The 53,912-nt window shown below is 66.8% G+C and carries 68 protein-coding genes, 2 tRNA genes and 1 pseudogene (1 of these 71 running past the window's edge); 4 read left to right on the forward strand and 67 right to left on the reverse strand.

The window, feature by feature from the left end:
- Positions 1–453, reverse strand: a 453-nt coding sequence (locus WC326_14735; protein ID MFA7332324.1) for a hypothetical protein, incomplete at its 3' end; no start/stop codon positions are given.
- A 382-nt stretch (positions 454–835) separates the two neighbouring features.
- Here WC326_14735 and WC326_14740 point away from each other — a divergent pair.
- Together WC326_14740 and WC326_14745 are read left to right on the forward strand one after the other, a co-directional pair.
- The gene (locus WC326_14740; GenBank protein MFA7332325.1) at positions 836–1,066 is read left to right on the forward strand and encodes an addiction module protein; all 231 of its coding nucleotides are present in this window, start codon (positions 836–838) and stop codon (positions 1,064–1,066) included.
- The gene (locus WC326_14745) at positions 1,063–1,353 is read left to right on the forward strand and encodes a type II toxin-antitoxin system RelE/ParE family toxin (GenBank protein MFA7332326.1); all 291 of its coding nucleotides are present in this window, start codon (positions 1,063–1,065) and stop codon (positions 1,351–1,353) included. The genes WC326_14740 and WC326_14745 overlap by 4 nt, the downstream gene beginning before the upstream one ends.
- A 318-nt stretch (positions 1,354–1,671) precedes the next feature.
- Here WC326_14745 and WC326_14750 read toward each other — a convergent pair whose 3' ends face one another.
- Positions 1,672–2,943: a T9SS type A sorting domain-containing protein gene (locus WC326_14750; protein ID MFA7332327.1), complete on the reverse strand. Its 1,272-nt coding sequence runs from the start codon at positions 2,941–2,943 to the stop codon at positions 1,672–1,674.
- 874 nt (positions 2,944–3,817) lie between these two features.
- Here WC326_14750 and WC326_14755 point away from each other — a divergent pair.
- A pseudogene (locus WC326_14755) lies at positions 3,818–3,919 on the forward strand (helix-turn-helix domain-containing protein).
- Positions 3,920–4,508: 589 nt separating this feature from the next.
- On the opposite strand, the gene WC326_14760 reads toward WC326_14755, so the two are convergent.
- From WC326_14760 to WC326_14910, 31 genes are all read right to left on the reverse strand, one after another.
- A tRNA-Pro gene (locus tag WC326_14760) sits at positions 4,509–4,582 on the reverse strand.
- A complete protein-coding gene (locus WC326_14765) occupies positions 4,573–4,893 on the reverse strand; it encodes a MerR family transcriptional regulator (GenBank protein MFA7332328.1) in 321 nt (106 codons plus the stop codon). The genes WC326_14760 and WC326_14765 overlap by 10 nt, the downstream gene beginning before the upstream one ends.
- Positions 4,894–4,987: 94 nt before the next feature.
- On the reverse strand, positions 4,988–5,764 hold the full coding sequence (locus WC326_14770; protein MFA7332329.1) for a polysaccharide deacetylase family protein: 777 nt from the start codon (positions 5,762–5,764) through the stop codon (positions 4,988–4,990).
- A 293-nt stretch (positions 5,765–6,057) separates the two neighbouring features.
- Entirely contained in the window at positions 6,058–6,501 is a 444-nt protein-coding gene (gene dut / locus WC326_14775; protein MFA7332330.1) for a dUTP diphosphatase, read from the reverse strand.
- On the reverse strand, positions 6,498–7,745 hold the full coding sequence (locus WC326_14780; protein ID MFA7332331.1) for a pitrilysin family protein: 1,248 nt from the start codon (positions 7,743–7,745) through the stop codon (positions 6,498–6,500). Before WC326_14780 ends, dut begins: the two co-directional genes overlap by 4 nt.
- Positions 7,746–7,826: 81 nt before the next feature.
- Entirely contained in the window at positions 7,827–10,082 is a 2,256-nt protein-coding gene (locus WC326_14785) for a polyribonucleotide nucleotidyltransferase (protein ID MFA7332332.1), read from the reverse strand.
- Between the two features lie 228 nt (positions 10,083–10,310).
- A complete protein-coding gene (gene rpsO / locus WC326_14790; protein ID MFA7332333.1) occupies positions 10,311–10,577 on the reverse strand; it encodes a 30S ribosomal protein S15 in 267 nt (88 codons plus the stop codon).
- Positions 10,578–10,596: 19 nt separating this feature from the next.
- Complete coding sequence (gene ribF, locus WC326_14795; GenBank protein ID MFA7332334.1) at positions 10,597–11,544, reverse strand: riboflavin biosynthesis protein RibF; 948 nt, start codon at positions 11,542–11,544, stop codon at positions 10,597–10,599.
- Entirely contained in the window at positions 11,534–12,292 is a 759-nt protein-coding gene (gene truB, locus WC326_14800) for a tRNA pseudouridine(55) synthase TruB (protein ID MFA7332335.1), read from the reverse strand. Before truB ends, ribF begins: the two co-directional genes overlap by 11 nt.
- Positions 12,292–12,723 (reverse strand): 30S ribosome-binding factor RbfA, encoded by a 432-nt coding sequence (gene rbfA / locus WC326_14805; protein MFA7332336.1) that lies wholly within the window; start codon positions 12,721–12,723, stop codon positions 12,292–12,294. Before rbfA ends, truB begins: the two co-directional genes overlap by 1 nt.
- Before the next feature lie 3 nt (positions 12,724–12,726).
- Positions 12,727–15,777 (reverse strand): translation initiation factor IF-2, encoded by a 3,051-nt coding sequence (gene infB / locus WC326_14810; protein ID MFA7332337.1) that lies wholly within the window; start codon positions 15,775–15,777, stop codon positions 12,727–12,729.
- Entirely contained in the window at positions 15,758–16,114 is a 357-nt protein-coding gene (locus WC326_14815) for a hypothetical protein (protein MFA7332338.1), read from the reverse strand. The genes infB and WC326_14815 overlap by 20 nt, the downstream gene beginning before the upstream one ends.
- Before the next feature lie 4 nt (positions 16,115–16,118).
- The gene (gene nusA / locus WC326_14820; GenBank protein MFA7332339.1) at positions 16,119–17,645 is read right to left on the reverse strand and encodes a transcription termination factor NusA; all 1,527 of its coding nucleotides are present in this window, start codon (positions 17,643–17,645) and stop codon (positions 16,119–16,121) included.
- Positions 17,646–17,662: 17 nt separating this feature from the next.
- A complete protein-coding gene (locus WC326_14825) occupies positions 17,663–18,112 on the reverse strand; it encodes a ribosome maturation factor RimP (protein MFA7332340.1) in 450 nt (149 codons plus the stop codon).
- A 235-nt stretch (positions 18,113–18,347) separates the two neighbouring features.
- On the reverse strand, positions 18,348–19,028 hold the full coding sequence (locus tag WC326_14830; GenBank protein MFA7332341.1) for a tetratricopeptide repeat protein: 681 nt from the start codon (positions 19,026–19,028) through the stop codon (positions 18,348–18,350).
- A gap of 51 nt (positions 19,029–19,079) precedes the next feature.
- Positions 19,080–19,153: transfer RNA gene (locus WC326_14835), tRNA-Arg, on the reverse strand.
- 413 nt (positions 19,154–19,566) lie between these two features.
- Positions 19,567–19,854, reverse strand: coding sequence for a type II toxin-antitoxin system RelE/ParE family toxin (locus WC326_14840; GenBank protein ID MFA7332342.1), 288 nt, complete (start codon positions 19,852–19,854; stop codon positions 19,567–19,569).
- A complete protein-coding gene (locus tag WC326_14845; GenBank protein MFA7332343.1) occupies positions 19,851–20,129 on the reverse strand; it encodes a type II toxin-antitoxin system Phd/YefM family antitoxin in 279 nt (92 codons plus the stop codon). Before WC326_14845 ends, WC326_14840 begins: the two co-directional genes overlap by 4 nt.
- Before the next feature lie 1,239 nt (positions 20,130–21,368).
- Complete coding sequence (locus WC326_14850) at positions 21,369–22,223, reverse strand: DUF3078 domain-containing protein (protein ID MFA7332344.1); 855 nt, start codon at positions 22,221–22,223, stop codon at positions 21,369–21,371.
- 301 nt (positions 22,224–22,524) lie between these two features.
- A complete protein-coding gene (gene ftsZ, locus WC326_14855) occupies positions 22,525–23,925 on the reverse strand; it encodes a cell division protein FtsZ (protein ID MFA7332345.1) in 1,401 nt (466 codons plus the stop codon).
- 88 nt (positions 23,926–24,013) lie between these two features.
- Entirely contained in the window at positions 24,014–25,255 is a 1,242-nt protein-coding gene (gene ftsA, locus WC326_14860; GenBank protein ID MFA7332346.1) for a cell division protein FtsA, read from the reverse strand.
- Positions 25,252–26,526 (reverse strand): cell division protein FtsA, encoded by a 1,275-nt coding sequence (gene ftsA, locus WC326_14865; protein MFA7332347.1) that lies wholly within the window; start codon positions 26,524–26,526, stop codon positions 25,252–25,254. Before ftsA (WC326_14865) ends, ftsA (WC326_14860) begins: the two co-directional genes overlap by 4 nt.
- Complete coding sequence (locus WC326_14870; protein ID MFA7332348.1) at positions 26,519–27,238, reverse strand: FtsQ-type POTRA domain-containing protein; 720 nt, start codon at positions 27,236–27,238, stop codon at positions 26,519–26,521. The genes ftsA (WC326_14865) and WC326_14870 overlap by 8 nt, the downstream gene beginning before the upstream one ends.
- Complete coding sequence (murB, locus tag WC326_14875; GenBank protein ID MFA7332349.1) at positions 27,228–28,130, reverse strand: UDP-N-acetylmuramate dehydrogenase; 903 nt, start codon at positions 28,128–28,130, stop codon at positions 27,228–27,230. Before murB ends, WC326_14870 begins: the two co-directional genes overlap by 11 nt.
- Entirely contained in the window at positions 28,127–29,290 is a 1,164-nt protein-coding gene (locus tag WC326_14880) for an FtsW/RodA/SpoVE family cell cycle protein (GenBank protein ID MFA7332350.1), read from the reverse strand. The genes murB and WC326_14880 overlap by 4 nt, the downstream gene beginning before the upstream one ends.
- On the reverse strand, positions 29,287–30,648 hold the full coding sequence (gene murF, locus WC326_14885; GenBank protein MFA7332351.1) for a UDP-N-acetylmuramoyl-tripeptide--D-alanyl-D-alanine ligase: 1,362 nt from the start codon (positions 30,646–30,648) through the stop codon (positions 29,287–29,289). Before murF ends, WC326_14880 begins: the two co-directional genes overlap by 4 nt.
- Complete coding sequence (locus tag WC326_14890) at positions 30,645–32,648, reverse strand: penicillin-binding transpeptidase domain-containing protein (GenBank protein ID MFA7332352.1); 2,004 nt, start codon at positions 32,646–32,648, stop codon at positions 30,645–30,647. Before WC326_14890 ends, murF begins: the two co-directional genes overlap by 4 nt.
- Entirely contained in the window at positions 32,645–33,013 is a 369-nt protein-coding gene (locus WC326_14895; protein MFA7332353.1) for a hypothetical protein, read from the reverse strand. The genes WC326_14890 and WC326_14895 overlap by 4 nt, the downstream gene beginning before the upstream one ends.
- 1 nt (position 33,014) lies before the next feature.
- Positions 33,015–33,947, reverse strand: a complete 933-nt coding sequence (gene rsmH / locus WC326_14900) for a 16S rRNA (cytosine(1402)-N(4))-methyltransferase RsmH (GenBank protein MFA7332354.1) — start codon at positions 33,945–33,947, stop codon at positions 33,015–33,017.
- Positions 33,947–34,249, reverse strand: a complete 303-nt coding sequence (locus WC326_14905) for a hypothetical protein (GenBank protein ID MFA7332355.1) — start codon at positions 34,247–34,249, stop codon at positions 33,947–33,949. Before WC326_14905 ends, rsmH begins: the two co-directional genes overlap by 1 nt.
- A 7-nt stretch (positions 34,250–34,256) precedes the next feature.
- Complete coding sequence (locus WC326_14910; protein ID MFA7332356.1) at positions 34,257–34,673, reverse strand: cell division/cell wall cluster transcriptional repressor MraZ; 417 nt, start codon at positions 34,671–34,673, stop codon at positions 34,257–34,259.
- A 400-nt stretch (positions 34,674–35,073) separates the two neighbouring features.
- Here WC326_14910 and WC326_14915 point away from each other — a divergent pair, with 400 nt between their 5' ends.
- Entirely contained in the window at positions 35,074–35,616 is a 543-nt protein-coding gene (locus tag WC326_14915) for a metalloregulator ArsR/SmtB family transcription factor (GenBank protein ID MFA7332357.1), read from the forward strand.
- On the opposite strand, the gene WC326_14920 is transcribed toward WC326_14915, so the two are convergent.
- From WC326_14920 to rplD, 34 genes are all read right to left on the reverse strand, one after another.
- The gene (locus tag WC326_14920; protein ID MFA7332358.1) at positions 35,595–35,909 is read right to left on the reverse strand and encodes a hypothetical protein; all 315 of its coding nucleotides are present in this window, start codon (positions 35,907–35,909) and stop codon (positions 35,595–35,597) included. The genes WC326_14915 and WC326_14920 overlap by 22 nt on opposite strands.
- A gap of 46 nt (positions 35,910–35,955) precedes the next feature.
- The gene (locus tag WC326_14925) at positions 35,956–37,482 is read right to left on the reverse strand and encodes an FAD-dependent thymidylate synthase (GenBank protein ID MFA7332359.1); all 1,527 of its coding nucleotides are present in this window, start codon (positions 37,480–37,482) and stop codon (positions 35,956–35,958) included.
- 197 nt (positions 37,483–37,679) lie between these two features.
- Positions 37,680–38,153: a 23S rRNA (pseudouridine(1915)-N(3))-methyltransferase RlmH gene (locus WC326_14930; protein MFA7332360.1), complete on the reverse strand. Its 474-nt coding sequence runs from the start codon at positions 38,151–38,153 to the stop codon at positions 37,680–37,682.
- Positions 38,150–39,568, reverse strand: a complete 1,419-nt coding sequence (locus WC326_14935) for a replication-associated recombination protein A (protein MFA7332361.1) — start codon at positions 39,566–39,568, stop codon at positions 38,150–38,152. The genes WC326_14930 and WC326_14935 overlap by 4 nt, the downstream gene beginning before the upstream one ends.
- Positions 39,569–39,709: 141 nt before the next feature.
- Entirely contained in the window at positions 39,710–39,991 is a 282-nt protein-coding gene (locus WC326_14940) for a hypothetical protein (GenBank protein ID MFA7332362.1), read from the reverse strand.
- Positions 39,992–40,033: 42 nt separating this feature from the next.
- Positions 40,034–40,639 carry a class I SAM-dependent methyltransferase gene (locus WC326_14945; GenBank protein MFA7332363.1) on the reverse strand — a complete coding sequence of 202 codons (606 nt, stop codon included), beginning with the start codon at positions 40,637–40,639 and terminating at the stop codon, positions 40,034–40,036.
- Between the two features lie 270 nt (positions 40,640–40,909).
- Positions 40,910–41,287, reverse strand: a complete 378-nt coding sequence (gene rplQ / locus WC326_14950; protein ID MFA7332364.1) for a 50S ribosomal protein L17 — start codon at positions 41,285–41,287, stop codon at positions 40,910–40,912.
- Positions 41,288–41,299: 12 nt separating this feature from the next.
- Positions 41,300–42,292 carry a DNA-directed RNA polymerase subunit alpha gene (locus tag WC326_14955; protein MFA7332365.1) on the reverse strand — a complete coding sequence of 331 codons (993 nt, stop codon included), beginning with the start codon at positions 42,290–42,292 and terminating at the stop codon, positions 41,300–41,302.
- 151 nt (positions 42,293–42,443) lie between these two features.
- Positions 42,444–42,836 carry a 30S ribosomal protein S11 gene (rpsK, locus tag WC326_14960; GenBank protein ID MFA7332366.1) on the reverse strand — a complete coding sequence of 131 codons (393 nt, stop codon included), beginning with the start codon at positions 42,834–42,836 and terminating at the stop codon, positions 42,444–42,446.
- A 22-nt stretch (positions 42,837–42,858) separates the two neighbouring features.
- Complete coding sequence (gene rpsM / locus WC326_14965; GenBank protein MFA7332367.1) at positions 42,859–43,230, reverse strand: 30S ribosomal protein S13; 372 nt, start codon at positions 43,228–43,230, stop codon at positions 42,859–42,861.
- Positions 43,231–43,290: 60 nt separating this feature from the next.
- The gene (rpmJ, locus tag WC326_14970; protein MFA7332368.1) at positions 43,291–43,407 is read right to left on the reverse strand and encodes a 50S ribosomal protein L36; all 117 of its coding nucleotides are present in this window, start codon (positions 43,405–43,407) and stop codon (positions 43,291–43,293) included.
- A 102-nt stretch (positions 43,408–43,509) separates the two neighbouring features.
- Positions 43,510–43,728 carry a translation initiation factor IF-1 gene (gene infA, locus WC326_14975; protein ID MFA7332369.1) on the reverse strand — a complete coding sequence of 73 codons (219 nt, stop codon included), beginning with the start codon at positions 43,726–43,728 and terminating at the stop codon, positions 43,510–43,512.
- 7 nt (positions 43,729–43,735) lie between these two features.
- Positions 43,736–44,500 carry a type I methionyl aminopeptidase gene (map, locus tag WC326_14980; GenBank protein ID MFA7332370.1) on the reverse strand — a complete coding sequence of 255 codons (765 nt, stop codon included), beginning with the start codon at positions 44,498–44,500 and terminating at the stop codon, positions 43,736–43,738.
- A gap of 2 nt (positions 44,501–44,502) precedes the next feature.
- Positions 44,503–45,138, reverse strand: coding sequence for an adenylate kinase (locus WC326_14985; protein ID MFA7332371.1), 636 nt, complete (start codon positions 45,136–45,138; stop codon positions 44,503–44,505).
- Between the two features lie 10 nt (positions 45,139–45,148).
- Entirely contained in the window at positions 45,149–46,501 is a 1,353-nt protein-coding gene (gene secY, locus WC326_14990; GenBank protein MFA7332372.1) for a preprotein translocase subunit SecY, read from the reverse strand.
- Between the two features lie 26 nt (positions 46,502–46,527).
- Positions 46,528–46,971, reverse strand: a complete 444-nt coding sequence (gene rplO / locus WC326_14995; GenBank protein ID MFA7332373.1) for a 50S ribosomal protein L15 — start codon at positions 46,969–46,971, stop codon at positions 46,528–46,530.
- Between the two features lie 10 nt (positions 46,972–46,981).
- Positions 46,982–47,164: a 50S ribosomal protein L30 gene (gene rpmD, locus WC326_15000; GenBank protein ID MFA7332374.1), complete on the reverse strand. Its 183-nt coding sequence runs from the start codon at positions 47,162–47,164 to the stop codon at positions 46,982–46,984.
- Entirely contained in the window at positions 47,161–47,691 is a 531-nt protein-coding gene (rpsE, locus tag WC326_15005) for a 30S ribosomal protein S5 (GenBank protein ID MFA7332375.1), read from the reverse strand. Before rpsE ends, rpmD begins: the two co-directional genes overlap by 4 nt.
- 19 nt (positions 47,692–47,710) lie before the next feature.
- Complete coding sequence (gene rplR, locus WC326_15010) at positions 47,711–48,079, reverse strand: 50S ribosomal protein L18 (protein MFA7332376.1); 369 nt, start codon at positions 48,077–48,079, stop codon at positions 47,711–47,713.
- Between the two features lie 11 nt (positions 48,080–48,090).
- Entirely contained in the window at positions 48,091–48,630 is a 540-nt protein-coding gene (gene rplF / locus WC326_15015) for a 50S ribosomal protein L6 (protein MFA7332377.1), read from the reverse strand.
- A gap of 10 nt (positions 48,631–48,640) precedes the next feature.
- Positions 48,641–49,039: a 30S ribosomal protein S8 gene (gene rpsH / locus WC326_15020; protein MFA7332378.1), complete on the reverse strand. Its 399-nt coding sequence runs from the start codon at positions 49,037–49,039 to the stop codon at positions 48,641–48,643.
- Positions 49,040–49,049: 10 nt separating this feature from the next.
- Positions 49,050–49,235 (reverse strand): type Z 30S ribosomal protein S14, encoded by a 186-nt coding sequence (locus WC326_15025; GenBank protein MFA7332379.1) that lies wholly within the window; start codon positions 49,233–49,235, stop codon positions 49,050–49,052.
- Position 49,236: 1 nt separating this feature from the next.
- Positions 49,237–49,794 carry a 50S ribosomal protein L5 gene (rplE, locus tag WC326_15030; GenBank protein ID MFA7332380.1) on the reverse strand — a complete coding sequence of 186 codons (558 nt, stop codon included), beginning with the start codon at positions 49,792–49,794 and terminating at the stop codon, positions 49,237–49,239.
- A 4-nt stretch (positions 49,795–49,798) separates the two neighbouring features.
- On the reverse strand, positions 49,799–50,104 hold the full coding sequence (gene rplX, locus WC326_15035) for a 50S ribosomal protein L24 (protein ID MFA7332381.1): 306 nt from the start codon (positions 50,102–50,104) through the stop codon (positions 49,799–49,801).
- On the reverse strand, positions 50,104–50,472 hold the full coding sequence (gene rplN / locus WC326_15040; GenBank protein ID MFA7332382.1) for a 50S ribosomal protein L14: 369 nt from the start codon (positions 50,470–50,472) through the stop codon (positions 50,104–50,106). Before rplN ends, rplX begins: the two co-directional genes overlap by 1 nt.
- An 18-nt stretch (positions 50,473–50,490) precedes the next feature.
- Positions 50,491–50,748, reverse strand: coding sequence for a 30S ribosomal protein S17 (gene rpsQ / locus WC326_15045; GenBank protein ID MFA7332383.1), 258 nt, complete (start codon positions 50,746–50,748; stop codon positions 50,491–50,493).
- A gap of 9 nt (positions 50,749–50,757) precedes the next feature.
- On the reverse strand, positions 50,758–50,964 hold the full coding sequence (rpmC, locus tag WC326_15050; GenBank protein ID MFA7332384.1) for a 50S ribosomal protein L29: 207 nt from the start codon (positions 50,962–50,964) through the stop codon (positions 50,758–50,760).
- 9 nt (positions 50,965–50,973) lie between these two features.
- Entirely contained in the window at positions 50,974–51,384 is a 411-nt protein-coding gene (gene rplP / locus WC326_15055) for a 50S ribosomal protein L16 (GenBank protein ID MFA7332385.1), read from the reverse strand.
- A gap of 15 nt (positions 51,385–51,399) precedes the next feature.
- Complete coding sequence (rpsC, locus tag WC326_15060) at positions 51,400–52,089, reverse strand: 30S ribosomal protein S3 (protein MFA7332386.1); 690 nt, start codon at positions 52,087–52,089, stop codon at positions 51,400–51,402.
- The gene (gene rplV / locus WC326_15065) at positions 52,090–52,458 is read right to left on the reverse strand and encodes a 50S ribosomal protein L22 (protein MFA7332387.1); all 369 of its coding nucleotides are present in this window, start codon (positions 52,456–52,458) and stop codon (positions 52,090–52,092) included.
- Positions 52,459–52,468: 10 nt separating this feature from the next.
- Complete coding sequence (gene rpsS / locus WC326_15070) at positions 52,469–52,753, reverse strand: 30S ribosomal protein S19 (GenBank protein MFA7332388.1); 285 nt, start codon at positions 52,751–52,753, stop codon at positions 52,469–52,471.
- Between the two features lie 14 nt (positions 52,754–52,767).
- The gene (rplB, locus tag WC326_15075; GenBank protein MFA7332389.1) at positions 52,768–53,595 is read right to left on the reverse strand and encodes a 50S ribosomal protein L2; all 828 of its coding nucleotides are present in this window, start codon (positions 53,593–53,595) and stop codon (positions 52,768–52,770) included.
- Between the two features lie 16 nt (positions 53,596–53,611).
- Entirely contained in the window at positions 53,612–53,899 is a 288-nt protein-coding gene (gene rplW, locus WC326_15080) for a 50S ribosomal protein L23 (GenBank protein ID MFA7332390.1), read from the reverse strand.
- Positions 53,892–53,912: the 3' end of a 50S ribosomal protein L4 gene (gene rplD, locus WC326_15085; protein ID MFA7332391.1), read on the reverse strand. 612 nt of this gene lie beyond the right edge of the window; only the last 21 of its 633 coding nucleotides appear in the window; its start codon lies off the right edge, out of view; its stop codon occupies positions 53,892–53,894. Before rplD ends, rplW begins: the two co-directional genes overlap by 8 nt.

A 53,912-nucleotide genomic window follows, 5' to 3' on the forward strand; every position in this document is an offset into this window, starting at 1 on the left:
CATAAGGCCCGACCCACCGTAGATATTGGTGTTCTCTTCAAAGGTAACGTGACGCACCACAAGAATGGCTGGACCGGTGGAGTACATACCACCGCCATATTCAGGGTTATCCCCCGGCACTCCACCTCGAATGGTGAACCCATCCACCACGTAGCGGTGCTGGTCCGTGGGATGGATGGCCACTGTCGTACCCAGACTGTCGCCATCCAAGATGGTCTGGTCCATGAGTAGCGTATCACCAGATAGGAGGATATGGGAGGCCAGGGTCAGGTCCCGGTTGGGAAACACCAGTCGTTCGTGGTAGTGACCGGGAGCCACCAGCACGGTATCGCCGGGCTGGGTGGCGTCCAGCGCGGCCTGGATCTGGCTGTAGCTGTCCGGCACGTGCAGGACGGCGGCCCTCAGAGGGAACGGGAACAGCAGCAGGAATAGCAGGCCCAGGCGCCGTGGCATGAGAGGTCTCCTTGGGGGAGCGGACGGGTTGCGCTCCAAGGTGGGATTCGCTGGGCGGCGGGTACAGAGGATTCTGATGAGGTTGAGGGGTCGGGATCTGGGCTCAGCCCTTTCCAGCCGCCTCGCGGCGCCTGGCCGGGCCAGTTCTCGGCTGCCAGGTTGCGAATGTGCCGACCGGGGACTGCCCACATGATCCCAGCTTCCGCTGGGATGACAGTGCTCTGCAGACATTGGCGGTGTCAGACACCGTGCCAGGTTCGCAGGGTCATCACCCTTGGACACCATCCCTGGAATGGCGAAGCGCGGCGTCCGCAGGGCTTGAATTGCCGGAGCGGACTGCGAAGTTTCCGCCCGTCACCCGGACCAAGCCAAGGAACGCGCCATGAACCGCACCGCCGCCCTACTGCAGGAAGCCTTGCTACTCAACGAAGAGGATCGGCTGGGGCTGGTGGAAAGCCTGCTGGAAAGCCTTCAGCTTCCCTTGGCCGGTGACATCCGCGCTGCGTGGACTGCCGAAGCCGAGCGACGTCTGGGGGAGGTGGCCCGCGGCGAAGTGCACACCCTACCGGCCGGCGTGGTCTTCGAGCGGATGCAGCGGAAGTACGGGGCGTGACCTTTGAATTCCATCCCCTTGCGGAAGAAGATTTGGACGAAGCCATCGCCCACCATGAGGCCATCCAGCCGGGTCTGGGCCTCGCGCTGCTGGCGGAAGTCCAGGCCGCCTGCCTGCGTTTCCAAGCCTTTCCCCACGCTTGGCCTTCGCTGTCCTCCAACTGCCGCCAAGTGGTGCTGACCCGCTTCCCCTACAGCCTGATCCTCCACGTGGAGGCGGAACGGGCCGTGGCGCTGGCTCTGGCCCATCACAGGCGTCATCCCCGCTTCTGGCAGGATCGCAGGTAAAGCCGCCTCACCCCGCGTCTGTCCACATACCACCCCTGCTGACCTTCAAACTCGTGGAAAGCCCCCATCCCATCCCGTCTTCGCGTTGCGAAGACGGGCCTTCCCCATGCCCACGCTTGCGTGGGCCGGGGGCGTGAGGGAAGGGAATTGGCTGGTCCTGCCAAGGTTTCGGTAACACAAACAGCCAAGGTTTGGGTTACACTTTCTCGCTCGGACTGCCGGGCTCCGCGCTGTCTTCATGGTGATCCATCATGCAAGCAGCCGGTGCCCCGAAGGACACCGGCTGCATGATTGCATAAAACGCTTCTTGGCGAGCGTTTACTTGACCAACACGAGCTTGCTCGTCGCCACACCTTCTTCGCTCACTAAGCGCGCCAGATACACACCGCTGGGCAGCGCGCCCGCATCGAAGCGCACTTCGTGCCGCCCCGCCTCCTGAAGGCCACTGACTAGCTGCGCGACTTCCTGACCTGCCAGGTCGAAGACGCGTAAGGTCGCGGGGCCGGTGGCGGACAGGGTGTAGGCCAGCGTGGTGCTGGGGTTGAAGGGGTTCGGGTAGGCCGGCTCCAGCGCGAAACGACCGGGACGATCTTCCGCACCAACGGTGCTGGCAATCTCGATGGTCACGGAGTCGTTGTCAACGCGACCCATATCATCCGTTGCCAGAACGGTGATCGTCACCAGACCGGTCGGAAGATCACTGGCTGCGATCTGCAGCGTCTGGCCCGTTCCCAGAGGCGTGCCGTTGCCGTAGGACCAGGCAAAGGTGTACGGCGCATTGCCGCCGGTGACCGCAGCCTCGAGAGTGAGGAGATCGCCTTGCTGGAAGACCGCGCCATCCAGGGGCGAAACGATCTCCGTGTGGAAGCCGATCCCGCCCTCGATGGTGCTCGAGATGCCCGGTGTATCGGGGTTGCCGGAGTGCCACGCCACCGTGTAGAGGATTTGGCCACTTGGCTGCAGCCCGTAGGGTGTTTGACCCGGGGTCGAATCGTCGAAGAGGGTTGTGCCCAGGTTGTTGGGTGTATTCATCAGCGGATTGTTCGTGTCGACGGGAATCGAGTACAAGCTGAAACCCCCGAAGAAGGGGTTGAGCCCGATTTGGGCGTTGATCGCGTTGATGCCCGAATGATAATCGTAATGGTCCGTGCCCAACAACAGACCACCGCCACGAATCTCCAAGTTGTGGAGGTAGTTCTCGGTCAGGTTCTGCCCCTCGCCGGTCCAGCGTCCGTACCAGTAGGACGATATGATGCGTCCGTCACAGATGATTTCGGCGTCTGGACGGTTGTTGTACCAGTCGGCGATGGCGGCCCAGTCAAGCGGGTAGTCGTCACCTAAGTACGAGAGGTCGAAAACCCAAATCTGGTCGAAGCTCTCCTGAGCAAGGACGCCGGCCACTTCACCGTTCCAGTCGAGATCGACGAAGGTGGTGGTGGCTCCGGCATTGAGGAGGGTGGCATTGAGGTTGGCACCATCGCCGTCGTAATAATAGCCGTGTACATTCACACACAGCACATGAGCTGCCTGCGCCGATCCGACGGCAAGCAGGACGGCAAGCCAAAGTACCCATTGACGAAACTTGTTCAAGGTGTCCTCCTTCTCTTTTATTGCGGCTCCAGGCTGCGCCTGGGTTGACGCGACACAAACTTTTTTCTAGCTGACTTCAATGAAAACGGCAAATCCACGACATAAACAGAAAATATTCGGATTTGAGTTATGTATCGTTCATGTTTTCTATCAAGAGGACGATCCTGTCGGGAATTCGCGGTCATCACCATATACAACGGGCTTGTGCGAATTCCGTCGGGAAGTGTTCGATCTCGTGCGGACAGCCATCCATGAACAAGCATCCATCCAAGGCCACTCCCCCACGACGTGCGTGCCATGTCGCAACAGAACACCACGAACAGGTTTCCCTGCTCGCGTGCGGTTGGCTTTTCTTTTCGGAAAAGGAGTGACCGACCGTTTGATGCCCCGCGTCGCGCAAGTTGTATGCCATTTCCCTGTCAGACACGCAGACGTCTCATGATCCTCTTGGAAGGCAAAGATTTCTCCTTTTCCTCGGATGCTCTATTGTTGATCCTCCTGTCGGAAGAAGTGCGGAGAGTGATCAGCTTCCGGCAGGGGGACAACGCCGTGTCGCTGCTGATCCAAACTAGTGGGCCGATTCTCGTGAGATGATGGATGATGAAGCGTCCGCGTCGTCCAGTGCAAGGCGCAGACCCGCAGGCGTAGTGGGGCTACGGCAAGGGGATGCAACGCCGCAATGGGCGACGGGGACGCTTCCCGAAGGGTTTGCGCTCCTTTGAAAAGCCGCTTCGGCTCATGTCCCAGCGCAAACAGCATCTATCGGATCACGGGAATCGGTCCACTAGACACACCCTGCCGATTGAAAACTGACACACCGGATTGAGACTCTTGGGGCTTTCAAGGAGCCCCGATGATCACAGACTAGGTATTCATGGAGATCAAGGTGTTGAGGAAGCAGGGCTGGAGTCTCCGGCGCATTGCAGAGGAAGTCGGGTGTTACGTGAACACGGTGCGCAGGCACCTGGCGGCGCCTGGCCGGGCCGTTCGCGACTGCCATGTCGCGAAGGTGCCGGCCGGGGACAGCCCACAGGATCCCAGCTTCCGCTGGGATGACAGCGCTCAGCAGACATAGGCGGTGTCAGGCACGGTGCCAGACACCGATTGAGAAACCCTTTGATGCTCGATGGTTTCGGGGGTCGGCAAGCGGCGGAAGAATCGCGCTGTGCCGGGGATGATGCAAAGGGTACTGGACGAATCGCCCAGGCAGTGTCAGGCACGGTGCCAGACACCGTTAAGCCATCGCCTGGCGGCGCCTGGCCGGGCCATTCTCGGCTGCCGTGTTGCGAATGTGCCGACCGGGGCCAGCCCACAGGATCCCAGCTTCCGCTGGGATGACAGCGCGTTCGTCGGGGTCTGCCGGCCACGCCGGGAGATGACGAAACAGGGCGCCGGGGGCGTGGGAAGATCTCTGCGTGCCCCCATCCTCCGCCGCTGCACGGCGCCTTCCCCATGCCCACGCTTGCGTGGGCCGGGGGCGTGAGGGAAGGGAAGTGACTTCGCCTCGGTAGCAATGCGACTCGGCGTAACGAAAAAGGCCGGCTTGCGCCGGCCTTCCCGTCCAATCGGGGCGACTGGATTTGAACCAGCGACCCCTTGACCCCCAGTCAAGTACGCTACCAGACTGCGCTACGCCCCGATGGTTCTTGTCAACAGCCGAAGCACTTCCTGGAGTTCCGTCCGCAGGCGTTCCCGCGGCCCGGCGGTCTGCCGCAGTTGCCGGCGGGCCCCCTCCAGGGTGTACTTCTCTTCGTGCACGAGGTGCTGGATGCGCCGGATCAGCTCCAGATCCTGGACCTGATACCGTCGCGTGCCGCCGACGCTTTTCTTGGGCGCCAACTCGGGGAACTCCGATTCCCAGAAGCGCAGCACGTGCGCCTCCAAGCCGGTCCGTTCGCAGACCTCGCCAATGCTGTAATAGAGCTTGCCTCCGGACGACTCGGCTTCCATGGGTCCCTCCATCAGGTTCCTGGGCGCCTGTGCCTTGTGGCAGGCCATGAAAGTAGCCAAGCCGAGCCGTTCAATCAAGCCGGGCGGCCCGGGTTCAGGGCAGGCGCCCGCCGATCAGCGCGGAGAGCCGCGCGCCCCAGCCCGCCAGCCGCTGCAGGGCGTCCGGACCCGCGCCCTGCCACATGGCCCGCAGCTGCGCCGCGCCGTGCAGCGGGTAGACGGCCAGCCGGGGCCGGCACAATCGGTGGAAGGCCTGGTTGGGAAAGGGAGGCGCCTGGCCGAAGCCCGCCCGCAGGCCCGCGGCTTCGGCCACGCGCACGGCCCGCCGGTCGCAGCGGCCGAAAGGCCAGGCAATGGCGTGCACGGTCTGCCCGAAGGTCAGTTCCAGCTCCGAGCGGGCGTCCACCAGTTCGCGCTCGAGGATCGACAGCGAACAGCCGGTCAGCGCGCGGTGGCTGTAACCGTGCAAACCCACGGACCAGCCGGCCTCCAGCAGGCGCCGGATCCCGCCTTCGTCCAGATGCCGGAAGCGCCGGCCCAGCAGCCCGCGATCCCAGCGGTTCCACTCCCCCAGGTAGCCCAGCACGGGAAAGAGCGCGGCCGTAAGGCCGGCCCGCCGCAGCACGGGAAAGGCCTCGTCCGCCACGCACTCGTAGGCGTCGTCGAAGCAGAGCAGGCAGAGTCCCTCGCCCGGCTCCTGCAGGCCGTCCCGCCGGATGTACTCGGCCAGGCTCACGCTGTGGGCGCCCGCATCCTTCAGCGCTTCCACCTGCAAGCGAAAGCGTGCCGGCGAGACCACGGTGATGCCCGGCTCCCAGCGGGGACTCACCTTGTGCCAGGTCAGGACGGGAATGGGCCGCCAAGCTTCCACCGGGCCTCCGGGCAATCTCATCCACAGATTACACCGTTTACACAGATCGAAAATCAGGAAGACGAAGGAAAGTCAATCGCGAATGTGTTTGAACACCAATGTGATTTGACTGAAAGAGAGCTCAAACTCTCTTAGCGGATCCTCCGGCACCCGCAGGCGCCCCGGGAGCAAGGGCAAGCGAATCTATGCAATGAAGCGGCTTAGTCTGCTACGCAATCACGTTCCAGGTTACGCCAGCCAATTGGCTTCATTCTTATCTGTGAAATCTGTGTAATCTGTGGATCGACCATCTCTCAGACACCCGTGTGCCCGAATCCGCCGGCGCCACGCTCCGTGTCGGGCACGCGCTCGACGGGCTCCCACTCCAGGCGCTCCACGCGGGCCAGCACGGCCTGGCAGATCCGCATCCCGCGCGTGACGGTGAAGGGCTCGGCGCCGAAGTTGCTCAGGATCACCTGCACCTCGCCGCGGTAGTCGCTGTCGATGGTGCCCGGGCTGTTGAGCACGGCCAGCCGGTGCTTGAGGGCCAGACCCGAGCGCGGGCGGATCTGCAGCTCGAAACCCGCGGGCACGGCCACCTTGAGGCCCGTGGGCAGCAGGCGCGTGGCGCCGGGCGGCAGCAGCAGGTCCTCCACCAGCGCTGCGTGCAAGTCGAGGGCCGCGCTGCCCGCCGTCTGGTAGGCCGGCAGGGGCAGGCCCTCGGCGTGGGGCAGGCATTCCACCAGGACGCGGATCATTCCTCCTCCTCCTCGCCTTCAGGCAGCAGGCGGCTGATCTGGAAGGCCTCCGGATCCAGCCACTCGTGGGCGGCCTCCGCCAGGCTGGCCACGGTCTGGGCTTCCAGGCGCGCCAGCCGCTCGTCCAGCGGCACCAGCCGCCCGTGCCGCAACTCGCCCTTGGCCAGCTGCACCATCCGGTTCATGCTCTGTTCCTGGGCGATCAGCCAGCCGCCGCGCATCTGGCGCAGGGCGTGCTCCAGCTCCGCGGCGTCCACGCCCTCGGCGCGCAGACGCCCGATCTCCGCCTGGCAGACGGACTGCACCTCGGCCACCCGGGCGGCTTCGCAGGCGAAGTAGGCCCCGAAGGCCGCGCCGCGGCCCAGGCCCTCCTGCCAGGAGTAGACCGTGTAACACAAACCCAGCTCCTCGCGCATCCGCTGGAAGAGCCGGCTGCTCATCCCGTCCCCCAGCAGCAACGTCAAAAGGCTCAGCGCGGGCGTGTGCGGATGCCCCGCGTCCGGGCCCGTCCGTCCCAGCTGCACGTGGGCCTGGCGCCCGAAGCCCGAGCGGTGCTCGCGCTGCCCGGGCGGGACCAGCGGCGCCTCGGGCACCAGCAGGCGGCCGGGGGGCAGGCCGCCGAACAGCCGCTCGCAGCGCGTGTGGAGCACGTCGTGGTCCAGGTCGCCGGCAAATGCCAGCACCAGTTCGCCGCCCCGCCGGCACTCGTCGGCGAAAGCCTGGAGCGCCGCGCGGTCCACGGACTGCACCTCGGCCTCCGTGCCCTGCACGGGCAGGCCCCAGGCGCTGTCCGGATACATGTCGCGAAAGGCCAGGTCGTAGAGCAGCTCGTCCGGACTCTCCTCCACCTGGCGGATCTCGTCCAGGATGACGCCCTGCTCCTTCTCCAACTCGCGCGGATCGAAGACCGACTCCAGCAGCATGTCCGCCAGCAGGTCCAGGCAGAGCTCCCAGTCCTCGTTGAGCGCGCCGCAGTAGAAGGACGTGTTGCTGCGGCCCGTGGAGGCGTTGAGCTGGCCGCCGCGGCCCTCCACGGCCATGCTGATCTCCCGCGCGCTGCGCCGGCGCGTGCCCTTGAAGACCATGTGTTCCAGCACGTGCGTGATGCCGCCGGGCAGGCCGGCCTCGCCCGCGCTGCCGCGGCGCAGCCAGAGCCCCAGGCTGCAGGCCGGCGAGGCGGGCATCAGCTCGCTGAGCACCACCAGCTCGTTGGAGAGGACGCTGCGCGTCAGGTGTTGTTGCATGCTGCCCCGGATAACGGAATCAGCCGGCGTGATACACCGGCTGATTCTTTGTCATTCAGCTTGTCTCATCATTGAGTGGAACTAGAAGCGCCGTCCGCCGCCACCGCCACTGCCGCCGCGACCACCCCGGTCGCCGCCGCCCCGGCCGCCCCGGTCGCCACCGCCGAAGCCGCCCCGGCCCCGGTCGCCTTCCGGACGCGGCGCGCGCGGACGCTCCACGTAGCCTTCGGGCTTGGGCAGCAGGGCCCGGCGCGACAGGCTCATCTTGTTGTTCTCGGCGCTCTGCAGCAGCACGTCGATCTTGTCGCCCACCTTCAGCACGTCCTCGACGCGCTCCGTGCGGGCCCAGTCGATCTCGCTGATGTGCAGCAGGCCTTCCTTGCCGGGCATGATCTCGACGAAAGCGCCGAACTCCACGATGGAGACGATCTTGCCGTTGTAAACCTTGCCCACCTCGGCCTCGGCCACCATGTCGCGGATCCAGTTCACGGCCCGCTTCAGGTTGTCGCCATTCTCGCTGGCGATGGTGATCGTGCCATCGTCGGCGATGTCGATCTTGGTCTTGGTGGACTCCTGGATCTCGCGGACCATCTTGCCGCCAGGCCCGATGATCATGCCGATTTTGTCCACCGGCACCATCACGGCCTCCAGGCGCGGCGCGAAGGGCGAGAGCTCCTCGCGGCTGGTCTCGATGCACTCGGCCATCTTGCCCAGAATGTGCAGGCGGCCTTCCTTGGCCTGCAGCAGCGCGCGCTCCATGATCTCGAAGGAGAGCCCGTCGATCTTGATGTCCATCTGGAATGCCGTCACGCCGTCGCGCGTGCCGCAGACCTTGAAGTCCATGTCGCCCAGGTGGTCCTCGTCGCCCAGGATGTCGGAGAGCACGGCCACCTTGCCGTTCTCCAGCACCAGGCCCATGGCGATGCCCGCGACGGGCTTCTTCATGGGCACGCCGGCGGCCATCATGGCCATGGTGCCGGAGCAGACGCTGGCCATGGAGCTGGAGCCGTTGGATTCCAGGATCTCGCTGACGATGCGGATGGTGTAGGGGAAGTTCTCCCGCAGCACCTGGCCCTTCAGGGCGCGCTCGGCCAGGTTGCCGTGGCCGATCTCGCGCCGGCCCGTGGAGCCGATGCGGCGCACCTCGCCCACGCTAAAGGGCGGGAAATTGTAGTGCAGCATGAAATTGCGGCTCTTCTCGCCCCAGATGCCGTCCATGCGCTGGGCGTCCTGGCCCGTGCCCAGGGTGATGGCGCCCAAGGACTGGGTCTGGCCGCGGGTGAACAGCGCGCTGCCGTGCGTGCGGGGCAGCACGTCCACTTCGCAGGTGATCGGGCGGATCTCCGTGGTGCCGCGGCCGTCCAGCCGGCGGCCCTGCTCGACGATCGCCTGGCGCATCACCACGCCCATCTGGTCGTGCAGCACGCCGCCCACCAGGCCCGTGGCCTCGGCCAGGGCGGCCTTCTCGGCCTCGCCCCCGCCCTCGGCGGCCTGCTGGAAAGGCGCCAGCAGCGCGGCCTTCAGCGCGTCGTAGGCCGCGTTGCGTTCGGTCTTGTCGGCGATGGCGCAGAGGCGCGTCATCTCGGCCAGGGACGTGGCCTCCAGCTCGGCCTTCAGGGTCTCGTTGACGGCGGGCACGCTCACGGCCCACTTCTCCACGGTGCCCAGGGCGTCCAGCATCTCCTGCTGGAGGGCGATGATCCGCAGGATGCGCTCGTGGGCGAAGCGGATCAGGTCCAGCATCTCCTGCTCGCTGATCTCGCCGGCCTCGCCTTCCACCATGGTGATGGATTCCTTGGTGGCGGCCACCACCATCACCACATCGCTCAGCTCGATCTGCTCGAGGCTGGGGTTCACCACCGGCTCGCCGTTCACCCGGCCGACCATCACCGAAGCCACCAGGCGCTTGAACGGGATGGGGCTGGCGCAGAGCGCCAGGCTGGCGGCGCAGCAGGCCAGGGGGCCCGGGTCGCAGCTGCGGTCGTAGCTGAACACGTTGCAGATGATCTGCGTCTCGTTCGAGAAGCCTTCTTCGAAGAGGGGCCGCAGGGGGCGGTCGATCATCCGGGCGTTGAGGATCTCACTCTCCGCGGGTCGCGCCTCGCGCTTGAAGAAGCCGCCGGGAAAGCGGCCGGCCGCGTAGAGCTTCTCGCGGTATTCCACTTGCAGGGGGAAGAAGTCCTGCCCCAGGCGCGGCTTGGTCTCGGCGCAGGTGGCGGCCAGCACCACCGTGTCCTCCCAGCGGATCCACACCGAGCCCTGCGCCTGCCGGGCCACCTTGCCCATTTGCAGCGTCAGGGTCCGTCCATCCAGGTCCAGGGACCGTTCGATCATCATGGGTCTCTCCTTGGTTTCGGGGCGTCGCCCCGATTCGAACGGTCGCGATCCGGAAGGAGGCACACCGGAGGAAAGGCCCGCACCGACCTGCCCTCCGCTGTGCCTGATCCTGGACGCACGGCCGTCCGGTTCCGGTCCGCCACCTTAGGCGGACCTTTCGTGCCTCATAAACACGGCCGCCCCCTCCGGGGAGCGGCCGTCGCTCGTCGATTCCAATGCCTGCGCCAACTAGCGGCGCAGTCCGAGTTCCTGGATCAGGCTGCGGTAGCCGGCCAGGTCCACGCGCTCCAGATAGAGCTGGAGGCGGCGACGCTTGCCCACCAGCATCAGCAGACCGCGACGGGTGTGGTGATCCTTGGGGTGGGCCTTGACGTGCTCGGTCAGTTCCTTGATCCGCTCGGTGAGCAGGGCCACCTGCACGCCCGCGGCGCCCGTGTCCTGCTCGTTCTTGCCGAACTTGGCGGCCAGTTCCTTGACGCGGTTCTTTTCCATCATCGTCTCCTTGTCGTCCAGGTCAGCCGGCGAGCCCGCGGGCCACCAGCCATTCCTGAATGCGTGTGCGGTCTTCCTGCAGCTGCGTCGCCAGCTGCTCCCCGGAATTGAACCGCATAGTATCGCGAACAAAGGTCAGCAGATCAACCCTAAGGGCCTGACCATAGAGGCTTTCCGCCAGGTCAAACAGATGGATTTCGGGCCGCCGCCCGCTCTCGTCGAAGGTGGGACGCGCTCCCAAGTTCATCATGCCGCCCCGGACGCGGCCGTCCGCCAGCTCCACGCGCACCGCGTACACGCCCTCCGCCGGCTGCAGCATGCCCTCCTCCGGCTCCAGGTTGGCCGTGGGGATCCCCAGCAACCGGCCGCGGCCCTCGCCGCCCACCACCCGCCCGCAGATCCGGAAGGGGCGCCCCAGCAGGCGCGCGGCCAGTTCGGGCTGGCCCTCCAGCAGCGCCCGCCGCACCCGGGTGGAACTGACGGGCTCGTCGTCCACCAAGACGGGCTCCACCACTTCCAGGCCGAAGCCCAACTCGCGCGCCGCAAGGCCCAGGGTCAGGCGATTGCCGCCCCGGTCGTGGCCGAAGGCGTGGTTGTGCCCCACCACCAAGGCGCGCATGCCCACCCGCTCCAGCAGGCCTTCGCGCAAAAAGCGCCCGGCGTCCCAGCCGGCCAGCTCCGACGTGAAGCGCAGCAGGATCACGCGCTCCAGACCCAATTGCTCCAGCAGTTCGAGCTTGTGCGCCGGGTTCAGCAGCCGGGCCACGGGCAGTCGGCCGTGGGTCAGGACTTCGCGCGGATGCGGCTCGAAGGTCAGCAGGCTGGCTTGCAGGCCTTCCGCCGCGGCGCGCTCCACCACCCGGCGGATCAGCGCCTGGTGCGCCAGGTGCAGGCCGTCGAAGGAGCCCAGCGTGAGCACGCTCTCCGGCTCGGCGTGCAGCTCGTGCAGCAGACCGCGCTCAACCCGCATGGAGGTCCTCCCCGGGCCGCTTGCGGAAGTGCTTCAGCCGCTCCTCCAGCTCCTCCACGCTCCAGGCGCGGGCGACTTCGTAGCCGCCGATGCGCGTGCGCCGCAGCTCCTCCACCAGGGCGCCGCAGCCCAGCCGCCGGCCCAGGTCGCGGGCCAGGCTGCGCACGTAGAAGCCCTTGCCGCAGTGCAGGTCCAGTTCCAGGAACGGTGGATCCCAGCCCAGCAGGGTCAGCTCGTGGGCCACCACGTGGCGCGGGGGACGCTCCACCACCAGGCCCTTGTGGGCCAGCCGGTAGAGCCGCTTACCGTCGATGGAGACGGCCGAGTGCATGGGGGGAATCTGCTCCAGTTCGCCGCGGAACTCCGGCAGCGCGGCCTCGATCTCCGCCAGGCTCGGCAGCGGGCCGCCGGGACCGTCGTGCAGTTTGCCCGTCCGGTCGTGGCTGTCGCTCTCGGCCCCCAGCCGCAGGCGCATCCAGTAGCGCTTGTCGGCGCCCATCACCGTGTCCTGCCAGCGCGTGGCCGCGGCGGTGAGCAGGATCAGCAGGCCGCTGGCGAAGGGATCCAGGGTGCCGGCGTGGCCGATGCGGCGGATGCCGCTCAGGCGGCGCAGCATGGCGACCATGGCGAAGGAAGTGGGGCCCACCGGTTTGTCCAGCAGAAGAATGCAGCCGGCGGCCAGGATCCCCGGCGTGGGTGTCGCCTGGCGGTCCAGCAGCGCCGGACCGCTGTTCTGCCCGGAGTCCATCACGTACCCGGCGGAGCCTCCGCCGCCGGCAGGGCCGCGCTCGCCGTGCCGTCCGGAGCCGCGTCGTCCGCGGCCGGATCGGGAGCGCGCTCGGCCTGGATCTGCTCCAGCAGCGACTCCAGCCGCTCGGCGCGGTCCAGCGAGAGATCCAGCAGGAAGCGCACCAGCGGCACGGCCCGCAGGCGCATGCGGCCGGCCAGCGAGCGGCGGATCTCCTTGTTGCGGTGCATCAGCTCCTTGAGCAGGACCTCGCGCCGCGCCTCGTCGCCCATCAGGCTGACGAAGACGTTGGCGTGGGAGAGATCCGGCGAGAGGCGCACCTCGCCCACGGTGACCTGGCTGGCCAGTTCGCTGTGCTCGCGTTGCAGGATGGTCCCCAGCTCCTTGCGGATCTGCTCGGCCACCCGCTGTTGGCGCTTCTCACTGGCCATGGATCAGCGTCCCTTGGGCGTTTCTTCCGCCATGTCCAGGCGCCGCACCACCTCGCGCAGTGAGAAGACCTGGATCAGGTCGCCCTCGCGCAGGTCGTTGAACCCGGCCAGCTGGATGCCGCACTCGAAGCCCGTGGCCACTTCGCGGACGTCGTCCTTGAAGCGCTTGAGGCTGGACATGTCGCCCTCGTGGACCACGGTGTTGTCGCGCACCAGCCGGGCCTTGGCCCCGCGCTCGATCTTGCCCGAAACCACCATGCAACCGGCGATGGCCTTCTTGACGATGCGGAAGACCTGCCGCACCTCGGCCGTGCCCAGGATCTCCTCCTCCACGTCGGGGGCCAGCATGCCCTCCAGCGCGGCGTGGATCTCCTCCACCACCTCGTAGATGACCTTGTAGAGCCGCACGTCCACGCGCTCGCGCTGGGCCAGTTCCCGCGCGTTGGGCGTGGGCGAGACGTGGAAGCCGATGATGATCGCGCCGGAGGCCTTGGCCAGCAGCACGTCGCTCTCGGTGATGTTGCCCACGCTGCGGCTGATCACGTTCACGCGGACTTCCTGGTTCTGCATCTTCATCAATTCGTCGGCGATGGCCCCGATGGAGCCGTCCACGTCGCCCTTGATGATGACGGGCAGGTCCCGCACCTCGCCGCGCGCGATCTGCTGGGAGAGGCTGGAGAGCGTGAACGAGCTGATGCGCTGCTGGCTCTGCTCGCGCTGGATCTGCTGCCGCTTCAGCGCCACAGCGCGGGCGTCGCGCTCCGAACTATAGACCAGCAGGCTGTCGCCGGCCTGGGGCACGCTGTCCAGGCCCAGGATCTGCACGGGCGACGCCGGCGGGGCCGTGTCGCGCGCGTTGCCGCGCTCGTCCAGCATCAGGCGCACGCGGCCCGAGGCCGTGCCCGCCACCACGATGTCGCCCTTGTTCAGGGTGCCGCGCTCCACCAGCACGGTGGCGATGGCGCCCCGGCCCTTGTCGAGCTTGGAGTCGATCACCACGGCCTTGGCCGGACCTTCCGCCACGGCCACCAGCTCCAGCACCTCGGCGCGGGTCAGGATCTCGTCCAGCAGGCGGTCCATGCCCGTGCCCTGCTTGGCGCTGATGTCCACGCACTGGTACTGGCCGCCCCAATCCTCCACCAGGATGTTGTAGAGCGCCAATTCCTTGCGGATCTTCTGCACGTCGGCGTTGGGCTTGTCGATCTTGTTGACGGCCACGATGATCGGCACCTTGGCCGCCAGAGCGTGGTCGATGGCTTCCCGGGTCTGCTCCTGCACGCGGTCGTCCGCCGCCACCACCAGCACCACGATGTCCGTCACCTGGGCGCCGCGGGCGCGCATGGCCGTGAAGGAATGATGGCCCGGCGTGTCCAGGAAGGTGATGAGCTGGCCCTTCCAGTTCACCTCGTAGGCGCCGATGTGCTGGGTGATGCCGCCCGCCTCGCCGGCCACCACGTTGGCCTTGCGGATGTAGTCCAGCACCGAGGTCTTGCCGTGGTCCACGTGGCCCATCACGGTCACCACCGGATGGCGGGGAATCGGCACGCCCTCGTCCTCTTCCTCGATGGCGTCCTCCTCCTCCTCCTCGAATTCGGAGAGGAACTCCACGTCGAAGTCGTAGTCACCGCAGAGGATCTCGATCAGCGCGCGCTCCAGCCGCTGGTTGATGGTGACCATGGTCCCCATCATGAAGGCCTTCTTGATCAGGTCGCTCACCGGCACCTCGAGCAGCTCGGAGAGCTCGTTGGTGGTGATGAACTCCGTCACGCGCAGGACGTTGGTCTCCTCGTTGAGCTCGCCCACCCCGCGCACCTTGCGATGCTTGCGGCGCTTCTTGCCGCCCTCCATGGCCTTGGTGGTTTCCTTCACCGCGGCGCGAATCTCGTCTTCGCTGATCTTGACCTTCTTGCTCTTCTTGCGCTTGCGACCGCCGGCCAGATCCGTGGGCTCGTTCTTGGCCTTCTCCAGCTTCTGCAGCCGCAGCTCTTCGGTCTTGGTCTTCTTGCCGCTGCGTTTGCGCGCGTCCGCGCCCGGCGTGGCCGCGGCGGCCTTGGAGGGATCGCGCTCGCGGAAGCCCGGCTGGGCCTCGCCGGCCGCGCGGGGCGCACCCGGCGCGGATCCGGCAGCGGGACCGGCGCCGGCGCCGGCGGCGGGACGGGCCGCGGCCGCGGTCTCGGTCTTGGTGGGCTTGGCCGTGCGCTTGCGCGCCGGCTCGTTGTCCACGTGCATGCCCAGCACGCGGCCGGGCCGGAAGACGGGCAGGCCGATCTTCTCGCCCCCGGAATCCTCGTGCTCCACGATGCGGCGGCCCGCGCCGGTGGTGGTCAGTCGTTCAGCCAGCGCGGCGTCGGCGGGCAGCTCGGCACCCTCCAGCGGGGCCGCCTCGGCGGCCGGGGCCGGCACGGCCTCGCCGGCGGCGGGCTCGGCGGGCGCAGCGACGAGCGGCTCGGGAGCCGCCGTCTCGGGAATCAGCGCTTCCTCCGGCGCGACCGCGGGCGCGGGCGCAGCCGCCGCGGGCTCGTTGGAGGCCACGGGTTCGGGCGTGGGGGTGGGCGCCGGGGCGGGCTCTTCCGGCGGAGCCGGAGCCGGCGCGGGCGCGGGCTCGATCGCCGCGGGAGTCGGCGCGGCCGGCGCCTCCGGAACCTCCACGGGCGCCGCGACGGGCGCGGGGGCCTCTTCCGGCGCGCTGGGCGCGGGCTCGATCACCTTCAGCGAGCGCAGCCGCTCCACGGTGTCGGAGCGCACCTTGTCCGATTCGCCGGACTCCACGGCCTCCGGCTCGGAGGCCCGCATCAGGTCCTCCATCGCCTCCCGGCGGAACTCCGCCCGGTCGCCGCCCGGCTCGGGCTTGCGCGGAGCCTGCTCGGCCAGGTATTCCTTGTAGCGCTGCGGCGCGTACTTCGACAGGAGAGAGGTGAACATCTCCTCGCTGAGAATGGCATTGGGGCTGGCCGGCGCCTCAAAGCCCTCCTTGACGAGGTAGTCGCTCACGTGCGACACCGTCAATTGCAGCTCTTTCGCCAGGTGAATCAGCTTATGCTTCTTGGCAGCCACCCTGTTCTCCCGTATTGAGTGGGCTCAAGCGTTCTTCCAGCCCGCGGCGGAATCCACCGTCGGCCAGCGCCACAGCCCGCACTCCTCTCGTACCCAGCAGCTCGTTCAGAGCCGCCATTTCCGCCAGGGCGACGACCCGCGTGCGGCCGTCCGCCTCCTGCCAGTCTTCCAGTTCCCGCAGGGTCCGCGCCGACAGCGTCGGATCCGCCAGGATCAGCAGCGGGGTCCCCCGCCGCACCTTCTCGCGCATCTGATCCATTCCCAGGATCAGCGCGCCCGCCCGGCGCGCCAGTCCGAGCAGACCCTGCCCGGACGGCTCCAGCCGGCACGGTTCCACGGGCCTAGTCCAGGCCCTGGTTGTCGAAGTCGCCCAGCACGTGCATGATCGCCTCGAGGTCCTCGCGCTCCAGGCCCGTGCGCTCCATGGCCTGGGCGGAGGAGTCGGTGAGGAAATCCTCGACGAAGCTGTAGCCTGCGCGGACCAGCACGTCCTTGTAGGCCTTGGGCAGATCCACCACGTCCATGATTTTGAAGTCCTGGAAGTAGGTGGAGACGCTGCGGCGCGCCTGGCGCACCACCTCCTCGGAGAGGCCCGTGCGCTCGATCAGCGAGGCCAGCGGCTCGTCCAGCAGGCGCTCCGCCAGGTAGATGCCGGCGTCGATCATCTTGCCGGCCACCTCGTCGGCGATGCCCACCACCTCGTTGATCTTCAGGTCTTCCTCGATCTCCTGCTCGTGCAGCTGCATGGCCAAGTGCTGGGTCTCGTTGATCAGCTCCAGCTCGTAGCCCGAGATCTCGCAGGCCAGGCGGAAGACCATGTCGTCCATCGGATTGAACTTGAAGTCATGGCTGGGCTGACCATCCAGGCGCTTCATCTGGCGCTCGACCATCTTCTCGTATTCCTCGTCGCTGAGCACCACCAGGGCCCGGCCAGCGCCCAGCAGGCGCACCTGCAAGGGCTTGTTGGGGCTCATGGCCTTCTTGATGAAGGTGGCGGGATCACTGGCGAAGTCGATGATGTCGATCTTCTCGTTGATCAGCTCCTTGACGATGGCCTGGATGCGCACGCCCTTCATGCCCACACAGGAGCCCACCGGATCGATGCGGCTGTCGGTGGATTCCACGGCGATCTTGGTGCGGCGGCCGGGGACGCGGGCGATCTTGCGGATGTGGATGATGCCGTCGGCGATCTCGGGCACTTCCACCTCGAAGAGGCGGCGCACGAAATTGGGGTCGCTGCGGCTGACGATGATCTCCGGGTCGCGGTTGTTCTCCCGGCGCACGTCCTTGATCAGCACGCGCAGAGGCAGGCCGCGGTGGTACTTCTCGGACTTGACCTGCTCCGAGGAGGGCATGCGGAATTCCACCCGGTCGATGTTGAGAATCACGCCGCGGTTGCGGTCCACCTGGTGGACGTCGGCGTGGATGATCTCGCCCACGCGATCCTTGTATTCCTCGTAGACCGCGTTCTTCTCGATTTCGCGGATCTTGTGCATCAGCGCCTGCTTGAGGTTCAGGATCGCCCGGCGGCCGAACTTGCGGTAGTCGATGATCTCGACGAAGTCATCGCCCGGCTCGATCTCGGGGTCGTGGGTCAGGGCCTGGGTGAGCTCCATCTGCAGGTGCTCGTTCTCCACGCCACCGTCCTCCACCACCTGCCACTCGCGGTAGATTTCGATGTCACCCTTGTCCATGTTGAAGGTGACGGAGAAATTCTCCTCCGAGTCGAAGCGCTTTTTCAGCACCGAAATGAAGGCCTCCTGGATGACCTCCTGAAAGTCCTGGCGGTCGATGTTCTTGCTCTCGAGGAGCTGAATCACCGCGTCCACGATGCTGCCGGCGTCGTTCTTCCGCGCTTCCTTCATCATCGGAAAGCACTCCTTGCTTACCACTCAAGCACATGATGGACGGCCTGCACCCGCTTCCAGTCCAGAACGCGGGTTGCACCTTCCACCTCGACCTCGATTCCCGTCTCATGGGCGGCCCGGAGCACGCCCGTGTATTCCGCTGTCTCCCCCGGCGCCGCGTCGGCCAGGCGCACCAGGACCTTGCGGCCCAGGGCCTTTGCCAGCACCCGCGGATGGCGCAATGCCCGGTCCAGCCCAGGGGAGCAGACTTCCAGCCGGTAGCGGCCGGCGATCAGTTCGCCCTCGTCCAGCCGGCGGCCCAGTTCCCGGTTGACCTTGGAGAGCTGGTCCACCGTCACGCCCGCGTCGGTGTCCACCACCACGCGCAGAATCTTGCCCTTGCCGTCGCCGGAGAGCTCCACGTCCACGAGAAAAACCGGCTCCAGCACCAGACTTTCGATCAGGCTTTGCAGATCCTGCGCCAGCATGACGGCCTCCAAACAAAAAGTGGGCGTGGGCCCACTTCCATCTTTTGGACGGAATCCCGGACCAGCCTCACACGCAGCAGGCCCGGGGGTTTCGCCGGCACGAGCGGGCGAAAGAGCGGTCGCTTCGGGACCGCCGCCTCCCCAGTGGCCCGAACCGCAGGCGCGGTCCCGGCCGGGTCCAGGGGAGACTTCCGACAAACGGCCCCGCAGCAGTCGGGCCGCTAGGCGGCAAAACTCAGGCGCCGGGCTTCAGCCGGGCCTGCAGACCCTCGACCTTCGTCTTGAGCGAGGTCTTGGGGTACTTTTCCAGAATGCGCTCCAGCAGGGGCAGGGCCTCGTCCACCTTGCCCGCCTGCTCCCAGCACAGGGCCGCGTTCAGCAGGTAGGTGGGCGCGTTGAAGTTGCCCGCCTCGTCCACCAGCGCCGCCTGGGTCCAGGCCTTGGCGGCCTCGTCCCACTTCTTCTCGCGCTCCAGGCAGACGGCCAAGCCGCCCTGGGCCGCCGCGCGCATGAAGTCCTCCTGGCCGTGACCGTCAAGGAACGCGGTCAGTTCCGTCCGGGCCTCGGCCACCTGGTCGGCGGCCACGGCGCTCATGCCCAGGAAAAAGTGGGCGTCCTCCGCCGCGCGCGTGCCGGCGAATTCGTCGCGCACCTTCTCCAGCAGGGGCCGGGCGGCCTCGGGCTGCGGCGTCTCCAACAGGGCCGTGGCCCGGTTGAGCAGCACGTCGGCGCGCTCCTCCTTGAGCCGCGAAGTGCGCAGCACGAAGAAGATGCCGCCCGCCACCACCAGGATGCCCAGCGCGCCACCCAGCACCACCCAGCGCTTGCGCGTCAGATAGTCCCAACCGCGCACGATCCCGGTCAGAAAGGCATCGTGCTCCATGTCCTCTTGGCTGTCGCGGGGTTCCAGATTCATGGCATCCTCTTGCACTTCGACCCAACGATCCCCTTGTGGGGCATTCCAATATGCCCCCGAGAGGACTCGAACCTCTGACCTACGGTTTAGGAAACCGCCGCTCTATCCACCTGAGCTACGGAGGCGCAGAAGCCGCACAAGGTAGGGTTCGAGATATGGCGAAACAAGCTTTTCGCCTTGCATCGCTGTGTCTTGGAGACCACTTGGGACTCACCACAGGGACACAGAGGCACAGTTGACGTCTGCTGGATTGGAATTCCTGACTGGGGCACGCCCCCATCCCGGCCTTCCCCCGCCTTGGCGGGGGAAGGAGCTTTGCCTGTCCGATTCTATCTGCAGCACGGCGAGAGGGGACGGCTTGCGTCCGACACCTTCCCCCGCAGGGCGGGGGAAGGCACGGCCGGTCAGGCCGGGATGGGGGCGTGAGCCGAAAGCAATTGCATGAACAAGGCTGATGCATCTGCGCAATCATGCACTGCATTGAACATTTGTTGCAATCCCGCAGAGTTCTTAGAGCATGGAGACGCCGTCAAGGCCCTCATTCCGGTTCGCGGGGCAGGCGGGCGTCGTGCCAGACGCCCACCAGCCAGACTCCGCTTTCCCGAACCCGGTAGAACAGGCGGTAGGGCGGCACCAGGACTTCCCGCACGGGCAGTTCGGGAAACTCCGGCACGCGGCGGCCGGCTTGGGAATAGTCCTCCAGCACCTCAAGCCGGGCGCGAACCCGCTGCAGGAATGCGCGTGCCGCCGAAGGCCGCCGGGCGGCCAGGAACTCCAGCGCCTCCAGCAGCTGCCGCTGGGCCGCAGGCGTGAAGCGGACGCTCACAAGCCCTTGCCGGTCAGCAGCGCGTCCCCATCCGCCAGCACGTCCGCCAAGGTCGCGCCCACTCCCGCGGCACTCTCCTGCTCCCCGCGCGAGAGCAGCCGCAGCAGCTCCAGTTCGCGCTGGGTCTGCTCCCAGGCCTCCATGCTGAGCAGCACGGCGGAGGCGCGCCCCCGCTGGGTGATGTACACCGGCTGCCCGGTTTCGCAGACGCGCCCGATCAGATTGGTGGCGTCCTGGCGCAAGTCGGTGATGGGGTAAATGGCCGGGGTTTCCATGGCTCGCTCCTGAATGACAGCGATTATAATAGTATTTTTGCCATGATTCTTCCTAGTCTTTTCACCCTGATTCTCGGGCCTGTTCCCGGCCGGTTCGCTCGGGGGCGGGGGATCTTACCACAGAGACGCAGAGGCACAGAGGGGAATTGGAGGTGGGACGGCTGCGCCAGAAGAGCTCCCGCAAAGTAGAATTCTCTTTGCCTCACTAACTTCGTGCTACACTACGAATTATTGCTTAAATAGGCGACCAGTTATCGTACCTACTTAACAATTGGCTATTTAATAATCTTCCATATAAGTAGTGCAAAAATTCCCATCGTAAAAATTGCAATAGGCTGCCAAGCTTCTGCACCTTTTTTGTTTCTGATTACATCTATTAATAATTTCATCGAAACCAAAAATGAACATATAGCAATATATAATAGCTTGTCAGAATACATATTATTTATTCCTCATTTCAGCAAATCTACACCTGCCGCCAAATATCCTAATACAAAAACATCTAGCCATAATATGGCTATCAATACAGCATCTCCAATCACGTTTTTTACACAACTTTTACGTCTCGCGTTGAACAGAATATATATAACAATTGCAACACAACTATATATTGATAAGTAAAACAGTATTACAGAATCAGAATAGATATTGTGTAGATAGTAAATCATGAAAGCAAAATTGCACACACTAATTATGAGCCATATTACTGGTTCCGTCCAGTCTCCATTCAATTTAATTGCAACTTTCTTAGCGAGTTTTCCTATAAAATAGAGCAATTGACACACAGAAAACAACAACGCGTTCTCGATGATAATATTATCAATCATTTCATCGACTCAATATTTACTGGGTTATACTTGCCTGTCGCACGCATAGCTCTCGCACCCCCCCAAAAGCAATAACCCTTGGAGCAAGTGAGGTGAAGCCCGCCAGGGCTGAACCAGAACCAGGTGGTGACGCTTTCAAGCGGAACCAACTACACGATTGCAGGAAGTCCAAACGCCGGCCAGCGGAAGGCCACCGCGAGGTGGCCTGACTCTGGCCGCTGAGAAAAAGCGCCTCTTTGGCTCCACCTTTCTGGCGCAAGCAGAAAGGTGGAAAACATGGCACGTCAGCACCCTTTGATGGGATCCCCCGGTCAAGCCGGGGGATGACGGGCGTTGAACCCCCATCCTAACCTTCCCCCTTGCAGGGGGAAGGTACACCTGATCTTTTGTCTAAGGCTACTTGACGTGTCGTCTACAACAGTGTGTAGACGAAGCCGATCGCCAGATTTTGCTTCCACTGCCGTACCCGGCTGATATCCGCATCCCGCAGGATGCGCACGTTCAGGCTCATCTGGATGTTGCCCGTCAGCTTGGAGATCAGGCTGGTGTCCCAGTCGCTGTCGATCTCGTCGAAGGCCTGCAGGTTGGAGAACAGCACCAAGCTGCTCTTCAGCGAGACGTTGTCGTTGAAGGCGTGGACGTAGTCGGCCTTGGCCTCGGCGCCGAACTCGCTGCGCAGCGTCTCCACCTCCGTGGCCGTCTCCGGATCATCCGCCCACAGATAGTCCTCGCTGGAAATCGTCTGCTTGGCCGCGGCGCCCAGCTTGAGCTTCAGGTCCTTGAGCGGTTCGATCCCCACGCCCGCCGCCTCGCTCAGGTAGGCCGGATCAAAGGCCGCCGAGTTCTGGGCCTTGGTTCCCGCCGCGTCGTCGTAGACATAGCCCGCCGCCAACTGGGAGCGGAAGTTGGCGCCCAGGTAGGGCCGCACGTAGAGTTCGCGGTTGAACGTGTAGGTGGTGCCCAGGCTGAACTCGTCCGTGCTCTTGCGGAAATCCGTGTCGCCCAGTTTGGTCTCGCCGTAGCTGATCTTGCCCTTGAACTCCCAGTCGGCCGTGCTCAGGTGGCGCGTGGCCGTGCCGCCCAGGTCGGCCTGCCAGGCCATGGCGTCCTCGCCGCCCTGGGCCCAATTGTCGAAACTGGCCTGGGTGAGGTTCAGGCCCGCGCTGGCGCCGCGCTCCCAGGTCTTGAGGGGGGCGGCCTCTTCGGCGGCGAACAGCGGCGCCGCCAGGGCGGCGCTCAGCAGCGTGCAGGTCAGGATGTGCTTCATCGTGGTCTCCGACTTGTGTGTGGGACACCCAACATGGGCAGCCGCGCGGGCATCCGCAAGACTCTCAATGGACACTCACCGGACATTCACCACAGAGACACAGAGGCACAGAGACACGGTTGGAAAAGAGAAAAACCCGATCTCGATCCACCTCATCTCTACCTCTTCTCTGTGTCTCTGTGTCTCTGTGGTGAGATTTCCCCGGTCGCCCGAGCGAGAGAGGAACCGGCCGACCTTGCGGCCGACCGGTTCCCGTGTGAGACGAAGCCATGAACACTTCGCCTCGACTCTTTGGGGAATTCTAGTCCATGGAGCGGCGCAGGAAGGTGGGCAGCTCCAGGTTCTCGCCCGTGGGCTCCTTGGCCGCGGGACGGAACGAGACCTGGCGCGCGCCGCCCAGCGGCTCGTCGTCCGCCAGGAAGGAGGCCGCGGGCCGCGCCTGCACGGGCAGCCGCTCGGCGGCGCGCTCGCGCTCGGGCTCCGGCTCCCAGTTGATCAGCAGCGGGCCGCCATTCCGGCCCATGGGCTCGCTGCGCGAGGACTCCGCCCGCAGCGGTTCCGGACGCGCCGGCTCGGGGCGCGTGGGCTCCGGCCGCACGTCCAGTCGCAGGGGCTCGGGCCGAACCGCGGGGCGTGTCTCCGGCCGCGCATCCAGCGGGTTGTAGGCGCCGGGCAGGGCGCGCGGAGCCAGCTGCAGGGGCTCCTCCACCCGCCGCGCGACCTGGGACTCGATGCCCGTGGCGATCACCGTGACACAGATCCGGTCCACCAGACTGGGATCGGTGACCGCGCCCAGGAAGATCTCCGCGTCCTCGCCCACCGCCTCGGAAATGGTCTGCATGGCGTCGTTGACGTCCATCAGCGACATGCTCTCGCCGCCCGTGATGTTCACCAGGAGGCGTCGGGCGCCCTTGACCGAGTACTCGTCCAGCAGCGGGCTGCTGATCGCCTGCTCGGCGGCCTGGTGGGCGCCGTAGCTGCCCTCGCCCAGTTCGGCCACGCCCACGCCCATCAGGGCCTCGCCCGGCTCGTTCATCACCTCGCGCACGTCGGCGAAGTCCAGGTTCATCAGGCCGGGTATGGTGATCAGGTCGCTGATCCCGCGCACGGCGCTCACCAGCACCTCGTCGGCCACGCCGAAGGCGTCCTTCAGGCTCAGATGCTGGTCCACGAAACTCATCAGGCGCTGGTTGGAGACCACGATCAGCGTGTCCACCATCTGGCGCATGAGCTCCAGCCCCTCCTCGGCGCGGCGCATGCGCGGCCGCATCTCGAAGTGGAAGGGTCGCGTGACCACGCCCACCGTCAGCGCGCCGGCCTCCCGGGCCAGCCGCGCCACCTCGGGCGCCGCGCCCGTGCCCGTGCCGCCACCCATCCCGGCGGTGACGAAGACCAGGTGCGCGCCCTCGAAGAGGCTCCGCAGCTCGTCGGCGTCCTCCGCCACGGCGGCGCGTCCCAGCTCCGGCCGGGCCCCCGTGCCCAGTCCCCGGGTCAGCGTCTTGCCGATCTGCACGCGCGCGGCCGCCACGTTTTGCCCCAGGGCCTGGGCGTCGGTGTTGACCACCGCGAACTCCACACCCGTCACCCCGGCGCGAATCATGCGGTCCACGGCGTTGCCGCCGGCTCCGCCCACTCCCGCCACCACGATGCGCACCCGCGGTTGGGTGCTCGGCTCATCCAGTTCGAACAGCAATCCTGACATGGCCTTTTTCTCCCCAAAAAGTCCTGTCCCCAGTGTTTGACGGACGCGCGGCGGGTTCATGGTCCACCACACATCCCCTTCCAATACGTCAGAGGGCCACGTGCCGGCGCAGCCGGTTGACCCAGTTCCAGAGCGTGATCTTCGATTTTTGCCCGTGGCTGATGGGCGCGTTGCGCAGCGCGTGCTGCGCCAGGCCGATGGCCGGCGTCCATTCGAGCATGGAGGGATCCGCCTCCACGCCCATCACGCCGCGCGGGTAGCCCAGCCGCACCGGCAGCGACCAGCGGTCGCGCGCCAGGTCCAGCAGGCCGTCCAATCGCGCGCCGCCGCCGGTGATCACCACGCCCGCGCCCAGCATCCAGCGCATGTTGGAGATCTCCAGCTCGCGCTCCACCAGTTCGAGGATCTCCTCCATCCGGGGCTGGATCACCTGGCAGAGCTGGCTGCGCGAGGCGCGCTCGGAGGAGTCGCCGCCGGCGTACTCGATGTCGAAGCGCTCGTCGCGGCGGATCAGCCGGTGATCACAGCAACCGTAGGAGCGCTTGATCCGCTCGGCCTCGGAGGCCGGCGTGCGGAAGGCGCGCGTGATGTCGCTGGTAATGGCCGCGCCGCCCATGGGCACGGAGGCGGCGTGACAGACCTTGCCGTCCGCGTGGAGGATCAGGTCCGTGCTGGCGGCGCCCACGTCCAGCAGCAGCACGCCCAACTCCTTCTCGTCGGGGCTGAGGAAGCAGGAGCTGGCCAGACTGGTGAGCGTGACGCTGCCCACGTTGACCGCCGTGCGCTGGACGCAGCGCTTGAGGTTCTCCACCGTGTTGACGGGCACGGAGAGGAAGTGCGTGCGGCAGTCCAGACGCATGCCGTGCAGGCCCACCGGGTTCTGCACGCCCTCGGCGCCGTCCACCAGGAATTCCTGGGGCAGGCAGTGGAGGATCTGGCGCTCGATCTGCACGGTCTGCGAGGCCTCGGCCTGCTCCAGGACCTGGCGCAGGTGCGTGGTCTGGATCAGGCTGGAGCGCGGATCCTGGGGATTGCGCGTCACCAGCAGGTGCGACTCGGTCTCGGCGCAGGCCAGCTCGGCGCCGGAGACGCCCAGGTGGATGTCGTCGACTTCGATCCCCGCGGCCTCCTCGGCGGCGGCGATCGCCTCCTCCACGGCCAGGATCATGGGCTTGATGTTGGTGGGAATTCCGCGGGACAGGCCCTTGGAGGCGGCGGCGCCGGCCCCCAGGACGCGGATGCGGTCCTCCTCCACGCGCTCGGCGATGATCACGCGAACGGTGCCGTGGCCAATGTCCAGGGCGCTCTGCACGGCGCGGCCGGTGGTCATGGGTTCCTCCTCCCCCTCAGGATGTTGAACATGTCGCCCAGTCTTCCCTTCCGGCGTTCCAGTTCCGAGCCCTGCACCAGCAGGCGATCCAGCAGCGGAAAGCCCTCGTGGGAGAACTCCGGCAGGGCCGCGGCTTCCAGCGCCAGCAGGCCCAGCCCCGTCAGATAGCCGGGATTGTCCAGGATGCCGCGGGGGCCGATGTAGTGCTCGCAGCGGCCGCGCCGGGCGCGCAGGCCCGTCACGCTCTCCGCGTACTCGGCCAGTCCGGTCATGGCGGCGCCTCCGCCCGTCAGGACCAGACCCCCGCGCAGGCCCTCCAGCAGGTTCATGCGGCGGGCCTCCTTCACCACGTGCTGCAGGATCTCGCGCACCCGGGCCTGCATGACCTTGCCCAGCATTTCCTGGGAGATCACCTGGGCGCCCTCGCCGTGCACCTGCGGCACGGTGAGCTTCTGGTCGCCCTCGCGGCGCGCGTTGACCCGGCCGTGGCGGATCTTCAGTTCCTCGGCCTCCTGCAGCGTGGTCTTCAGCACGGTGGCGATGTCCCGTGTGACACGGGATCCGGCGTAGCGGAAGACCCACGAGTGCTGCAGCACGCCGTCGGCGAAATAGAGGGCGTCGCAGGTGCCGGCGCCGAAATTGATCAGGGCCACGCCCTGGTCCAGGTCCTCGTCGCTCAGCGCGGCCATGGCGTCGGCCAGCGGGCTGAAGACCATCCGCCGGGTGTCCACCTCCGCCAGCTGCAGGCAGCGCAGCAGGTTGTTGCGGTGGTTGACGCCGGCCAGGATCAGGTGTGTCTCCACACCCAGGCGGCAGCACTCGCGCCCCAGCGGATCCAGGCAGCTCACGTTGTCCGTCGTGAAGCGCTGGGGCACGGCGTGCAGCAGGCTGCGGTCGATGGGCAGCTGGACGGACTGGGAGTTCGCCAGCACGCTCTCCACCTCCTGCTCCGTCACCGTGCGGCCGCGGGACCCCGCCTGGGCGGTCAGCGGCATGTTGCCCGAGCTGTTCATGCAGCTCATGTGCGAGCCCGAGATGGCCACCGCCGCGGCGGGCATCTTGGTCCGGGCCATGTTCTCGGCGTGCCGGACCACCTGCAGCACCGTGTCGCGAGCGGCGTCCAGGTCGACGATCAGGCCCTGGCGCACGCCGCGGCTGGGCGCGAAGCCGATCCCCGTGACACACAGCATGCCGCTGCGGTCCACCTGGGCGATGAGGGCCACGACCTTGGAGGATCCGAGGTCCAGTGCGGCGACGACGGGCTCAGGCATGCTCCCTCCACACCACCTGGTTGACGAAGCGCAAGTCCAGTTCGCCGGGCCGCGCGAGCAGATCGGGGCGGCGGGCCTGCACCACTTGCAGCAGGGACAGGCCGTGGCGCCAGAGGGTGGCCTGCACCAGCACCAGCGGCTGGGCTCCCTGCAGGTGCAGCACGGGCGAGGTCCCCCATTCCAGGCGCTCCACCCGGGCGTAGAGCTCGGGGAAGCCCGTCTTCATCTCCAGCAGCCGGGCGGCGGCGCCCTTCAGGTCGCGCTCGGCGCCGCTCAGCACGGGCAGGTCCAGTCGCGTTCCGCCCCGGGGCCGGTCCAGCACACGGCCCGTGGCGGTCAGGCAGCGGGGCCGGCCCGCGCGCAGCACCCAGGCCAGCGGCTCGTCCTCCGCCAGGACCACCACCAGCGCGTCGGGCCATTTCTTGGTCACCCGCAGGGCCGTGATCCACGGGTCGTCGGCCAGCCGCTGCCGGAGGGCGCCCAACTCGACCAGCGCCAGCGGCTTGCCGCGAACGCCGTCCATGGTTTCCACGATGCCCTGGCGGTCGCTGAGCCGCGCGCCCAGGACCTTCCACTCGCGCAGCCGGAAGGTGTCGCCCGTGCGCACCCAGATCACGGCGGCGGCGCTAAGCCCCACGAAGAGCGGCGGCAGCAGCGTGTAGAGCAGGATGCGCAGCCAGCGGCGGCCGCGGCTGACGGGCCTAGCGCACATGCTGGAACTCCTCCTCCAGCTCAACGCCGAAGCGCTCGCGCACCGTGCGCTTGACCAGTTCCACCAGCGCCACTATGTCGGCGGCGCTGGCTCCGCCCTCATTCACGAAGAAATTGGCGTGGATTTGTGACACGACGGCCGCGCCCACCCGGGCGCCCTTCAGACCCGCCGCCTCGATCAGCCGGCCGGGAAAGTCCCCCGCGGGCCGCTTGAACACGCTGCCGCAACTGGCTTCCTGCAGGGGTTGGGTGGCCCGGCGCCGTTCCAGCAGCTCGCGCAGGCGGAGCTTGATGGCCTCCGGATCGTCGGCCCTGAGGCGGAACTCCGCCGCCAGGACCAGCCTCGCGCCCAACCCCGGACTGCTGCGGTACTCCAGGCGCAGCTCGGCGGCGTCCACCCAGCCGATGGCGCCGTCCGGATCCAGCAATCGGACGCGGACCAGGCTCTGGGCGAGCTCCTGGCCGTGGGCGCCGGCGTTCATCCGCACCATCCCGCCCACCGTGCCCGGGATGCCCCCGGCGAACTCCAGCCCGGCCAGTCCGGCCTGGGCGGCGCGGCGGCAGAGGACCACGGCGGACGTGGCGGCCCCGGCGCGCAGCAGCGGCGCATCCACCTCCAGCCAGGCCAGTCCCGGGCCGGGGTGCAGCACCACGCCCGCCAGTCCCTCGTCGGGGAAGAGCAGGTTGGACCCGCCGCCCACCAGCCACCAGGCGGCGTCCTCGGCGCGCAGCAGGGCCAGGCCCGCCGCCAGCTCCGCTTCGGACTCCGGCGTGAACAGCAGGGCGGCCGGTCCGCCGATTCGCCAGGTGGAGAGCGCGGTCAGCGGCGCGTCCGGCGTGCAGCGTTCGGGGAAGGCGTCGCGCAGACGCTCGATGGCGCGCGGCGTGCTCACGAGCCCTGTCCGATCAGCTGCACGTTGCGGGCGTGGTAGGACAGGTTGAGCAGCACGCCCAGGGCGGCCAGCATGGTGATCATCGAGGTGCCGCCGTAGCTGAACAGCGGCAGCGGCTGGCCCGTGACCGGGAAGAGGCCCGTGGCGACGAAGAGGTTGATGATCGTGTGGATGAAGAACAGGCCCGTGATTCCGGCGGCCAGCATGCGGGCGAAGTCGTCCTGGGAGCGGCGCACGATGTGCAGGCCCCGCGAGAAGACGATGGCGTAGAGGGTCACCAGCACGAAGCAGCCCACCAGCCCGTACTCCTCGCCGAAGATGGCGAAGATGAAATCGTTGAAGGGCTCGGGCAGGTAGAAGAGCTTCTGCAGGCTGTTGCCCCCGCCCACGCCGGTGATTCCGCCGCGCCCGAAAGCGATCAGCGACTGGGCCTGCTGCATGTCGGCCAGCCCCGGGTTCCAGAGGCTCTCGATCCAGTTGAGGATGCGCGTCAGCCGGTAGGGCTCGCGGATCAGCACGAAGCCCGCGCCCGCGCCGGCCAGCCCGCCGCCCACGAAGAACCAGGACAGCGGCACGCCGGCCAGGAAGACCATGATCAGCGAGACGCCGAACAGCGCCAGCACCATGGAGAAGTTGGGCTGCAGCACCAGCACGACCATGGCGCCGATCATCATCAGCCCGCCGCTGAGCAGGTTGCGCCAGTCCTTGCGGAAGTCGCGCACCTTGGCCAGCCCCGCCGCCAGGTTGAGGATCAGCCCGAACTTGGCCACGTCCACGGGCTGGAACTGGCGGCCGGCGATGATGATCCAGCGCCGCGCGCCGTTCACCTCGGGCATCACCAGGGTCAGGGCCAGCAGCGCCAGGCTGCCCAGTCCGATCCAGGGCGCCAGCGGCCGCCAGGTCTGGTAGTTGACCTTCATCATGACAAAGAACAGCAGCAGGCCCAGGCCGATCTTCTCCAGGTGCTTGAGAAAGTACAGGCCCGCCGAGCCCTCGGCGGCCATCCCGAAGTGGGAGGAGGCCGAGTAGACGGCGATGGAGCCGATCATCAGCAGCAGCAGGATCACGAAGGCCAGCAGCCGGTCGATGGTGGCCAGCCGGGAGGCGATCCCCAGGGGCAATGAGCTGGGCGGGGTCTGGTCGTAGCCCAGGCGGTTCATACGGCCCACTCCTTGGCCAGCAGATCCAGGCCGGTCAACCGACTACCCTTCAGCAGCACCACGTCGCCAGCCTTGGGGCCGAACAGGCCGCGCAGCGCGGCGGCGTTCTCGGCCTGCAGAGCGGCCCGGCCGCCGCCCGCCCGCAGTCCTTCCTCGAAGGCCGCGCGGGCCTCCAGCGAACCCACCAACAGCACCAGGTCCAGGCCCAGCGCGGCGGCGTGACGGCCCACCTCCGCGTGCAAGGTCCGGGACTCGGCGCCCAGTTCGCGCATCTCGCCCAGCACGGCCACGCGCCGGTCGGCGCGCATCCGGGCCAGCGTGTCCAGCGCGGCCTTCATGGAGGCCGGGTTGGCGTTGTAGGAATCGTCCAACAGGCTCCAGGCCGCCGCCCGCCGCACCTGCATGCGACCCGGGGCCCCCTGGAAGGCCGCCAGGCCCTGGCAGATCCGCGGGGGCTCCAGGCCGAGTTCCAGCGCGATGGCCACGGCCGCGGCCGCGCACTCCAGGAAGGCCTGTCCGGGCACGGGCAACACGCACTCCTGCCCGGACAGGCGGATGCGGAAGCGCGCCTGTTCATCCGCGCCCACCGCTTCCAGTCCCTGGACCGCCCCGGTGCTGTGGTTCCGGAGCGAGTATCCGCTGCGACGCCTCAAGCCGATTGCCTGTTCCACCACCAGGGCGTCGTCCTCGTTGACGATGCCCGTGCCGTCGTGCTGCTCCAGCCAGCGGAAGAGCTGACCCTTCTCCTGCGCCACCGCCGCCAGTCCGCCGGTCCCCTCCAGGTGGGCGGGCTGGATGTTGGTGATACAGCCGTGGGTCGGGCGGGCCATGGCGCAGAGCCGGGCGATCTCCCCCGGCTGCGACATCCCGGCCTCGAGCACGTAGATCTCCTGTCCGTCCAGGACGTTGAGCAGCGAGAGGGGCGCGCCCAGCGTGCTGTTCTGGTTGCCTTGGCTGGCGGCCGTGCTCCGGCCCCGGCCCAGCAGCTGGGCGGTCAGCTCCTTGGTGGTGGTCTTGCCGTTGCTGCCCGTGATGGCCACCAGCGGACCCGTGTGCCGTTCGCGGGCCAGGGCGCCCAGCTCCAGCAGGGCTTCGCGGCTGTCCGCCACGCAGAGCACGCGCGGGTCGCCTGCCAGGCCGGTCGTCAGGCGCGCGCCCTCGGCCACCACGGCGGCGGCTCCCGCCGCCAGGGCCGCGGGCACGAAGTCGTGGCCGTCCATCCGCTCGCCGGGCAGGGCCACGAACAGGTCGCCCGGCCGCAGGCCGCGGGAATCGGCCAGGGCCCGCCAGCCCGCCGTTTCCGGCAGGTGGCGCGTGTGCCCCAGGCGGGCCGCCAACTCGGTGAGGGTGGGTCTCATTCGCAGGTGACCACCCATTCCGCCGGCGGGGCGACGCTGTCGCCGGGCGCCGGGATCTGCCGGGTCACGAAGCTTCCCGTTCCTTCGACACGCAGGTCGTGGTCGTAGGGGCTGAGGGCCTCCAGCGCGGCCCGCAGGCTGCGGCCGGTGAGCAGGGGCGGCTCCGCCGCCAGCGGGGCCGTGGGCTCCTCGGGGCGGGGCGCGGGCGCGGATTGGGCCGCCCACTGCAGCGGAATCAGCGGCCGCTCGCTCTTCTTGTCCAGCAGCAGGGCGCGCTCCATGATCCGGCGGAAAGCCGGGGCGGCCACCACGCCGCCGTAGATCGCGCCGCGCGGCGTGTCCACCAGGATGATCCCGGCCAGCGGACCCTCAGGCAGCTCGGCGAAGCCGATGAAGCTCGAGAAGTATTCCTCGTGGGAGTAACCGCCGCCGGGGTTGATCTTCTGGGCCGTGCCGGTCTTGCCGCAGACCACCAGACCGGGGACGCCGGCCTGCTTGCCGGTCCCCGTCTCGACCACTTCGCGCATGATCTGCCGCAGCGAGGCGGCCGTGGCCGAGGACATGACGCGCCGGATCACCAGCGGCTCGCGCTCGATGACACGGTCGCGGCCCGTGGCCCGGCGCAGGACGTGCGGGCGCACCAGCACGCCGTCGTTGGCCACGCAGCCGTAGGCGGCCACCATCTGCAGGGCCGTCACGGCCACGCCCTGGCCCATGGCGATGTTGGCGAACTCCACCGGGCCCCAGCGGTGCAGGCGCATCAGCTGACCGCCCACCTCGCCTGGCAGGTCCACGCCCAGGCTCTGGCCGAAACCGAAATTGCGGCTCATCACGTAGAGGTCGCGGGGCGGCATGCGCTGGGCAATCACCACGGAGCCGATGTTGGAGGACTTGGAGAACACCTCGCGCGCCTTCAGCGAGGAGTGGCCCCGGCGGTCGGAGTCGTGGATCACGGCGTTCTTGACCCGATAGGCGCCGTTGTGGCAGGGGATGATCTCGTCCAGGTCCGTGATGGTGCCGTTCTCCAGCGCCGCGGCGAAGGTGATCAGCTTGTAGGTCGAGCCCGGCTCGTACTGGTCCGTGACACAGCGCAGGCGCGCGGCCTCCGGCGTGAAGATGCTCAGGTCATTGGGGTCCAGCTGGGGCCAGCTGGCCAGCGCCTTGACCTGCCCCGTGCGCGGATCCAGCAGCACGACCTGGCCGGCCTGGGCGTTGTGCTGCAGGACCGCCGCCTCCAGTTCCTCCTCGGCGATGGTCTGCAGGCGCAGGTCGATGCCCAGCTCCAGGCTCATGCCGGGCTGGGTCTCCTGGCGCGGCCGCTCGCTGAAGGCGTGGCCCCAGCCCTTGGCGTCGCGCAGGTGGTACTCCTTGCCGTCCGTGCCGCGCAGCAGGCTGTCATAGGCCGATTCGATGCCGCCGATGGGCCAGCTCTCGGCGTTCAGGCAGCCCAACAGGTTGCCCGCCACCTTGCCCTGCGGGTAAATCCGGTTGCCCGTCTGCTCCAGCCAGACGCCCGGCAGGCGGGCGTCGCGCACGGTGCGGGCGTGGACTTCGGTGATGTCCTTGGCCAGGGTCATGAAGCGCCGCGGCCGTTCGCGCCCCATCTCGGCGCGCAGGCTCTTCTCCAGCTCGGCCTTGCTGCAGCCCACCACGGGGGCCAGCAGGTCCAGCAGGCGCGGGAAGCGGGCGCCGTCCTTGTGGTTCAACACGTCGCGCTTGAGCTGGGCCGGGTTGCAGGCCAGCAGGTAGACCTGGCTGAGCTCCACCGCCAGCAGGTTGCCCTCGCCGTCGGTGATGTTGCCGCGCGGGGCGCGCAGGGTCACCGTGGTGTAAAGCTGCTTCTCGGCGCGCTCCACCAGCCGCTCGCCCCAGAAGGCCTGCAGCACGGCCAGCTTGATGATCACCAGCCCCAGGGCGCAGAGGCCCAGGCTGCGCAGCACGGTGACGCGCTTGCTGTGACGCAGGGGCGATCCGCCCAGGCTGTCGCGCCGGGTCATCATGGCCGCGCCTCCCGGGGCCGGCTCAGCCACTGCAGACTGCGGTCCCCGGCCACCAGCGCGGGATCGGCCACGATCAGTCCGCGACCGCTGTCGGGCGGCCAGATCAGGCCCAGCTCGCGGCCGGCCTTCTCGATCTTGCCGAAGGCCGTGCGCGAGATGTAGAGCCCCTGCTCGATCTGCAACTCGCCCTCCAGCGAGGCGCAGATGCGCGTGGACTTGAAGACCTGGGTCTTCAGGTCGTCGGCCTCGACCACCTTCCAGACCCGGAACAGCAGCACGGCCACCAGCACGCCCACGTAGGGCAGCAGGCGCCAAAAAAAGCCGAACTGCTCACGGATGCTGAGGGGCGGAACGGGGCGTGCCATCTCAGGCCTCCACTCGTTCCAGGACCCGCAGACGCGCGGAGCGGCTGCGGGGATTGCGCGCGCATTCCTCGGCCCCGGGAACCAGTCCCCGGCGCTCCAGCAGGCGGGCCCGCACGGGCAGCTCGCGGACGGGCAGGTGCCGGCTGCGCGGCCGGTCATCCTCGCCGGCCCAGAGCCGGAAGCTGGCCTTGACTCTGCGGTCCTCCAGGCTGTGGTAGGTGATCACGGCCAGCCGGCCGCCGGGGGCCAGGCGCTGGAAGGCGCCCTCCAGCCCGCGCTCCAGCTGGCCCAGTTCGTCGTTGACGGCGATGCGCAGGGCCTGGAAGAGCCGGCTGAGCAGGGAAAAACTGCCGCGAGTGCCGAAGCGGCCCTCCACCACCTGGCGCAGTCGGCCCGTGGTGTCCAGCGCGCCTTCGGCCCGGGCCTGCACCAGCAGCCGGGCCAGCTTGCGGGCTTCGGGCAGCTCGCCGTAGCGGAAGAACAGGTCGGCCAGCTCGCGCTCGTCCAGCTCGGCCAGCAGATCGGCCGCGCTGCGCTCCAGGCGGCGGTCCATGCGCATGTCCAGGGGTCCGTCGTGCAGGTAGGCGAAGCCGCGGTCGGGGGTGTCGACCTGATGGGAGGAGAGGCCGAGGTCCAGCAGCACGCCCTGGAAGCGGCAGGTGTCCCACGGCGCGGGCAGGCGATCCAGATCGCCGAAGCCCAGGCGCAGCAGGCTGACCCGTGAATCCCGCCCCAACACGGCTCGCTCCCCCTCTTGATTCGCGTGGGCGTCCTCGTCCCAGTCCAGCGCCAGCAACCGTCCGTCCGCGTCCAGCCGCTCGAGGATCGCCCGGCTGTGTCCGCCGCCCCCCAGGGTGCCGTCCAGGTAGAGCCCACCCGGGAAGGTGACCAGACGATCCACCACCTCCCGCGCCAACACCGGCTCGTGGTACATCATCTGACGAAGAGGGCGGGCGGCAGCCCCTCGAGCGCATGCCGCCGGGCCGCTGGGGTTGGAATGCCGGAAAACAGGAGGCCGCGACCCTCCGGACGCCGCTCCAGCACGGACTTGAGCCAGCCGGCCGCTTCCGGCGAGCCCGCGTTGTCCACGGAGCGGAAATCGAACTGGATGCGCCGGCCGCCGGGCATGGCGCGCAGGATGAAGGCCAGCTGCTCCACGGCTCCGGCGTCCAGGCGCCCCTTGAGCCGGAAGAGGTCCAGATCGCCGCGGCTGCGCTGCACGATATGCATGCCCATGACCGCTTTACTCCACGTCCTGCAAGGACATTGATTTCTGGTATTCGTCGGGATTCCAGATCTGCACGCAGTTCATGAAGCCCGCGACTTTGACTTCGCCGCCCTTGTCCAGCCGGGCGGATTTGATCAGTTCCACCGGCACCTTGATCCGGCCCTGGGCGTCCACGGGCACCTCGAAGGCGCTGGAAATCTGGCGCCGGGCCAGGATGCGGTTGGCCATCACATTCATGTCCAAGGCCGTCAACTGGTTGCGCAGTTTGTGGTATTCTTCGGGCGTGTAGACAGCGACGCATTCTTCCCGGTCGCGCACGAGGTACACGATGGATTCGGGCTCGGGTGCCAGATCGGACTTGAAGGCGGCAGGGATTTTGACCCTCCCCTTCTCATCCAGGGCGTAGCTGTATTCGCCCATGAAGAACGGCATGCAACCCTCGCTGACCACGAACTACCACTTTTCGCCCCAAAAGTACGCTGATCATCCCCACATGTCAAGCTCAAATGCAGCTTGTGCACACTTCTCTTGGGACCCGTCAAGCACACTTGTTGACTATCAATCGCTTCTATTAACTGGACAGGCAGAGCATCAGCGGGGTTTTTGTGGTAGGACCGGGCCGGCGGGATTCGACCTCGTGCCACTGTCAGTTCTGGACAGCTGACCGGCAGGCGGATCTGGTTTTCCAGCAAGTGGTTGCGCTGCAGATTGCGTGAATTCGGCGCGCTCCGGCGGATTTGGAGCTTTCAAGCCAATTCGCATGGTTTGACGGGGATCGAATTCAGTGCCGGATCCGGCCGGCGTAGTGCGCCGGCCAAGCTGGGGAGGCCCCGTGTCCCAGAACCTGGACTCGTTGTGGAAAGCCCTGGCGGACCCCCAGCGGCGGCGGCTGCTGGAACTGTTGGCCGAATCGGATCAGGGCGTGCTGGAGCTGGCCGCCCACTGCGGACTCAGTCCCGCCACCATTTCCCACCATTTGCACGTGCTGCGCGCGGCCGGGTTGGCCGGTTACCGGCGCGAGGGCCGCTTCCGCGACTACTTCCTTCAGCCAGCAGCACTGGAAAGCGCGACCCACTGGCTCAGCCACCTGAAACAGCGCCGCGGCCGGCCGGGCTGGAACCAGGAGGCCTATCGCGAGCAGAGCCTGGCCCGCTACCTGCAGGGGCCGCGGCAGAGCCTGCCCGAGCACCCGCGCCAGCGCCAGGTCGTGCTGGACTGGTTTCACTCGCTGCTGGAACGGGATCGGTTGTTGAGTCTGGAGGAGCTGGAGCGGGTCTGGGGTCCCCATGCCCGCCCCTGGGAGCCGGTGTTGGAGGAGTTGCTGCGCCAGGGGCGCCTGCAGCAGCAGGAGCGCTACATCCTGGTGTCGGACTGAGCCTCCTGGAAGGCGAACAGCTGGACGCTGTCGGGAGTCAGGCGGAAGTTCGGCGCGATCAGCTTGATCAGGCTGGCCACGTTGCGCTGCACGTTGTCCAGATCCTGGCAGGGGAAGGGCAGGGAGATGATGCGGCCGATGCAGTCCCGGTCCCCGATGCGCCGGACGAGCAGATAGTCCGGATTGTCCAGGCGGAAGTACAGCTCCATGGCTTTCTTGCAGGAATCCAGATTCTCCTGCAGTTTCGGCGTGACTTCCAGTCCGACAAAAAGCTTGGTTTCCAGTCGATTCACGTTGGCCCCTGATGCTGGATGGATCGGCACACGATTTGCAAATATATCAAGCCGTCTCGCCGCCACCAAGGGCTGGCCGCCGGAGTTCCGCCCGGCGCTGCTCGCCCTCCCGCGCCCATTCCGCCGGTTCGTGGTGCACGCGCAGGAAGCCCGCCAGTTCGGGCAGCGCGCGGCTCAGCTGCGTGTGGAGTTCCTGGGCCGCCGAGCGGTAGGAGGGGTGCCCCGCCACGCCGCTGCGCAGCCGGATCAGGTGCTCGGCTTCGCGCAGGTTCATCCGCAGGACGAAGCGCTGACGGAAGGCCATGGGCACCAGGTAGGCGGCCGCCGCCGCGTGACCGGTGGACAGGTCGCGCCACAGCCCGGCCGCGCGCTCCAGCAGCTGTTCGCTCTCCTCCCGCCGCTTTCCCAGCAGGCCCGCCGGCAACTCCCAGCCCCAGCGGCACCCCAGCAGCGGCACCGTGGGCGTCAGCAGCCGGTGGCGCTGGAGGTCACGGAAGGCGCCGTAGTCCAGGCAGAACTCCACGCTCAGCTGCACCTGTTCGAAGGCCCGCGGCGGCACCTCGTGTTCGCCCAGGCTGTCCAGGACCGCGTGCAGCAGGGTGGCCCGGCCCGCCACGCCCAGCTCTTCGGCCCGGCTGCGCGCTTCGCCCACGCCCACGCCGCGCCGCTGCACGAGCCAGTCCGCCACCACGCGGACCGCCGCCTGGTCGTCCCACTCCAGCAGCCGCACGCGCGGCGGATCGCTCTCCGCCGGCTCCACTGACGGCAGCAGCGCGTCCAGCCGCTCCTCCAGCCCCGCCTGCCAGGCCGCGGGCCGGGCGTGCTTGAGCAGCACGGGCGTGATCCGCCGCCCCTCCTCCTCCAGCCGGTCCCCCAGCTCGCGCAGCTCCTGCAGGGCGTGGGCCCGCAGCTTGCGGATCAGGTGGGCCGCGCTGCGCGCGTTGCAACTCAGGCCCAGGCTGGTGCGCGCCCCTGCCGGCAGCAGGTAGCGCGTCGTGTCACACGCGGCGGCGTGCAGGGTCTGCTGCCAGGCCCGCGCCGGCAGACCCGCCGGCCGTTCGCGCTCCTGTTCCAGCTCGGCGCGGATCTCCCGGTAGAAGCGGCCGTAGGTCTCGAACAGGTCGCCCACCAGCCGCCGGACCTGTTCCTCCTGCGGCGCGCCGCACCACTCCTGCGGCCAGTGGAAGTGATCCAGATCGAAGACCTGATAGCGCGAACTCTTCTCCGTGAAGGCCGCCAGCCGGCTGTCCTCCAGGGCCTTGGCCGCCAGGATGGACAGGCCCTCCACGGCGAAGTGCAGATCGGCGTGCTCGGCCACGCTGGAGTGCCCGTAGCCCAGCACCCACTTTTCGTGGAAGGCCGAGGCCTTGGCCTGGTCGAAGCCCGCCTGCGCGGCGGGGGCGGGCAGGCCGTCCTCGTCCATCAGCTTGAGCAGGTTTTCGCGGAAGCCCGCCGGACTGCGGCTCACCTGGGCGAAGAGCACGGCCACCACCTCCGGCGGCAGCCCGTGCAGGGCGTAGACCGGCCGGTCCAGGTTGGTGACAAAGGGCGCAAGGCGCTCGGCAGGGGTCATCTCGGCCTCATGCTTGGTACATCCATCACTGGGACACGAAGGGCACGAAGACCGAAGAAGAGCACGAAGCGGAAATCGCAACTGGATTGAAATCGGGCAGAATACTCCTGACCGTTTTCCTCTCTTGTCATGCCTGCTCGCGCTTCGTGTTCTTCGTTCTCTTCGTGCTCTTCGTGTCCTCTGCGTCCTTCCCCCGGTCAACCCCTGTGATAGGGCCGGCCGTCGCGGATCATCAGCGCGCGGTAGAGTTGCTCCAGCAGCACCAGCCGCGCCATCTGGTGCGTGAAGGTCATGGGCGAGAGGCTGAGCACCAGCCCGGCGCGCCGCCGCACGGCCTCGTCCAGGCCTTCCGCCCCACCGATGACGAAGCGGAAGCGGTTGCCGCCGGCGCCCAGCCGGCCCTCCAGCCAGGCCGCCAGCTCCGGGCTGCTCAGGCCGCGGCCCTTCTCGTCCAGCGCAACCAGCTCCTCGCGCGGCTCCAGCCCGGTCAGCAGGCGCTCGCCCTCCAGCCGGCGGATCTCCCCCAGGGCCAGGCCGCCGTCCAGGGCCTCGGCCTTGTGCACCACGAGCTCCACCTTGGCCCAGGCCGAGAGCCGCGTGCGGTATTCGGCCTCGGCCTCCTGCAGCCACTTCTCCCGGCTGCGGCCGATCACGTGGAGGGCGAAATTCACTTCACGTCCCGTCCGTGCCGGGGCCGCTCCGGACGCGGGGACGCGGGCTCGTCCTGCGGGAGATCCTCGGGTGTGCCGGACGCGAAGCGTTCAGGCCAGCAACGCCCCAGGTAGTCCCCCAGCCGGAGCTCCTGCCCGCGCGGCTGGGGCCGGTAGAGGCGCAGCTCCGCCAGCTCGGGCGGCAGATAATCCTGTCTCACGAAACTGTCCGGGAACTCGGGCGGGTAGCGGTACTCCGCGCCGTGGCCCAGTTCCTTGGCCAGCCGCGTGGGCGCGTTGCGCAGGTGGGCGGGCACGGGCCAGGCCGGCTGCTCGCGCACGGCCCGCCGCGCCGCGGCCAGCGCCTCCGCCGCCGCGTTGGACTTGGGTTGCGCGGCCAGGTAGGTGACACATTGCACCAGCGGGTAGGCCGCCTCGGGCAGGCCCAGTTTGCGCACCGCCTCGAAGGCCGCCTCCGCCAGCACCAGGGCGTTGGGGCTGGCGTTGCCGATGTCCTCGCTGGCCAGGATCAGCAGCCGGCGGGCGATGAAGACGGGATCCTCGCCGCCCTCCAGCAGGCGCAGCAGCCAGTAGACCCCCGCGTCGGCATCGGAGCCGCGGACGGATTTGATCAGCGCGCTGACCAGGTCGTAGTGCTGGTCCCCGCCCTTGTCGAAAGGCTGCACGCGCCGCAGCAGCACGGTCTCCAAGGTCTCCAGCGTGATCCGTCGTCCGCCCGCGGCATCCGCCCCGGCCACGGCGGCCGCCAGCTCGAGGTTCTGCAGCAGGCGCCGGGCGTCCCCGCCCGCCAGATCCACCAGCCGGGCCCGGGCCGGTTCGTCCAGGGACAGCGAGAGGCTGACCAGCCACTCGTCCGCGACCAGCGCCCGCTCCAGCAGCTGTTCCAGGGCCGGCGCCCCCAGGGGCTCGAAGACCAGCACGTGGCAGCGCGACTGCAGCGCGCCGATCACCTCGAAGCCCGGGTTCTCCGTGGTGGCGGCCAGCAGGGTGAGGGTGCCGTCCTCCACGCTCTTGAGCAGGGCGTCCTGCTGGGCCTTGTTGAAGCGGTGGATCTCGTCGATGAACAGGATGCTGGGCAGGCCGTCCCGGCGCCAGGTGGCCTCCGCCTCGGCGATGACCTTGCGCAGGTCGGCCACGCCGCTGGTCACGGCGTTGAGGGCGTGGGCCCGCCCGGCGTAGGACTCCATCAGCAACCGGGCCACGGTGGTCTTGCCGGAGCCCGGCGGCCCCCAGAAAATCAGCGACTCCAGCCGGCCCTCGGCCAGCAGGCGCGGCAGCAGGGCCCCCGGCGCCGTCAGGCGGGGTTGTCCCACCACATCCTCCAGCCGGCGGGCGCGCAGGCGCTCGGCCAGCGGGGCCCGCCGCTGGCGCTCCGCCCCGCGGTCGAAGAGATCGGGATGCTCGGGATGCTCCATGGAATGCCCTGCTCCGTGTGACACGCTGAAGGTAGGGATTCATCGGCCGGGCCGGGAGCGCGGATTGCCGCGTCAGGCGTCCGGATCGGGGAGGGTGGACCGACCGGTCCGGGGCTCGAGGGGATCGAGCCGGCCGCAGCCTCAGCCGTCCCACATGCGCTCGTAGGCGGCCTGGCGCTCGGCGATGAAGGCGGCGGGATCGTCGCCCACCGCCAACCGGCGCAGGATCGGGCGACGGCGGGTGTCGTACTCGTGGATCCAGCGCTCGGGCGAGTCCGGCCGCCCCAGCACACGGATGGGCCCGGTCATTCGGCTGTCGGCCTGTTCCAGTTCCAGGCCGGCGGCCAGCAAGAGCTCCGATTCGGCGGGTTCCAGTCGCCGGGCGAACCCGGGTTCCAGGCTGATCAGCAGGGCGTCGGTCATGTCTCTCGCATCTCCATTGGGACACGAAGGTCACGAATCTTCTTAGCCGCGGGCAAGCAGGCGCACCACGGCGCTGCGGCCCCGGTGCAGCAGTCCCTCGTCCAGCTCCAGTTCCCGCTCCTCCAGGTGGAGCAGCTCCAGCCCGGCGAAGTCCCGCGCCAGGTCGGCGGGCTCGTAGAGCTGGTCAGGGTTGGAGGGGCCGCCGGTGCCGTGAGCCAGCTGGCGGGGCGTGAAGCACTCCAGCACCAACAGCCCGCCCGGGGCCAGACCGGCGGCCAGCCGCGCGTGCAGCCGCGGGCGCAGGGCGCTGCCCAGGTGCAGGTAGATCAGTGCCACCAGATCAAAGGAGCCCGCCGGGGGCGTCCAGTCCTCCAGGTCGGCCAGCAGCGGGTGGTAGCGCTCCGCGACTCCGCGCTCCCGGGCCAGCCGGGAGGCCTTCTCCAGTCCCACGACGGAGGCATCCACGGCTGTGACCTCCAGCCCTTGCTCGGCCAGCCAGACACCGTTGCGGCCCTCGCCGTCGGCCACGGCCAGCGCCCGCCCGCCGCTCGGCAACAGCCCGGACTGGGCCTGCAGCCACAGATTGGGCGCGGTGCCGTAGACGAACTCGGCGCCGGCGAAGCGCTCGTCCCAGACGGTTTGCGTCATGTTGCCTCTTTCAAAATGACACGTAGCTCACGAAGAGAGGGCGAAGGGCACGAAGAAACTCACACTGGACGTCACGTCGGGGCACTGGCGGTCGAGGTTGTGGGACTTTCCATCCCGTCCTCGCTTCCCTGTCTTCGTTCTCTTCCCGCCCTTCGTATCCGACTCGGGCTCCATCCTACCGGCCAGGCGCACGCCTGATCCTTCCACGACGAGGAAAGCCCACCCGCCAGAAAGCGGATGGGCTTGGGAGTTCCATCCAGAACCACCGGACTACTTGTTGTCCAGCTGCTCCTCGTAGCCCACGAACTCAAGCATCACCATTTCGGCCTGGTCGCCCGGCCGGGTGCCCAGCTTGATGATGCGCGTGTAGCCGCCGGGACGGTCCGCGAAGCGCGGTCCCACCTCATCGAAGAGGTGCTTGACCACGTCCTTGTGCACCAGGTGCGACAGCACGTGGCGCCGGGCCGCCAGGGTGCCCTTCTTGGCGAAGGTGACCATGCGCTCGGTGTAGCTGCGGGCCGCGGCGGCCTTGCCGCTGGTGGTGGTGATGCGCTTGTGCTCGATCAGCGCGCAGGCCAGATTCGCGAGCAAGGCCCGACGATGGGAAGCGCTGCGGTTGAGCTTGACCTGGGATTTCCTGTGCCTCATGTGTCTTCCGCCTTATTCGTTCTTGCCCGTGTCGCCCAGGTAGCGCGAGACGTCCATGCCGAAGTCCAGCCCGTGCGTCTGCAGCACGGCGGCCAGCTCGTTCAGGGACTTCTTGCCGAAGTTCTTGTACTTCAGCATCTCGGCTTCCGTCTTGCCCACCAGCTCGCCGATGGTCTTGATGCGGGCCTCCTTGATGCAATTGGAGGCGCGCACCGTCAACTCCAGATCCTCGACGTTCTTCAGCAACAGCTTGCGCATGTTGAGGACCGTCTCGTCGATCTCTTCCTCGGGAGCCTCGGCGGGATTCATGTCAAAATCGATGAAGAGCCGCACGTGCTCCATCAGGGTCCGGGACGCGAAGGTCAGGGCGTCGTCCGGAGTCACCGCGCCGTTGGTGCTGATTTCGAGGATCAGCTTTTCATAGTCCGTCTTGTGGCCCACGCGCGTGTTCTCCACGCGGTAGGTCACGTTGGTGACGGGCGAGAACAGCGCGTCGATGGGGATGGTGCCGATGGGCTGGTCGTCGATCACGTTCTCCTCGGCCGGCACGTAGCCGAAGCCCTTGCGCACTTCCAGCTCCATCAGGAATTCGCTGGCCGTGCTCAGGGTGGCGATGTGCAGTTCGGGGTTGAGGATCTCGATCTCGGCGCTGGCCTTCTGCAGGTCGGCGGCCGTGATCTCCACCGGGCCCTTGACGTGCAGGGTCAGACGCTCCGGCCGCTTGGAAAGCAGCTTGATCTGCACCTGCTTCAGGTTGAGGATGATGTCCGTGACATCCTCGGTGACACCGGGGATGGTGGAGAACTCCTGCAGGACGCCGTCGATCTTGACGTGGGTGATCGCCGCGCCCGGAATGGACGAGAGCAGCATGCGCCTCAGGGAGTTGCCCAGGGTGACGCCATACCCGCGCTCGAGCGGCTGAAGGAAAAAGCGACCGAAGGACGAGCTGTAGCTGTTGTGATCCAGCTCGACCGCCTCGGGGCGCTGAGGATTGAGTCCGTTCATGCGGTTTGGTCTCCTGGCTGAACCTGCTTTCCCAATCGACCGGCGTCGCCAAGGCGCGCCGGCCGGATGGCACACGGGAACCAGCGGCTCCCCCGCGCCTCACGCACACGGCCGGGCACGGCCACGAGCGCCGCACCCGGAACTGGGCGGTTCAGATGCGCCGCTTCTTGCGCGGCCGGCACCCGTTGTGCGGCAGGGGAGTCGTGTCTTTGATGGACGTGACCATCAATCCCGCTGCCTGCAGGGCACGGATGGACGACTCGCGACCGGCACCCGGGCCCTTGACGAACACGGAGACTCGACGCAGTCCCAGATCCATCGCGGTCTTGGCACACTCGGCGGCGGCCAGCTGCGCGGCGAATGCCGTACTCTTGCGCGAACCTTTGAAACGACCGCGGGACCCGCCTGAGGACCAGGTGATCACGTTGCCGTAGCTGTCGGTCAAAGAGACGATGGTGTTGTTGAAACTCGCCTTGATAAAGGCGTTCCCAACAGCGTCCACCTTCTCCTTCTTCTTGACTTTCTTCTTGACGGTCTTGGCCAAGATATCCTCCAGGGATCTGGGATCAGCCCTTCTTCACCACGCCCGAGGACTTCTTGCGACCCTTGCGGGTGCGGGCGTTGTTCTTCGTGTTCTGTCCGCGAACAGGCAGGTTGCGGCGGTGGCGGAGTCCACGGTAGCAGCCGATGTCCATCAGCCGCTTGATGTTCATGGTGATCTCCGTCCGCAAGGCGCCTTCCACCTTGTGGTCGTTCTGGATGACGCTGCGGATGCGCCGCAACTCTTCCTCGTCGAGGTTCTGCACTCGCGTGTCCGGGCTGACATTGGCCTTCTCACAGATGGCCCGGGCGGTGGAATGACCGATCCCGAAAATGTACGTGAGCCCGATCTCGACTCGCTTGTTCTTGGGCAGATCAACTCCGGCAATGCGTGCCAATGGTGCCTCCCGAATGCGGGGGTGCCCACTCCCGTGGGCCGCGCCCCTTGCTGACTGGGCCTAGCCCTGACGCTGCTTGTGCTTGCGGGTCTTGCTGCAAATCACGCGCACCACACCGGCGCGGCGCACGATCTTGCAGTTGTCGCAGATTTTCTTGACCGACGCTTTGACTTTCATCGCCGTGTCTCCCTCTATCCTCGTATTCAGTTCCTGATTCCGGCGCTTCAGCCGCTCGTCGGCTGCAAGCGCCCGGTTTCGGACCGCGCAGTCGGTCCGAAACTATTTGTGGCGGAAGGTGATCCGTCCCCGCGTGAGATCGTAGGGCGAAAGCTCCACCGTCACCTTGTCGCCCGGCAGGATGCGGATGTAGTGCATGCGCATCTTGCCGGAGATATGGGCCAGCACCACGTGGCCGTTGTCCAGCTTCACCCGGAAGGATGCGTTGGGCAGCGTCTCCAGCACAGTCCCGTCGATCTTGATGATGTCCGTCTTGCCCATGCGGCTCCTAGTCCAGGGTCAGGATCTCGGGCTCCGCGTCCGTGACGCGGATCTGGTGCTCGAAATGGGCGCTGTCACTGCCATCCGCCGTGGCGACGGTCCATCCGTCAGCCAGCACGCGAATCCGCCATCCGCCCGCGTTGATCATCGGTTCCAGGGCCAGGCACATGCCCGCCTTCAGGCGCAGTCCGTGTCCGGGTCTCCCGTAATTGGGAACCTCGGGAGCCTCGTGCACGGCGCCGCCCACTCCGTGGCCCACCATGTCGCGCACCACCGAAAAGCCCAGGGGCTCCACGTGGCCCGCCACCGCGGCGCCAATGTCGCCGATCCGGTTGCCGGCCCGGGCCGCCTCGATTCCCTTCAGCAGGGATTCGCGCGTGGCCTCCAGCAGACGCAGACGTTCGGGGCTGATTGCGCCCACCGGGTAGCTGCGGGCCGAATCCCCGTAGTAGCCGTCCAGCTGCGTGCCGGCATCGATCTTCACCATATCCCCTTCCACCAGGCGGCGTCCGCCCGGGATGCCGTGCACCACCTCGTCGTTGACGGAGATGCAGCAGCAGGCCGGAAAGGCCTGGACTCCCGGCGGGCCCGGCACGCCGATGAAGGACGGCGTGGCGCCGTGGGACCGGATGAAGCTGTCAACGATCTCGTTCAATTCCGCCGTGCTCACGCCCGGCCGGATTTCCCTTTCCACCAAGTCAAAGGCCCGCGGCAGGATGCGGCACGCTTTGCGGATCTGCGCGAATTCGCGCTCCGAATAGATGCGCACCATGCTCAGGCCAACCCGCCCACGATGGCCTGGAAGACCGATTCCACCGAGGCCATACCGTCCACGCGGCGCAAGCGGCCCGCCTCCTCGTAGAAGCGGATCAGGGGCGCCGTCTGCTCCTGGTAGACTTCCAGGCGGTGGCGCACCGTCTCTTCCTTGTCGTCGTCGCGCTGATCGACGTTCCCGCCGCAACGCGTGCAACGCTCGGGCACCGGCGCATTCAGCGCGTTGTAGTCCGCGCCGCAGTCCCGGCAGGTGTGCCGGGAACTGAGCCGCCGGACCAGGGCCTCTGGATCCGTCTCCAGGGCCACCACGGCGCTCAGCGCGATTCCGCCCCGCTCCAACAGGCGCTCCAGCCCGTCGGCCTGGGCCACCGTGCGCGGAAAGCCGTCCAGGATGAAGCCCTTGCGGCAGTCATCCTGCTTCAACCGTGCGTCGATGATCTCAAGGATCGTGTCGTCCGGGACCAGATCGCCCCGTTCCAGGCAATCCTTGACCTTCTTGCCAAGCTCCGTGCCTTGGCGGATGTTCTCCCGCAGGATGTCTCCCGTGGAGATCTGGGGGATGCCCAACTTCGCCGATATCAACTTCGCCTGTGTGCCTTTCCCGGCGCCCGGCGAGCCCAGCAGAATCAGTCGCATCCCCGCCTCCTCAGGACATCCGGGTCCGACCCCGAATCCGTCCCGTCTTCATCAGGCCGTCATAGTGCCGCATGGTCAGGTGGGATTCGATCTGCTGGAGCGTGTCCAGGGCCACGCCCACCATGATCAGAAGTCCCGTGCCGCCGAAGAAGGAAGCGAAGTTGAAGGAGATGTTGGACCCCATCAGATCCCCGGCATAGCGGAACAGGATCTGGGGAAACACCGCCAGCAAGCCCAGGGCGATGGCGCCCGGCAGAGTGATCCGCGTGATCACGAAATCGATGTAGTCGCTGGTCTTCTTGCCCGGCCGGATACCCGGGATGAAGCCGCCGTAACGCTTCAAGTTCTCCGCCACTTCCACGGGGTTGAAGGACATGGCCGTGTAGAAGTAGGTGAAGAAGATGATCAGCAACCAGTACGAGATCAGATAGGGCCAGGCCGTCCAACTGAAGGCGCCGTTCACGAACTCTTTGATGGCGCCCTCGGGCAGCAGGCTGCCCAGGGTTTGGGGCAGGAACATCAGCGACTGCGCGAAGATGATGGGCATCACGCCCGCCATGTTGATGCGCAGGGGCAGATGCGTGCTCTGGCCGCCCATGACGCGGTTGCCCACCACGCGCTTGGCGTACTGGACGGGGATCTTGCGCACGCCCTGGGTCAGCAGGATCGCGCCCATGATCGTGGCCCACATCAGGGCCAGCAGGAAGATCTCCGCCAGCAGCGGGCGCGTCTGGGCCGCCACCTGCTGGGCCTCGTCGAAGAGGGCCACGGGGATGGACTCGACCACACCCAGGAAGATGATCAGGCTCATGCCGTTGCCGATGCCGCGCTCGCTGATCTGCTCGCCCAGCCACATGAGGATCAACGTGCCGGTGGTGAGCATCAGCATGGTGGTGAGCTTGAAGCCCATCCCCGGGAAGAGCACGATGGGGGCGCCGGAGCCCGGCGCCACGATGCTCTCCAGGAAGACGGCCACGCCGGCGGCCTGCATGGCCGACAGGAAGACCGTGCCGTAGCGCGTGTACTGGGTGATCTTCTTGCGACCCTGCTCGCCCTCTTTCATCAGGCGCTGGAAGAAGGGCACCGTGGTCCCCATCAGCTGGATGATGATCGAGGCGCTGATGTAGGGCATCACGCCCAGACCGAAAACGCCCACCTTCTGGAAGGCGCCGCCGGTGAACATGTCGTAGAGACCGAACAGGGTGTTCTGGCTCTGCTTGAAGAACTCGCCCAGAGCATTGGCATCAATGCCCGGAGTGGGGATGTGGACGCCGATCCGGCACACCAGGAAGATGAACAGGGTGAAGAGCACCCGGTCCCGCAGTTCCGGAATCCGGAAGATGTTGGCGAATTTATCCAGCATGCAGATTGCCTCGACTGAAGGTGCGACTAGCCCTCGATGGGCTGAACGCTGCCACCGGCCGCTTCGATGCGGGCCTGGGCCGACTTGGACACCTTGACCCCGCTCACCGTCAGCTTGGCTTTCAGATCGCCGTCGCAGAGGATCTTCACCGGCGCGTTCAGGCGCTCGATCAGACCGGCCGCCAGCAGCGTGTCCGGACTCACCAGGCCGTCCACCAGAGCTTCCAGCATGCTCAGCTGGACGATCTGGTTTTCTTCCCGGTGAATGTTGGTGAAGCCGCGCTTGGGCAGACGCCGCTGGATGGGCATCTGGCCGCCTTCAAACCAAGCCCGGTGCTTGGCGCCGGAGCGGGACATCTGGCCCTTGTGGCCTTTGCCCGCCGTGCCGCCGTGTCCGGAGGCGTCACCACGCGCGATCTTCTTGCGGCGGTGGTGCGAGCCCTCCGCGTACTTCAGGGATCCCAGGTTCATCGGAACCCTCCTAGTCGTTGATTTCTTCCACCTGCAGCAGGTGAGGAATGGCCTTCACCATGCCCAGGATCTGCGGGGTGGCCTCATGCACGACGCTCTGGTGCAAGCGCCGCAAACCGAGCGCCTGAACCGTGGCGCGCTGGGCCTGGGGGCGACCGATGACGCTGCGCGTGTAGGTGATCTTCAGCTTCATGCCTCGCTGGCCTCCTTCTGCGCATCCATGTGATAGATGGAGCGCAGGCTGCGGCCCAGACGGCGGGAGAGCTGGCCGGGGCTGGTAAGCTCCAGCAGCGCCTGGAAGGCCGCCTTGACCTCGTTGTGCGGGTTGTTGGAGCCCAGGCTCTTGGACAGCACGTCGTGCACGCCCAGGCACTCCATCACGGCGCGCACGTTCTTGCCCGCGATGATGCCGGTACCCGCGGAGGCGGGACGGAGCAGCACGCGGCCGGCGCCGAACTTGCCGATGATCTCGTGGGGAATGGTGCTGCCGGACAGCTCCACGCGGATCATGTTCCGCTTGGCGGCCTCGGTGCCCTTTTCGATGGCGTTCACCACTTCGTTGGCCTTGCCCAGGCCCCAGCCCACGCGTCCGTTGCCGTCACCCACGACCACGATGGCGTTGAAGCCAAAGTTGCGGCCGCCCTTCACCACTTTGGCGGTGCGGTTGATGTTGACAACCTTCTCGATCAGGCCCAATTCCTGGGGATTCACGTGTTCCAAGGGTCTCTCCCGGTTCTCGTTAGAAATTGAGACCGCCCTCGCGGGCCCCGTCGGCCACGGCCTTCACCCGACCCCAGTATTTGTAACCGGAGCGGTCGAAGACGCAGGCGCTGATCTCGCGGCTCAGAGCCAACTCGGCCAGGGCCTTGCCCACGATGTGGCTCTTCTCCACCGGGGTCTTGGCCTCGGCCAGGCGCTCGGCCAGGTCCTTGGACTTGGTGGAGCTGGCGGCCAGGGTCTGCCCCTGTTCGTCGTCGACGAGCTGCGCATAGACATGCTTGGCGCTGCGGAAAACCGACAGGCGCGGGCGCAGGGCCGTGCCGCTCACTTTCTTGCGGGTGTGCATGTGGCGCCGTTCGCGCCCCAGCTGGCGAATGTTCGTGCTCATGGCATCCTGCCTTACTTCTTGCCCGTCTTGCCGGCTTTGCGCTCGACGTACTCGCCCACGTAGCGGATGCCCTTGCCCTTGTAGGGCTCGGGAACCTTGAAGCCACGCACGATCGCCGCGACCTCGCCCACCAGGGCGCGGTCCGTGCCGCTGATCTCGATCTGGGTCGGCTTGGGCACCAAAATCTCCACTCCCGACGGGGGAACGAACAGGATCTGGTGGGTGAAGCCCAGCTTCAGCAGCAGCCGGCCGGTGCGCAGCTCCGCCGTGTAGCCCACGCCCTGGATCTCCAACTTCTTCTGGAAGCCGGCGGTGACGCCGGTGACCATGTTGGCGATCATGGCGCGCGTCATGCCGTGCAGGGCACGGTGCCGCGGCTGGTCGTCCGGGCGCTCCACCAGGACGTTGCCCTCTTCTACCTTCACGACCATGTCCGGATGGATGGCCATCTCCAGCAGACCCTTGGGCCCCTTCACCGCTACCCGGTGCTCGGACTGGGTGACCTCGACCCCCTTCGGCACGGGGACGGGCAGTCTTCCGATTCGTGACACCTCAGCCTCCTTACCAGATGTAGCAGAGGACCTCGCCACCCACATTGCGGGCACGCGCCTCTTTGTTGGTGATGACACCTTCCGGCGTGCTCAGGATCGCGATGCCCAGGTTGTTGCGCACCCGGGGCAGCTTGTCCGTGCCGCGGTACTGGCGCAAGCCGGGCTTCGAGATCCGGCGCAGGCCGGTGATCACGCTGCGGCCGTCGCTTCCAAAGCGCAGGGCGATCCGGATGGTGCCCTGCACCGCCTCCGTCTCCACCTTGTAGCCGCGGATATAGCCTTCCTTGGCCAGGATATCCACGATGCGCAGCTTGATGTTCGAGCTGGGGCAGTCCACAACGCGCTTGTTCGCGTGAATGGCGTTGCGGATGCGCGTCAGCAGATCAGCGATGGGATCCGTCACAGGCATTGGGTCCTCCTTACCAGCTCGCCTTCACCACGCCCGGGATCTCACCCGCCAGGGCCATCTGCCGGAAGCAGATGCGGCACAGCCCGAATTTGCGCAGATAGGCCCGCGAGCGACCGCACTTGCGGCAGCGCGTGTAGGCGCGCACCTTGAACTTGGGCGTTCCCTGCTGCTTCTTGATCAGTGCTTGACGGGCCATGTCACTGGTTCCTCTTGACGAAGGGCATGCCGAGCTCAGCCAGCAGCACCTTGCACTCTTCATCCGTGCGGGCTGTGGTCACGAAGCAAATGTCCATGCCATGCACACGCTCGACCTTGTCGTAGTCGATTTCCGGAAAGACGATCTGTTCCTTGATGCCCAGGTTGTAGTTGCCCCGGCCGTCGAAGGAGCGGTCGCTCAAGCCGCGGAAGTCGCGCATGCGGGGGGTCACGATCGAGATGAAGCGATCGAGGAACTCCCACATGGCATCCCGGCGCAGGGTGACGCTGGCACCCACCGCCATGCCCTCACGCAGCTTGAAGTTGGAGATGGACTTGCGGGCCTTGTTGATCACGGGCTTGCGGCCGGTGATCCACCCCAGCTCCTCCACCGCCGATTCCAGGGCCTTGGGCGTATCCTTGGCGGCGCCCATGCCCACGTTCAGGACGATCTTGGTCAGCTTCGGCACCTGCATGATGCTGGTGTAGCCGAAGCGCTCCATCAGGCTCTTCCGGACCTTGTCCTTGTAGGAGAGCTTCATGCGCGGTTCGTAGCTCATGGCGTCACACCACCTCGTTTGAGTCTTTGGAGACCCGGACGCGGCGTCCGTCGACAACCTTGGCGCCCAGCTTGGCCTTCTTGCCCGTGGAGGGGTCCACGAAGGACACCTTGGACACGTGCACCGGGGCTTCCTTCTCGATGATGCCACCGGTCTGGCCCGCGGCGCGCGGCTTGGTGTGGCGCTTGATCACGTTCACGCCTTCCACCAGCACCTTGTCCTTCTCCGGCATGGACTGCAGAATGCGTCCCTGCTTGCCTTTGTCGACGCCCGCCAGGACGACGACCTTGTCACCCTTCTTCAATCGCATCAGAGCACCTCCGGCGCCAGGGAGACGATCTTCATGAACTGGCGGTCGCGCAGCTCGCGCGCCACCGGCCCGAAGATTCGCGTGCCCTTGGGCTCCTTCTTGTCGTCGATGATCACGGCGGCGTTGTCGTCGAAGCGGATGTAGGAACCATCCGCCCGGCGCACTTCCTTGGTGGTCCGGACGATCACGGCCTTCACCACGGCGCCCTTCTTGATGTTGCTGGCCGGAAGGGCCTTCTTCACCGAGCACACCACGATGTCGCCCACGCTGGCGTAGCGCCGACCCGTGCCACCCAGCACGCGGAAGCACTTGAGCAGCTTGGCGCCGGTGTTGTCGGCGACGTTGAGTCGGGTTTCTTCCTGGATCATGGTCCGGATCTCCCGTTCTTACTTCTTGCGCTCGATGATCTGCGTCAACCGCCAGCGCTTGCAGCGGCTTAGCGGCCGGCACTCGGTGATGGACACCAGATCCCCCGGCTGAGCCTCGTTGGTCTCATCGTGGGCCATGTACTTCTTCGTGCTCTGGAAGTACTTGGAATAGATCGGATGCTTCACCTTGCGCACCACGGCCACCGTGATGCTCTTGTCCATGCCGGCGGACACAACCCGGCCCACCCGGACTTTGCGAATCCCGCGTTCCGTCATGATACGCTCCTAGCCCTGGGATGCCGTCTGCACGTCCGACTCCCGCAACAGCGTGCGAAGCCGGGCGATGTCCTTGCGCAGCTGCCGGATGCGCAGGGGATTCTCCAATTGGCTCATCCCGTGCTTGTATTGCAGCTCGCCCATGTTGTTCTCGGCTTCCGTCAGTCGGGCCTCGAGATCGGCCCGGCTCAGCCGCCGGATATCACTGGTCTTCATGGCGCTCTCCTAGTCCCGACGCTCGACGAACTTGGTGGCGATGGCCAGCTTGTGTCCCGCCAGGCGGAGGGCTTCCTGGGCCATCTCGGGCTTCACGCCCTCGATCTCGAAGAGCACCTTGCCCGGCTTCACCACGGCCACCCAGAACTCGGGGGCGCCCTTGCCCTTACCCATTCGGGTTTCGGCGGGCTTCTTGGAAACCGGCTTGTCCGGGAAGATGCGGATCCAGACCTTGCCGCCGCGCTTGATGTGGCGCGTCATGGCCACACGGGCGGCCTCGATCTGGCGGGCCGTCACCCATCCGGGCTCCAGCGCCTTCAGGCCAAACTGACCGAAATCCACGTTGCATCCGCGGTAGGCCAGGCCCGTCATCCGTCCCCGCATGGATTTGCGGTGCTTGACTCGTTTCGGCATCAACATGATGACGATCCTTTCCTACTTGCGGCGCGCGGGCTTGGGCCGGTTGTTCTGCTGCTTGCTGGCCTCATAGTCCACGCCGAACTTCTCGCCGCGGCAAATCCAGACCTTCACGCCGATGACGCCGTAGGTGGTCCGGGCTTCCGACAGCGCATAATCGATGTCTGCGCGAAGAGTGTGCAGGGGAATCCGGCCTTCCTTGTAACGCTCCGTGCGGCTCATCTCGGCTCCGCCCAGTCGGCCGGAACACATGATCTTGATGCCGTCGGCGCCGTTGCGCATGGTGGCCTGGATGGTCTTCTTCATGGCGCGGCGGAAGGACACGCGTCCCTCGAGCTGCCGGGCCACCGAGTCCGCCACGAGCTTGGCGACCAGCTCGGGCTTCTTGATCTCGATGATGTTGACCTGCACCTCGTTGTCGAACTTGAGCTTCAGCTCCTCGCGGAGGCGCTCCACGTCCTGGCCCTTCTTCCCGATCACGTGACCGGGACGGGCGGTGTGCAGGGTCAGCACCACCGTGCGGGGATGCCGCTCAATGTCGATACGGGCGATGCCGGCGTTCTGGTAGGCCTTCCGGCTCGAGATGTACTTGCGGATCTCCACGTCCTGGAGAAGCTTGTCCGCGAAGTGGTGCTCGTCAAACCAGTTGGAGGACCAGGTCTTGTTGATGCCCAGGCGGAACCCGATCGGATGCGTTTTCTGTCCCATCTAGCCCTCCGCTCCCGTGGACTCCAGGGCCTTCTGCCCCACCACCACGGTGATATGGCTCGAACGCTTGCGAATCGTGGTCGCCCGCCCCATGGCGCGCGGCAGGAACCGCTTGGCCGTGGGACCTTCATCCACGAAGATCGTCTGGATGATCAGCTCATCCACGTCCACGCCCTTGGCGCCGTCCATTTGCTTGAAATTGGCCACGGCCGAACGCACCAACTTGGAAACCGGGGTCGACGAGCGCTTCTCGCTGAATTGCAGCTGCACAAGTGCGTCGTTGACCTTCATTCCCCGCACCAGGTCCGCCACCAGGCGAACTTTGCGCGGCGAGATGCGCAGGTTGCGGCAGATCGCTTTCGCTTCCATCGCTACTCCTCTACCGCTTGGCCTTCTTGTCGCCCTTCTTGTCCTTGTGGCCGAAGTAGGTACGGGTGGGGGCGAACTCACCCAGCTTGTGTCCTACCATGTTGTCGGTCACGTACACCGGGATGAACTTCTTGCCGTTGTGCACGGCGAAGGTCAAGCCGATGAATTCCGGGGTGATCATCGAGCGCCGACTCCAGGTCTGGATGACCTTCTTGTTGTCGGCGTTCTTCATCGCATCCACCTTCTTCTCCAGGTGGCCGTCCACAAAGGGACCTTTCTTGATCGATCGCGCCATGTGAAGATCCTTCCCTACTTGGTCCGACGGCGCACGATGAACTTGTCGCTGTCCTTGTGACGCTTGCGCGTCTTCAGACCCTTGGTCTTCCAACCCCACGGCGAGGTGGGATGGCGACCGCCGGAGCTGCGACCTTCGCCGCCGCCCATGGGATGGTCCACGGGGTTCATGACCACGCCGCGCACGGTGGGCCGGATGCCCAGCCAGCGGCTGCGACCCGCCTTGCCCGAGCTGATGTTCATGTGCTCCGAATTGCCGGTCTTGCCGATGGTGGCGCGGCAGTTCTGGTGCACCTTGCGCAGTTCGCCGGAGGGCAGCTTGATCAGCACATAGTCGCCATCCTTGGCCATCACGGTGGCGGAAGCCCCGGCACCGCGCGCCATCTGGGCGCCCTTGCCGATCTTCAGCTCGATGCAGTGGACGAACTCACCCATGGGGATGTCCTTCAAGGGCAGGCAGTTGCCTGTCTTGATCTCGCTCCCGGGGCCGCTCATCAACCACGTGTCCACCTTGACGCCTTCCGGCGCGATGATGTAGCGCTTCTCACCGTCCTTGTAGAACAGCAGGGCGATGCGCGCGCTGCGGTTCGGATCGTACTCGATGGCGGCCACGCGGGCGGGGATCCCGTCCTTGTTGCGCTTGAAGTCGATGATCCGGTAGCGCTGCTTGTGCCCGCCGCCCTGGTGGCGCACGGTGATCCGACCCTGATTGTTGCGCCCGCCCTTGCTCTTCTTGATGACGGTGAGCGCCTTCTCAGGCTTGGATTTGGTGATCTCCTCGAAGCCGGGGGTGCTGCGGAAGCGCTGCCCGGGCGTCGTCGGCTTGTATTGCTTCAGGGCCATTGCCGTTCTCCGCTTCCTACAGACCTTCGACCAGCTCGATCTTGTCGCCGGGCTTCAAGGTCACCACGGCCTTCTTCCAGTCCGCGCGACGACCGGCGTGGGCGCCCATGCGCTTCACCTTGCCGCCCACGTTGATGGTGCGCACGCTGCTCACCGAGACGCCGTAGCGCTTCTCGACCGCCGTGCGGATCTCAATCTTGTTGGAATCCAACGTCACCCGGAAGTAGTACTGGTTGCGCTCGTCCTTCAGCGCCACCGACTTCTCCGACAGGATGGGGTGGATCAGCACTCGCTTCTCAGCCACCGTACACCTCCTG

The sequence above is a fragment of the Candidatus Delongbacteria bacterium genome (assembly GCA_041675285.1).
Lineage (GTDB): Bacteria > CAIWAD01 > CAIWAD01 > CAIWAD01 > CAIWAD01 > CAIWAD01.

Bases quoted from the DNA above. Each gene is read 5' to 3' on its own strand.
- WC326_14740 (MFA7332325.1), top strand. From the start codon at position 836: ATGAACCGCACCGCCGCCCTACTGCAGGAAGCCTTGCTACTCAACGAA.
- WC326_14765 (MFA7332328.1), bottom strand. From the start codon at position 4,893: ATGGAAGCCGAGTCGTCCGGAGGCAAGCTCTATTACAGCATTGGCGAG.
- dut (MFA7332330.1), bottom strand. From the start codon at position 6,501: ATGATCCGCGTCCTGGTGGAATGCCTGCCCCACGCCGAGGGCCTGCCC.
- WC326_14780 (MFA7332331.1), bottom strand. From the start codon at position 7,745: ATGCAACAACACCTGACGCGCAGCGTCCTCTCCAACGAGCTGGTGGTG.
- WC326_14785 (MFA7332332.1), bottom strand. From the start codon at position 10,082: ATGATGATCGAACGGTCCCTGGACCTGGATGGACGGACCCTGACGCTG.
- rpsO (MFA7332333.1), bottom strand. From the start codon at position 10,577: ATGATGGAAAAGAACCGCGTCAAGGAACTGGCCGCCAAGTTCGGCAAG.
- ribF (MFA7332334.1), bottom strand. From the start codon at position 11,544: ATGCGGGTTGAGCGCGGTCTGCTGCACGAGCTGCACGCCGAGCCGGAG.
- truB (MFA7332335.1), bottom strand. From the start codon at position 12,292: ATGGACTCCGGGCAGAACAGCGGTCCGGCGCTGCTGGACCGCCAGGCG.
- rbfA (MFA7332336.1), bottom strand. From the start codon at position 12,723: ATGGCCAGTGAGAAGCGCCAACAGCGGGTGGCCGAGCAGATCCGCAAG.
- nusA (MFA7332339.1), bottom strand. From the start codon at position 17,645: ATGATGAAGGAAGCGCGGAAGAACGACGCCGGCAGCATCGTGGACGCG.
- WC326_14825 (MFA7332340.1), bottom strand. From the start codon at position 18,112: ATGCTGGCGCAGGATCTGCAAAGCCTGATCGAAAGTCTGGTGCTGGAG.
- WC326_14830 (MFA7332341.1), bottom strand. From the start codon at position 19,028: ATGAATCTGGAACCCCGCGACAGCCAAGAGGACATGGAGCACGATGCC.
- WC326_14845 (MFA7332343.1), bottom strand. From the start codon at position 20,129: ATGGAAACCCCGGCCATTTACCCCATCACCGACTTGCGCCAGGACGCC.
- WC326_14850 (MFA7332344.1), bottom strand. From the start codon at position 22,223: ATGAAGCACATCCTGACCTGCACGCTGCTGAGCGCCGCCCTGGCGGCG.
- ftsZ (MFA7332345.1), bottom strand. From the start codon at position 23,925: ATGTCAGGATTGCTGTTCGAACTGGATGAGCCGAGCACCCAACCGCGG.
- ftsA (MFA7332346.1), bottom strand. From the start codon at position 25,255: ATGACCACCGGCCGCGCCGTGCAGAGCGCCCTGGACATTGGCCACGGC.
- ftsA (MFA7332347.1), bottom strand. From the start codon at position 26,526: ATGCCTGAGCCCGTCGTCGCCGCACTGGACCTCGGATCCTCCAAGGTC.
- WC326_14870 (MFA7332348.1), bottom strand. From the start codon at position 27,238: ATGTGCGCTAGGCCCGTCAGCCGCGGCCGCCGCTGGCTGCGCATCCTG.
- WC326_14880 (MFA7332350.1), bottom strand. From the start codon at position 29,290: ATGAACCGCCTGGGCTACGACCAGACCCCGCCCAGCTCATTGCCCCTG.
- murF (MFA7332351.1), bottom strand. From the start codon at position 30,648: ATGAGACCCACCCTCACCGAGTTGGCGGCCCGCCTGGGGCACACGCGC.
- WC326_14890 (MFA7332352.1), bottom strand. From the start codon at position 32,648: ATGATGACCCGGCGCGACAGCCTGGGCGGATCGCCCCTGCGTCACAGC.
- WC326_14895 (MFA7332353.1), bottom strand. From the start codon at position 33,013: ATGGCACGCCCCGTTCCGCCCCTCAGCATCCGTGAGCAGTTCGGCTTT.
- rsmH (MFA7332354.1), bottom strand. From the start codon at position 33,947: ATGTACCACGAGCCGGTGTTGGCGCGGGAGGTGGTGGATCGTCTGGTC.
- WC326_14905 (MFA7332355.1), bottom strand. From the start codon at position 34,249: ATGGGCATGCATATCGTGCAGCGCAGCCGCGGCGATCTGGACCTCTTC.
- WC326_14910 (MFA7332356.1), bottom strand. From the start codon at position 34,673: ATGCCGTTCTTCATGGGCGAATACAGCTACGCCCTGGATGAGAAGGGG.
- WC326_14925 (MFA7332359.1), bottom strand. From the start codon at position 37,482: ATGACCCCTGCCGAGCGCCTTGCGCCCTTTGTCACCAACCTGGACCGG.
- WC326_14935 (MFA7332361.1), bottom strand. From the start codon at position 39,568: ATGGAGCATCCCGAGCATCCCGATCTCTTCGACCGCGGGGCGGAGCGC.
- WC326_14940 (MFA7332362.1), bottom strand. From the start codon at position 39,991: ATGACCGACGCCCTGCTGATCAGCCTGGAACCCGGGTTCGCCCGGCGA.
- WC326_14945 (MFA7332363.1), bottom strand. From the start codon at position 40,639: ATGACGCAAACCGTCTGGGACGAGCGCTTCGCCGGCGCCGAGTTCGTC.
- rplQ (MFA7332364.1), bottom strand. From the start codon at position 41,287: ATGAGGCACAGGAAATCCCAGGTCAAGCTCAACCGCAGCGCTTCCCAT.
- WC326_14955 (MFA7332365.1), bottom strand. From the start codon at position 42,292: ATGAACGGACTCAATCCTCAGCGCCCCGAGGCGGTCGAGCTGGATCAC.
- rpmJ (MFA7332368.1), bottom strand. From the start codon at position 43,407: ATGAAAGTCAAAGCGTCGGTCAAGAAAATCTGCGACAACTGCAAGATC.
- infA (MFA7332369.1), bottom strand. From the start codon at position 43,728: ATGGGCAAGACGGACATCATCAAGATCGACGGGACTGTGCTGGAGACG.
- map (MFA7332370.1), bottom strand. From the start codon at position 44,500: ATGGTGCGCATCTATTCGGAGCGCGAATTCGCGCAGATCCGCAAAGCG.
- WC326_14985 (MFA7332371.1), bottom strand. From the start codon at position 45,138: ATGCGACTGATTCTGCTGGGCTCGCCGGGCGCCGGGAAAGGCACACAG.
- secY (MFA7332372.1), bottom strand. From the start codon at position 46,501: ATGCTGGATAAATTCGCCAACATCTTCCGGATTCCGGAACTGCGGGAC.
- rplO (MFA7332373.1), bottom strand. From the start codon at position 46,971: ATGAACCTGGGATCCCTGAAGTACGCGGAGGGCTCGCACCACCGCCGC.
- rpmD (MFA7332374.1), bottom strand. From the start codon at position 47,164: ATGAAGCTGAAGATCACCTACACGCGCAGCGTCATCGGTCGCCCCCAG.
- rplR (MFA7332376.1), bottom strand. From the start codon at position 48,079: ATGAGCACGAACATTCGCCAGCTGGGGCGCGAACGGCGCCACATGCAC.
- rpsH (MFA7332378.1), bottom strand. From the start codon at position 49,039: ATGCCTGTGACGGATCCCATCGCTGATCTGCTGACGCGCATCCGCAAC.
- WC326_15025 (MFA7332379.1), bottom strand. From the start codon at position 49,235: ATGGCCCGTCAAGCACTGATCAAGAAGCAGCAGGGAACGCCCAAGTTC.
- rplE (MFA7332380.1), bottom strand. From the start codon at position 49,794: ATGAGCTACGAACCGCGCATGAAGCTCTCCTACAAGGACAAGGTCCGG.
- rplX (MFA7332381.1), bottom strand. From the start codon at position 50,104: ATGCGATTGAAGAAGGGTGACAAGGTCGTCGTCCTGGCGGGCGTCGAC.
- rplN (MFA7332382.1), bottom strand. From the start codon at position 50,472: ATGATCCAGGAAGAAACCCGACTCAACGTCGCCGACAACACCGGCGCC.
- rpsQ (MFA7332383.1), bottom strand. From the start codon at position 50,748: ATGACGGAACGCGGGATTCGCAAAGTCCGGGTGGGCCGGGTTGTGTCC.
- rpmC (MFA7332384.1), bottom strand. From the start codon at position 50,964: ATGAAGACCAGTGATATCCGGCGGCTGAGCCGGGCCGATCTCGAGGCC.
- rplP (MFA7332385.1), bottom strand. From the start codon at position 51,384: ATGTTGATGCCGAAACGAGTCAAGCACCGCAAATCCATGCGGGGACGG.
- rpsC (MFA7332386.1), bottom strand. From the start codon at position 52,089: ATGGGACAGAAAACGCATCCGATCGGGTTCCGCCTGGGCATCAACAAG.
- rplV (MFA7332387.1), bottom strand. From the start codon at position 52,458: ATGGAAGCGAAAGCGATCTGCCGCAACCTGCGCATCTCGCCGCGCAAA.
- rpsS (MFA7332388.1), bottom strand. From the start codon at position 52,753: ATGGCGCGATCGATCAAGAAAGGTCCCTTTGTGGACGGCCACCTGGAG.
- rplB (MFA7332389.1), bottom strand. From the start codon at position 53,595: ATGGCCCTGAAGCAATACAAGCCGACGACGCCCGGGCAGCGCTTCCGC.